The 57,346-nt window shown below is 71.1% G+C and carries 52 protein-coding genes, 5 tRNA genes and 1 pseudogene (1 of these 58 cut by a window edge); 40 read left to right on the top strand and 18 right to left on the bottom strand.

What is annotated here, in order from left to right; genetic code table 11:
- The coding region (locus tag ACFY0D_RS27635) for an acyl-CoA carboxylase subunit epsilon (protein WP_390800765.1) at positions 1–192 on the top strand (192 nt) is incomplete at its 5' end.
- A gap of 166 nt (positions 193–358) precedes the next feature.
- Here ACFY0D_RS27635 and ACFY0D_RS27640 read toward each other — a convergent pair.
- The 8 genes from ACFY0D_RS27640 to ACFY0D_RS27675 form a co-directional block, all read right to left on the bottom strand.
- The gene (locus ACFY0D_RS27640; RefSeq protein WP_215149809.1) at positions 359–946 is read right to left on the bottom strand and encodes an ATP/GTP-binding protein; all 588 of its coding nucleotides are present in this window, start codon (positions 944–946) and stop codon (positions 359–361) included.
- A complete protein-coding gene (locus ACFY0D_RS27645) occupies positions 927–1,481 on the bottom strand; it encodes a DUF742 domain-containing protein (RefSeq protein WP_030016788.1) in 555 nt (184 codons plus the stop codon). Before ACFY0D_RS27645 ends, ACFY0D_RS27640 begins: the two co-directional genes overlap by 20 nt.
- A gap of 93 nt (positions 1,482–1,574) precedes the next feature.
- Positions 1,575–1,988, bottom strand: coding sequence for a roadblock/LC7 domain-containing protein (locus ACFY0D_RS27650; protein ID WP_030037347.1), 414 nt, complete (start codon positions 1,986–1,988; stop codon positions 1,575–1,577).
- A 10-nt stretch (positions 1,989–1,998) separates the two neighbouring features.
- Entirely contained in the window at positions 1,999–5,181 is a 3,183-nt protein-coding gene (locus ACFY0D_RS27655; protein WP_390800766.1) for a nitrate- and nitrite sensing domain-containing protein, read from the bottom strand.
- 293 nt (positions 5,182–5,474) lie between these two features.
- On the bottom strand, positions 5,475–6,059 hold the full coding sequence (locus tag ACFY0D_RS27660; protein ID WP_266605322.1) for an ATP/GTP-binding protein: 585 nt from the start codon (positions 6,057–6,059) through the stop codon (positions 5,475–5,477).
- Positions 6,040–6,432: a DUF742 domain-containing protein gene (locus ACFY0D_RS27665; protein WP_030014827.1), complete on the bottom strand. Its 393-nt coding sequence runs from the start codon at positions 6,430–6,432 to the stop codon at positions 6,040–6,042. Before ACFY0D_RS27665 ends, ACFY0D_RS27660 begins: the two co-directional genes overlap by 20 nt.
- 152 nt (positions 6,433–6,584) lie before the next feature.
- Positions 6,585–6,998: a roadblock/LC7 domain-containing protein gene (locus tag ACFY0D_RS27670; protein ID WP_030708442.1), complete on the bottom strand. Its 414-nt coding sequence runs from the start codon at positions 6,996–6,998 to the stop codon at positions 6,585–6,587.
- A 9-nt stretch (positions 6,999–7,007) separates the two neighbouring features.
- Positions 7,008–10,646 carry a nitrate- and nitrite sensing domain-containing protein gene (locus ACFY0D_RS27675; protein ID WP_390800767.1) on the bottom strand — a complete coding sequence of 1,213 codons (3,639 nt, stop codon included), beginning with the start codon at positions 10,644–10,646 and terminating at the stop codon, positions 7,008–7,010.
- Positions 10,647–11,225: 579 nt separating this feature from the next.
- Here ACFY0D_RS27675 and ACFY0D_RS27680 point away from each other — a divergent pair.
- From ACFY0D_RS27680 to ACFY0D_RS27725, 10 genes are all read left to right on the top strand, one after another.
- Positions 11,226–11,414: a hypothetical protein gene (locus tag ACFY0D_RS27680; protein ID WP_150259656.1), complete on the top strand. Its 189-nt coding sequence runs from the start codon at positions 11,226–11,228 to the stop codon at positions 11,412–11,414.
- 96 nt (positions 11,415–11,510) lie between these two features.
- Positions 11,511–12,299 carry a fumarylacetoacetate hydrolase family protein gene (locus ACFY0D_RS27685; protein ID WP_030009261.1) on the top strand — a complete coding sequence of 263 codons (789 nt, stop codon included), beginning with the start codon at positions 11,511–11,513 and terminating at the stop codon, positions 12,297–12,299.
- On the top strand, positions 12,292–13,767 hold the full coding sequence (gltX, locus tag ACFY0D_RS27690) for a glutamate--tRNA ligase (protein WP_390800768.1): 1,476 nt from the start codon (positions 12,292–12,294) through the stop codon (positions 13,765–13,767). The genes ACFY0D_RS27685 and gltX overlap by 8 nt, the downstream gene beginning before the upstream one ends.
- 129 nt (positions 13,768–13,896) lie before the next feature.
- Positions 13,897–14,568 carry a DUF4241 domain-containing protein gene (locus ACFY0D_RS27695; RefSeq protein WP_390800769.1) on the top strand — a complete coding sequence of 224 codons (672 nt, stop codon included), beginning with the start codon at positions 13,897–13,899 and terminating at the stop codon, positions 14,566–14,568.
- A gap of 10 nt (positions 14,569–14,578) precedes the next feature.
- Positions 14,579–15,307 carry an HAD family hydrolase gene (locus tag ACFY0D_RS27700; protein ID WP_390800770.1) on the top strand — a complete coding sequence of 243 codons (729 nt, stop codon included), beginning with the start codon at positions 14,579–14,581 and terminating at the stop codon, positions 15,305–15,307.
- Between the two features lie 86 nt (positions 15,308–15,393).
- Positions 15,394–15,465, top strand: a tRNA-Gln gene (locus ACFY0D_RS27705).
- A gap of 27 nt (positions 15,466–15,492) precedes the next feature.
- Positions 15,493–15,565: transfer RNA gene (locus ACFY0D_RS27710), tRNA-Glu, on the top strand.
- A 61-nt stretch (positions 15,566–15,626) separates the two neighbouring features.
- A tRNA-Glu gene (locus tag ACFY0D_RS27715) sits at positions 15,627–15,699 on the top strand.
- A 21-nt stretch (positions 15,700–15,720) separates the two neighbouring features.
- Positions 15,721–15,792: transfer RNA gene (locus ACFY0D_RS27720), tRNA-Gln, on the top strand.
- A 23-nt stretch (positions 15,793–15,815) separates the two neighbouring features.
- Positions 15,816–15,888: transfer RNA gene (locus tag ACFY0D_RS27725), tRNA-Glu, on the top strand.
- Positions 15,889–16,055: 167 nt separating this feature from the next.
- Here the strand turns inward: ACFY0D_RS27725 and ndgR are convergent.
- Positions 16,056–16,772, bottom strand: a complete 717-nt coding sequence (gene ndgR, locus ACFY0D_RS27730) for an IclR family transcriptional regulator NdgR (RefSeq protein WP_007266782.1) — start codon at positions 16,770–16,772, stop codon at positions 16,056–16,058.
- Positions 16,773–16,956: 184 nt separating this feature from the next.
- On the opposite strand from ndgR, the gene leuC reads away from it, so the two are divergent.
- From leuC to ACFY0D_RS27750, 4 genes are all read left to right on the top strand, one after another.
- Entirely contained in the window at positions 16,957–18,381 is a 1,425-nt protein-coding gene (gene leuC, locus ACFY0D_RS27735) for a 3-isopropylmalate dehydratase large subunit (protein WP_390800771.1), read from the top strand.
- Between the two features lie 3 nt (positions 18,382–18,384).
- Entirely contained in the window at positions 18,385–18,978 is a 594-nt protein-coding gene (gene leuD / locus ACFY0D_RS27740) for a 3-isopropylmalate dehydratase small subunit (protein WP_030386442.1), read from the top strand.
- Positions 18,979–19,115: 137 nt separating this feature from the next.
- On the top strand, positions 19,116–19,343 hold the full coding sequence (locus tag ACFY0D_RS27745) for a hypothetical protein (protein WP_030009267.1): 228 nt from the start codon (positions 19,116–19,118) through the stop codon (positions 19,341–19,343).
- Between the two features lie 144 nt (positions 19,344–19,487).
- Entirely contained in the window at positions 19,488–20,168 is a 681-nt protein-coding gene (locus ACFY0D_RS27750; protein ID WP_390800772.1) for an HU family DNA-binding protein, read from the top strand.
- Between the two features lie 313 nt (positions 20,169–20,481).
- Here the strand turns inward: ACFY0D_RS27750 and cofC are convergent.
- A pseudogene (gene cofC, locus ACFY0D_RS27755) lies at positions 20,482–21,132 on the bottom strand (2-phospho-L-lactate guanylyltransferase); the annotation flags it as partial.
- A gap of 190 nt (positions 21,133–21,322) precedes the next feature.
- On the opposite strand from cofC, the gene ACFY0D_RS27760 reads away from it, so the two are divergent.
- From ACFY0D_RS27760 to ACFY0D_RS27770, 3 genes are read left to right on the top strand one after another with little or no spacing between them, the layout of a single operon-like run.
- Complete coding sequence (locus ACFY0D_RS27760) at positions 21,323–22,075, top strand: lysophospholipid acyltransferase family protein (protein WP_390800773.1); 753 nt, start codon at positions 21,323–21,325, stop codon at positions 22,073–22,075.
- Positions 22,072–23,082: an NAD(P)H-dependent glycerol-3-phosphate dehydrogenase gene (locus tag ACFY0D_RS27765; RefSeq protein ID WP_390800774.1), complete on the top strand. Its 1,011-nt coding sequence runs from the start codon at positions 22,072–22,074 to the stop codon at positions 23,080–23,082. Before ACFY0D_RS27760 ends, ACFY0D_RS27765 begins: the two co-directional genes overlap by 4 nt.
- 39 nt (positions 23,083–23,121) lie before the next feature.
- Positions 23,122–24,279: a D-alanine--D-alanine ligase family protein gene (locus ACFY0D_RS27770; protein WP_390800775.1), complete on the top strand. Its 1,158-nt coding sequence runs from the start codon at positions 23,122–23,124 to the stop codon at positions 24,277–24,279.
- Between the two features lie 100 nt (positions 24,280–24,379).
- On the opposite strand, the gene ACFY0D_RS27775 is transcribed toward ACFY0D_RS27770, so the two are convergent.
- On the bottom strand, positions 24,380–24,889 hold the full coding sequence (locus ACFY0D_RS27775) for a DUF3515 family protein (RefSeq protein WP_390800875.1): 510 nt from the start codon (positions 24,887–24,889) through the stop codon (positions 24,380–24,382).
- Between the two features lie 23 nt (positions 24,890–24,912).
- The gene (locus ACFY0D_RS27780) at positions 24,913–25,146 is read right to left on the bottom strand and encodes an Lrp/AsnC family transcriptional regulator (RefSeq protein WP_030011290.1); all 234 of its coding nucleotides are present in this window, start codon (positions 25,144–25,146) and stop codon (positions 24,913–24,915) included.
- A 245-nt stretch (positions 25,147–25,391) separates the two neighbouring features.
- On the opposite strand from ACFY0D_RS27780, the gene ACFY0D_RS27785 reads away from it, so the two are divergent.
- Both ACFY0D_RS27785 and thiD read left to right on the top strand, forming a co-directional pair.
- On the top strand, positions 25,392–26,375 hold the full coding sequence (locus ACFY0D_RS27785; RefSeq protein ID WP_390800776.1) for a thiamine-phosphate kinase: 984 nt from the start codon (positions 25,392–25,394) through the stop codon (positions 26,373–26,375).
- Positions 26,372–27,172: a bifunctional hydroxymethylpyrimidine kinase/phosphomethylpyrimidine kinase gene (gene thiD / locus ACFY0D_RS27790; RefSeq protein ID WP_390800777.1), complete on the top strand. Its 801-nt coding sequence runs from the start codon at positions 26,372–26,374 to the stop codon at positions 27,170–27,172. Before ACFY0D_RS27785 ends, thiD begins: the two co-directional genes overlap by 4 nt.
- A gap of 121 nt (positions 27,173–27,293) precedes the next feature.
- On the opposite strand, the gene rpmB is transcribed toward thiD, so the two are convergent.
- A complete protein-coding gene (gene rpmB / locus ACFY0D_RS27795; RefSeq protein WP_007266795.1) occupies positions 27,294–27,479 on the bottom strand; it encodes a 50S ribosomal protein L28 in 186 nt (61 codons plus the stop codon).
- Positions 27,480–27,686: 207 nt separating this feature from the next.
- On the opposite strand from rpmB, the gene ACFY0D_RS27800 reads away from it, so the two are divergent.
- From ACFY0D_RS27800 to mutM, 9 genes are all read left to right on the top strand, one after another.
- Positions 27,687–29,399 (top strand): DAK2 domain-containing protein, encoded by a 1,713-nt coding sequence (locus tag ACFY0D_RS27800; RefSeq protein ID WP_390800778.1) that lies wholly within the window; start codon positions 27,687–27,689, stop codon positions 29,397–29,399.
- Between the two features lie 26 nt (positions 29,400–29,425).
- The gene (gene recG / locus ACFY0D_RS27805; protein ID WP_390800779.1) at positions 29,426–31,618 is read left to right on the top strand and encodes an ATP-dependent DNA helicase RecG; all 2,193 of its coding nucleotides are present in this window, start codon (positions 29,426–29,428) and stop codon (positions 31,616–31,618) included.
- A gap of 73 nt (positions 31,619–31,691) precedes the next feature.
- Complete coding sequence (gene rsmD, locus ACFY0D_RS27810; RefSeq protein WP_390800780.1) at positions 31,692–32,270, top strand: 16S rRNA (guanine(966)-N(2))-methyltransferase RsmD; 579 nt, start codon at positions 31,692–31,694, stop codon at positions 32,268–32,270.
- Between the two features lie 14 nt (positions 32,271–32,284).
- Entirely contained in the window at positions 32,285–32,764 is a 480-nt protein-coding gene (coaD, locus tag ACFY0D_RS27815; RefSeq protein WP_301374460.1) for a pantetheine-phosphate adenylyltransferase, read from the top strand.
- Between the two features lie 103 nt (positions 32,765–32,867).
- A complete protein-coding gene (locus ACFY0D_RS27820) occupies positions 32,868–33,929 on the top strand; it encodes a cell division initiation protein (RefSeq protein ID WP_390800781.1) in 1,062 nt (353 codons plus the stop codon).
- 110 nt (positions 33,930–34,039) lie between these two features.
- Entirely contained in the window at positions 34,040–34,708 is a 669-nt protein-coding gene (locus ACFY0D_RS27825) for a DUF177 domain-containing protein (protein WP_037884221.1), read from the top strand.
- A gap of 2 nt (positions 34,709–34,710) precedes the next feature.
- Positions 34,711–34,884 (top strand): 50S ribosomal protein L32, encoded by a 174-nt coding sequence (gene rpmF, locus ACFY0D_RS27830; RefSeq protein ID WP_003965982.1) that lies wholly within the window; start codon positions 34,711–34,713, stop codon positions 34,882–34,884.
- 19 nt (positions 34,885–34,903) lie between these two features.
- The gene (gene rnc, locus ACFY0D_RS27835) at positions 34,904–35,752 is read left to right on the top strand and encodes a ribonuclease III (RefSeq protein WP_390800782.1); all 849 of its coding nucleotides are present in this window, start codon (positions 34,904–34,906) and stop codon (positions 35,750–35,752) included.
- A gap of 115 nt (positions 35,753–35,867) precedes the next feature.
- Positions 35,868–36,737 carry a bifunctional DNA-formamidopyrimidine glycosylase/DNA-(apurinic or apyrimidinic site) lyase gene (mutM, locus tag ACFY0D_RS27840; RefSeq protein ID WP_390800783.1) on the top strand — a complete coding sequence of 290 codons (870 nt, stop codon included), beginning with the start codon at positions 35,868–35,870 and terminating at the stop codon, positions 36,735–36,737.
- Here the strand turns inward: mutM and ACFY0D_RS27845 are convergent.
- Entirely contained in the window at positions 36,710–37,114 is a 405-nt protein-coding gene (locus ACFY0D_RS27845) for a winged helix-turn-helix transcriptional regulator (protein ID WP_390800784.1), read from the bottom strand. The two genes, mutM and ACFY0D_RS27845, sit on opposite strands and share 28 nt — an antisense overlap.
- 126 nt (positions 37,115–37,240) lie before the next feature.
- On the opposite strand from ACFY0D_RS27845, the gene ACFY0D_RS27850 reads away from it, so the two are divergent.
- Positions 37,241–37,852 (top strand): flavodoxin family protein, encoded by a 612-nt coding sequence (locus ACFY0D_RS27850; RefSeq protein WP_351153667.1) that lies wholly within the window; start codon positions 37,241–37,243, stop codon positions 37,850–37,852.
- A 3-nt stretch (positions 37,853–37,855) separates the two neighbouring features.
- Here the strand turns inward: ACFY0D_RS27850 and ACFY0D_RS27855 are convergent, their stop codons facing one another.
- A complete protein-coding gene (locus ACFY0D_RS27855) occupies positions 37,856–38,821 on the bottom strand; it encodes a CAP domain-containing protein (protein ID WP_390800785.1) in 966 nt (321 codons plus the stop codon).
- Positions 38,822–38,957: 136 nt separating this feature from the next.
- On the opposite strand from ACFY0D_RS27855, the gene ACFY0D_RS27860 reads away from it, so the two are divergent.
- From ACFY0D_RS27860 to ACFY0D_RS27875, 4 genes are all read left to right on the top strand, one after another.
- Positions 38,958–39,239 (top strand): acylphosphatase, encoded by a 282-nt coding sequence (locus tag ACFY0D_RS27860; protein WP_390800786.1) that lies wholly within the window; start codon positions 38,958–38,960, stop codon positions 39,237–39,239.
- A 348-nt stretch (positions 39,240–39,587) separates the two neighbouring features.
- Positions 39,588–39,806 carry a hypothetical protein gene (locus tag ACFY0D_RS27865; protein ID WP_030012524.1) on the top strand — a complete coding sequence of 73 codons (219 nt, stop codon included), beginning with the start codon at positions 39,588–39,590 and terminating at the stop codon, positions 39,804–39,806.
- A gap of 227 nt (positions 39,807–40,033) precedes the next feature.
- Positions 40,034–43,768, top strand: a complete 3,735-nt coding sequence (locus ACFY0D_RS27870; RefSeq protein WP_390800787.1) for an AAA family ATPase — start codon at positions 40,034–40,036, stop codon at positions 43,766–43,768.
- Between the two features lie 183 nt (positions 43,769–43,951).
- Positions 43,952–45,385: a sugar porter family MFS transporter gene (locus ACFY0D_RS27875; protein ID WP_390800788.1), complete on the top strand. Its 1,434-nt coding sequence runs from the start codon at positions 43,952–43,954 to the stop codon at positions 45,383–45,385.
- A gap of 41 nt (positions 45,386–45,426) precedes the next feature.
- On the opposite strand, the gene ACFY0D_RS27880 is transcribed toward ACFY0D_RS27875, so the two are convergent.
- Positions 45,427–46,413, bottom strand: a complete 987-nt coding sequence (locus ACFY0D_RS27880) for an LLM class flavin-dependent oxidoreductase (protein WP_390800789.1) — start codon at positions 46,411–46,413, stop codon at positions 45,427–45,429.
- A gap of 63 nt (positions 46,414–46,476) precedes the next feature.
- On the bottom strand, positions 46,477–47,931 hold the full coding sequence (locus tag ACFY0D_RS27885; protein ID WP_390800790.1) for a cytosine permease: 1,455 nt from the start codon (positions 47,929–47,931) through the stop codon (positions 46,477–46,479).
- Between the two features lie 144 nt (positions 47,932–48,075).
- Between ACFY0D_RS27885 and ftsY the strand changes: the two genes are divergently transcribed.
- Positions 48,076–49,293, top strand: coding sequence for a signal recognition particle-docking protein FtsY (gene ftsY, locus ACFY0D_RS27890; RefSeq protein ID WP_390800791.1), 1,218 nt, complete (start codon positions 48,076–48,078; stop codon positions 49,291–49,293).
- A 79-nt stretch (positions 49,294–49,372) separates the two neighbouring features.
- On the opposite strand, the gene ACFY0D_RS27895 is transcribed toward ftsY, so the two are convergent.
- A complete protein-coding gene (locus tag ACFY0D_RS27895; protein ID WP_390800792.1) occupies positions 49,373–50,044 on the bottom strand; it encodes a bifunctional DNA primase/polymerase in 672 nt (223 codons plus the stop codon).
- 422 nt (positions 50,045–50,466) lie between these two features.
- Here ACFY0D_RS27895 and ACFY0D_RS27900 point away from each other — a divergent pair, with 422 nt between their 5' ends.
- The 5 genes from ACFY0D_RS27900 to ffh all read left to right on the top strand — a co-directional run.
- Entirely contained in the window at positions 50,467–51,957 is a 1,491-nt protein-coding gene (locus ACFY0D_RS27900; protein WP_390800793.1) for a hypothetical protein, read from the top strand.
- A 313-nt stretch (positions 51,958–52,270) separates the two neighbouring features.
- Positions 52,271–53,614: an ammonium transporter gene (locus ACFY0D_RS27905; RefSeq protein ID WP_390800794.1), complete on the top strand. Its 1,344-nt coding sequence runs from the start codon at positions 52,271–52,273 to the stop codon at positions 53,612–53,614.
- Positions 53,611–53,949: a P-II family nitrogen regulator gene (locus ACFY0D_RS27910; RefSeq protein WP_030009357.1), complete on the top strand. Its 339-nt coding sequence runs from the start codon at positions 53,611–53,613 to the stop codon at positions 53,947–53,949. Before ACFY0D_RS27905 ends, ACFY0D_RS27910 begins: the two co-directional genes overlap by 4 nt.
- Positions 53,950–53,966: 17 nt before the next feature.
- On the top strand, positions 53,967–56,396 hold the full coding sequence (locus ACFY0D_RS27915; RefSeq protein WP_390800795.1) for a [protein-PII] uridylyltransferase: 2,430 nt from the start codon (positions 53,967–53,969) through the stop codon (positions 56,394–56,396).
- Between the two features lie 244 nt (positions 56,397–56,640).
- Positions 56,641–57,346, top strand: partial view of a signal recognition particle protein gene (gene ffh, locus ACFY0D_RS27920; RefSeq protein WP_390800796.1) — the start only. Its footprint extends 866 nt past the window's final position; 706 of the gene's 1,572 nt are visible here — the first part of the coding sequence; it begins with the start codon at positions 56,641–56,643; the stop codon falls past the right edge of the window.

Consider the following 57,346-nt stretch of genomic DNA (forward strand, 5'->3'; position numbering starts at 1 on the left):
ACCGCCGACACCCTCCTGAAGGTCGAAAAGGGCAACGCCCGGCCCGAGGAACTCGCCGCCATCACCGCCATCCTCCTCGCCCGCGCCGCCTCCACGCCCGAGGAGAGCCCGGTGCGCGTGCCCGGCCAGGCCGGCTGGCGCCGCCTGGAGCGCACGCCCGGCTTCCGCGCCCCGCACAGCTGGCAGGGCTGAGTTCCCGAGCCCGGAAGGCCCCGCACCCGTCCAGGGTGCGGGGCCTTCCGCGTACCCGTCCAGGGGCGCCGTACGCGTGCGGGGCCCTGGGGAGACGCAGGAACCGCCCCATGGCGAAGGCCCCCGCGTCGTGTGACACGGGGGCCTGTCGGGTACGGCAGGGCTGCTACCGCAGGCGCGCCATGAGAGCGTGCTCGACGAGCGTGATGAGCGCGCTCTTGGCGTCCGCGCGGTGGCGGGCGTCGGTGGTGATGATCGGGGCGTCCGGGCCGATCTGCAGGGCCTCGCGGACTTCCTCCGGCGTGTAGGCCTGGTTCCCGTCGAAGCCGTTGAGGGCCACGACGAACGGCAGGCCGCTGTTCTCGAAGTAGTCGACGGCGGGGAAGCAGTCGGCGAGGCGGCGCGTGTCGACGAGCACGACGGCGCCGATGGCGCCGCGGACCAGGTCGTCCCACATGAACCAGAAGCGGTCCTGGCCCGGGGTACCGAAGAGGTACAGGATCAGGTCCTGGTCGAGCGTGATGCGGCCGAAGTCCATGGCGACGGTGGTGGTCGTCTTGTCACCGGTGTGGGTGAGGTCGTCGATCCCGGCCGAGGCGCTGGTCATCACGGCTTCGGTGCGCAGCGGGTTGATCTCGGAGACCGCGCCGACGAACGTGGTCTTGCCCACGCCGAAGCCGCCCGCCACCACGATCTTCGCGGAGGTGGTGGAGCGAGCAGGAGCCGCTCCGCCGTTAGAGCTTGCGAAGTCCACTGAGCACCCTTTCGAGCAGTGTCACATCTGGCTGGCCACCGGCAGACTCGTCGCCGCCGGGCTGGTGAATGGCGACAAGGCCCGCCTCCGCCAGGTCGGCGACGAGGATGCGGGCGACACCAAGAGGAATGGAGAGAAGTGCCGAGATCTCCGCGACGGATTTGATCTCCTGGCACAGGCGGCAGATGCGCTGGTGCTCGGGCAACTGCCCTTGCAGACGCGCGGGATCCGCCGTGGTACTGACCAGCGCCTCGATGGCGAGCTGGTAGCGCGGCCGAGTACGGCCGCCGGTCATCGCGTACGGGCGCACCAGCGGGTTGTGGGCCTTCGGCGCCGGCTGCCGCGCGGCGCGCGGAGGCTGCTGCTGAGGCATCTGGTACTGGGGCTGCTGGGGCTGTCCGTACGGCTGCTGCTGGTAGGGGTTCTGCTCCGGCACGGGCCGGCTCGGTGCGGAGGGAAAGTTGAAGCGGTTCTGGTCGTGCCCACCCTGCGGCTGCTGCGCGCCGCCATAAGGATGTCCTCCGGGTGTTGTCACGTTTCCTCCTCCGACTCCAAGTACGCAGTACTCCCTGTGGAACCGCGCCACCGCACCCTATGGTGCGATGGCGCGAAACGCACTGCCTGTCTGCTAGTTGAGAAGACTTCCTTGCAGCTCGGCGCGCAGATCCGGGGTGAGGACACTGCCCGCGCGATCCACCAGAAGGGCCATCTCGTAGCCCACGAGGCCGATGTCGCACTCCGGGTGCGCGAGCACCGCGAGGGACGAACCGTCCGAGACGGACATGAGGAAAAGGAATCCCCGGTCCATCTCGACCACGGTCTGGTTGACGGCGCCGCCCTCGAAGATGCGAGAGGCACCGGCGGTCAGCGAGGTCAGTCCGGAGGCCACGGCCGCCAGCTGATCGGCGCGGTCGCGCGGAAACCCGTCGGACATCGCCAGAAGAAGGCCGTCGGCGGAGACCACCACCGTGTGGGACACCCCGGGGGTGTTGTCCACGAAATTGGTGATCAACCAGTTCAGGTTCTGTGCCGCCTGGCTCATCGGGCTCACACTAACGCTCCTGGTCATAGCTGTTACTTGACTGCTCAGAACCCGCGCTGCGTCCCTGCTGGACACCGCGCCGCAGGTTGCTCAACCTGCCGCGGACGTCCTCCGGAGCGCGGGAGACCTGGGGGCCGCCCTGCGGGGTCGTCTCCGCTGCGCCCTCGACCAGGTTGGCCTTGGGCACGCGCCGAGGGAGACCGGACGGGGTGACCCCGCCCGCCTTCGGCTCACGGAGCTTTCCGGCCTGCTGCCAGCGTTCGTCGTTGCGCGAACGCCAGGCGGCGGTGCCTTCAGTTCCCTCCGGCGCCCGCTCCGTTTCGGCGGGCTGCTGCTGACGCGGCGACCGCTGTTCGAAGAGGGATCCGGTGGACTCCGCTTCCTGCTTCCCGGGCGGCCACTGCTGCTGGCTGCCGCGTCGCGGCAGGCCCGCTCCGGTCATCGCGTGACCGGTGTCGGCAGCGGCACCCGGACGGTCGAAGCCTACGCGTTCCGGAGCCGGTTCGGGGACGGCCTGGGATTCCGATTCAGTCCCGTAATCCTGCTGGTAGGCAGCCGGATACGTGTTCTGTTCGGGCCATTCGGCCTGCCCCGACCCGGCTTCGAAACCATTGTCGTAGCCCTGGGTGGCCGGCTGCTGGTCCGCGTAACCGTCTTCCGTATAGCCGTAGTCCTGCTGCGGGTACGCCTCGTAGCCCTGCTGTGCCTGCTGGGCCTCGTAGGAGGTGTCGTAGGCCTGCTCGGACTGCTGCTCGTAGCCCTGGTACTCCTGGTACCCGTGCTCCGGCTGAGGTTCCGGATACTCCTGGGCGGAGTACTGCTGCTGTTCCTGCGGGTAACCCACCTGGGCCGCCAGCGCGGCCCGGCGCTCCTGCTGTCCCAGGGACCGGCCGACCGGGTCGGCGGTGAGGCCGTCGGGGCCCTGCTGGTCGTACCGCGAGTCGTCGAAGCCGAGCTCGGCGGCGGTGCGCAGCGGGGCGGCCTGCTGGGCCTGCTGCTCCGGGATGATCTGCGAGACCGTGAAGTCGTCGTCAGGGATGCCCTCGCCACCGCCACCGTGGGTGATGGCGTCGGGGAGCATGACCAGCGAGGTGGTACCGGCAGCCTCGCCCGAGGGGCGCAGCTGGACGCGGATGCTGTGGCGGTCCGCCAGCCGGCCGACCACGAACAGACCCATGCGCTGCGAGATCGCGGCGTCCACGGTCGGCGGGTTGGCCAGCTTGTGGTTGATGTCCGCGAAGTCCTCGGCGGTGAGGCCGATGCCCTTGTCGTGGATCTCGACCATCACGCGGCCGTCGGGCAGACGCGTGGCGTTCACGCGGACCTTGGTCTGCGGGGAGGAGAACGTGGTGGCGTTCTCCAGGAGCTCGGCGAGCAGGTGCACGAGGTCGGTCACGGCCTGGCCGTGGATCTCGGCCTCCGAGACGCCGGAGAGCTCGATGCGCTCGTACTGCTCCACCTCGGAGGAGGCGGCGCGCAGCACGTCGACGAGCGGGACCGGCTGGTCCCAGCGGCGGCCCGGCTCCTCGCCCGCGAGGATGAGGAGGTTCTCGCCGTTGCGGCGCATACGGGTGGCCAGGTGGTCCAGGCGGAAGAGGTTCTCCAGCTGGTCCGGGTCGGCCTCGTTGTTCTCCAGGTCGGTGATGAGGGTCAGCTGGCCCTCGATCAGCGACTGGTTGCGCATGGAGAGGTTCGTGAAGATCGCGTTGACGTTCCCTCGCAGGAGCGCCTGCTCGGCCGCGAGCCGTACCGCTTCCCGGTGGACCTGGTCGAAGGCGCGGGCGACCTCGCCGATCTCGTCCTGGGAGTCGATGGGGATCGGGTGGACACGGGTGTCCACCTTGCCGGGATCGGTGCGCGAGAGCTGGTCGACGAGCATCGGCAGGCGCTGCTCGGCGATGTCGAAGGCGGCGCTGCGCAGGCGGGCCATCGCGCGGCCCATCTGGCGGGCCATCATGCCGGCGAGGATGAAGGCGGCGAGCAGGGCCACGACCACGATGGCGCCGTTGACGATGGCGTCGGTGCGGGCGTCGTCGGAGACCGCGACGGCGTCCTTGACGGCCTTGTCGAGGAGTTCCTTCTCGACCTCGTCGTAACCGTCGAACTTCGCGGTGGCGGCGGCCTGCCAGAACGCGGGGGTCGCCCCGGTCTCGGAGAGCTTCTTCTTGCTCTCGCTGTTGGCGATCGCGTCGGTCATGCCGGCGAGCGCGGAGTCGTTGATCGTCGGCGGGGGTGTGAAGCGGACACCGGCCTGCTCGGCCTGGTGCTTCGCGTCGGCGATCTTGGCCTTGCCGTCCTCGGACTTCTTGGCCATGACCGCCTTGAGGCGGTTCACGTCGTCCTCGGTACCCGCCGCGACGTACTCGCCGATGGCGATTTCTTCGAGGTAGGCGTAGGAGGAGAAGGCGACGAGCTGAGCCTTGCGGGTGTTCTCGTCGGTGCTCGGGCGCACCAGCAGGTGCGTACCGACGGCGCGCTGCAGCGAGTTCGCCGCCTTGGCCAGCTGGATCGCGTAGACCATGCGGCCGTACGAGGTCACGTTGCCGGTGCCGAGACCGAGCTCGTTCGCGAACTGCATGAGGTAGTGCTGGACCAGCACATAGCCCTCTTCGGTCGGGATGGGGCCGGCCGTGGTGGGCAGATTCTTCTTGGGGCTTTCCAAGGCCGCCACGTACGCCTTCTCGCGTACGGCCTCGAGCTTGGGCTCCTCCGCGCGGAAGAGGTCCAGGCGCCGCTCCAGGCCGAGGTTCTTCGGCATGTCCTTGACGGCCTTGTCGAACTTCTCCTTGGCCGCTGCGGTGTCCGCGTAGGCCTTGAGGACCTTCGGGTCCTTCGTCTGGCCGTTCAGGAGGGGCTCGGCGGTCAGGTCACGCTCGTTGAGCAGTGCCTGGCTGTAGCCCGAGGCCGCCTGGACGACCATGGCTATGTTCTCGGCGTCCTTGGCCTCGTTCCAGGTGTCGATGGAGCCCTTCACCTGGAAGCCGCCCATGACCAGACCCACGAGGGCCGGCACGAGCAGGATGGCGTTCAGACGGGTCGGCACACGCCAGTTGCGGGGCGAGAACCTGCTGCTGCTCCCGCTGCTCGCGGGCGGGTCCACGGGCACGTCGACGGGCGACGCGGCCGCTCGCGGCGGCGGGGTGAAGTTGCCGCGCGCGGGTTCATCCGCGGGGCTTGCGATGCTTCGCCTCACTCGACCAACAACCTCTCGGCGGTGCTACTAGCTAGTTCGTTGAATTCCAGCACGGTTAACGGCCGTGTTCCAAACAGTTGAATCCGGCCGTACCCAGAAGCTTATGCCCTACATAAATCGGATATAAAGAGCGTCCTGCGGCAAAAATGGGGGCAGTTGTGCGCGCAGTGGCACCAGACGACCGCACCCCGTTGCCAAATGGCTGCAATTCACTGTCGAAACGTTATGAACGACAGGGGCGGGCCGTGTCGTAAGACACAGCCCGCCCCTCCCGCACCACAACTGAAACCGTGTTACTTGAGCCGCGCCATGAGGGCGTGCTCGACGAGCGTGATGAGCGCGCTCTTGGCGTCCGCGCGGTGGCGGGCGTCGGTGGTGATGATCGGAGCACCGGGGCCGATCTGCAGGGCCTCGCGGACTTCCTCCGGCGTGTAGGGCTGGTGCCCCTCGAAGCCGTTGAGGGCCACGACGAACGGCAGGCCGCTGTTCTCGAAGTAGTCGACGGCGGGGAAGCAGTCGGCGAGCCGGCGCGTGTCGACGAGCACGATCGCGCCGATGGCGCCGCGGACCAGGTCGTCCCACATGAACCAGAAGCGGTCCTGGCCCGGGGTACCGAAGAGGTACAGGATCAGGTCCTGGTCGAGCGTGATGCGGCCGAAGTCCATGGCGACGGTGGTGGTCGTCTTGTCACCGGTGTGGGTGAGGTCGTCGATCCCGGCCGAGGCGCTGGTCATCACGGCTTCGGTGCGCAGCGGGTTGATCTCGGAGACGGCTCCGACGAACGTGGTCTTGCCCACGCCGAAGCCGCCCGCCACCACGATCTTCGCGGAGGTGGTGGAGCGAGCTGGAGCCGCTCCGCTAGATGTTCCGAAGGCCACTGAGCACCCTTTCGAGCAGCGTTACATCCGGCGTGCCGCCGGCCTCTCCATTGCCCGGCTGGTGGATGGCCACCATTCCGGCCTCCGCCAGGTCGGCGACGAGGATCCGGGCGACACCGAGCGGCATCGACAGCAGTGCGGAGACCTCGGCGACCGACTTGACCTCGCGGCACAGCGTGCAGATGCGCTGGTGCTCCGGGAGCAGGCCGGACAGGTGCATCGGATCGGCGGTGGTGCTGACCAGCGCCTCGATGGCGAGCTGGTAGCGGGGCCGGGTCCGGCCGCCGGTCATCGCGTACGGACGCACCAGCGGCTGATCGCCTTCCGAGTACGAGTCTCCGTACGAATCGGAGTAGGCGGGGGGCGGGGTCATTGATCCTCCGGGCTGGACAGCAGTGGTCAGCGTGCCGTCTTACGGGGCGGCCGGTGGGGGGAACGGGATGACGGCCTGGCGGGCGTACTGGATTCCGGGGCGGGGCCCCGATCTCCCGGCCGGTAGTACCGTCCGGCCGGGAGAGTGGGAAGTCAGCCGAGCAGACTTCCCTGGAGTTCGGCGCGCAGGTCCGGGGTCAGGACACTGCCCGCGCGATCCACCAGAAGAGCCATCTCGTAGCCCACGAGGCCGATGTCGCACTCGGGGTGCGCCAGTACGGCCAGCGAGGATCCGTCCGAGACGGACATGAGGAAGAGGAAACCCCGGTCCATCTCGACCACGGTCTGGTTGACGGCGCCGCCCTCGAAGATACGGGAGGCACCGGCGGTCAGCGAGGTCAGTCCGGAGGCCACGGCCGCCAGCTGATCGGCGCGGTCGCGGGGGAATCCTTCGGACATCGCCAGAAGGAGTCCGTCGGCGGAGACCACCACCGTGTGGGACACCCCGGGGGTGTTGTCCACGAAGTTGGTGATCAACCAGTTCAGGTTCTGTGCCGCCTGGCTCATCGAACTCAACTAACGCTCCTGCTGGTAAGTGGGGTCGATGTGGTAACTGCCGGTCGCCGGTCCGTTGTTGCCGGCCTGACGGCCCTGCTGGATACCGCGTCGGAGGTTGGTCAGACGGCCGCGGACGTCGTCCGGCGCCCGCGAGACCTGGGGACCCGCCTGCGCCTCGGTCTGCTGCTGCGCGGTGCCGGCCACGAGGTTCGCCCGCGGGACCCGGCGGGGCAGCCCCGAGGTCGTGATGCCGCCTGCGGCGGGCTGACGCACGCGTTCGGCCTGCCGCATCAGCTCGTCGTTCGGCGAGGACCGCCAGCTGACGGTCGGCGTGGCGCCGGTCGCCGTGACGGCGGACTCGGCCGCCTGCTCCTGGCCGCGCTGCGGCAGCGGCTGCTGCTGCGGAGCCGCCGGAGCGGACTGCTGGCCCTGCTGGGGGATCGCCGTGCCCGGTCCCTGCGCGGGGGGCTGCTGCCCCTCCTCGCGGAACCAGTTCGACTCCAGGGTGTCGAAGATCGGGCTGCGGGCGTCGCCGGAGCTCTGGGCCGGGGGCAGTGCCTCAGGCCGGTGGGCCTGCGGCAGCCGCGGGGTCTCGGGGCGCGCGGGCGGTGCGGGTGCGTACCCGTTGCCGGCCTGCGGAGCCTGAGCCTGGGGCTGCTGCGGGGCGTAGCCGCCGACACCGGGGCCGCCGGGACGCTGGGGCTGGTAGCCCGGGCGCTCGAACTGTCCGGTGGTGGACGGGTTCATGGGGCCCCGCACGTCCGGACGCTCGAACTGTCCGGTCGTGCTGTTGCCGCCGTCCGCCTGGGGCATCGGGGCGTTGAAGTCCGGGCGGGCGAACTCGGCCGTCGAGCCGGGGCCCGACAGCTCGTCGTGGCCGCGCGCCTGGTCGCTGCCCCAGCTGGTGGTCTGCGGGCCGGGGAGCTCCGCACGAGGAGCGCCACCGCGCGGCGGCAGCTGCGGCCGGGGTCCGTTCGGAGCCGGCGGCGCGGGCGGGGCCGGCTGCTGGGACTGCTGCTGCTGTTGCTGAGGCTGCTGAGGCTGCTGAGGTTGCTGGGGTCGCTCGAAGCCGTTGCCCTGCGGGTATCCGGTCGGACCGGACGCCGGACGGGCCTGCGGGCCACCGCCGAATCCGGCACTGGCGACCGGACCGCGGGCCGGCAGCGGCGCACCGGAACCGAAGGCACCCTGGCCCTGACCCGCGGTGGTCGGACCCTGCTGCGGACGGCCACCGGGACCACCCTGCTGCGGGCGACCACCCTGCGGGCCCTGGGGACGCTGGCCGGCGCCGTCGCGGCCCGGCAGAGCGGCGCGCTGGCCGCCACCGGCGACCTGACCGCGCTGCGGGCCCGAGCCCACGGACGGACGTGCGGCCGGACCGCCCACGGCACCCTGCGCACCGGGAGCACCCGGAGCGCCGCCGGGGCCGCCCTGACCACCCTGGCCCGGCATCGGAGCCGGCTTCTTGCCGCCCTGGGCGACGTCCACCGGCAGCATGACGAGGGCCGTCGTACCACCCGAGTCGGAGGGGCGCAGCTGGATCCGGATGCCGTGTCGCAGGGACAGGCGGCCGACCACGAACAGGCCCATGCGGCGGGAGACGGAGACGTCCACGGTCGGCGGCGACGCGAGTCGCTCGTTGATCGCGGCGAGGTCCTCGGGGGAGAGGCCGATACCGGTGTCGTGGATCTCGACGAGCACGCGGCCGTCGGGCAGTGCGTGACCGGTGACCTTGACCTTGGTCTGCGGGGAGGAGAACGAGGTGGCGTTCTCCAGCAGCTCGGCGAGGACGTGCACGAGGTCGTTGACCACGCGGCCGGCGACATCGGTGCCGGGCACCGAGGCCAGCTCGACACGCTCGTACTGCTCCACCTCGGAGGCGGCGGCACGGAGCACGTCGACCAGCGGGACGGGGCGGGTCCACCGGCGGCCCGGCTCCTCGCCCGCGAGGACGAGGAGGTTTTCGCCGTTACGGCGCATGCGGGTCGCGAGGTGGTCGAGCTTGAAGAGCGAGGACAGCTGGTCCGGGTCGGCCTCGCGCGACTCCAGTTCGGAGATGAGCGAGAGCTGACGCTGGATGAGGCCCTGCGAGCGGCGCGAGAGGTTGGTGAACATCGCGTTGACGTTGCCTCGCAGGAGGGCCTGCTCGGCGGCGAGCCGGACGGCCTCGCGGTGCACGTCGTCGAATGCCGCGGCCACCTGGCCGATCTCGTCGCGGGTGTGCACACCGACCGACTCCACGGACGTGTCCACGTCCTGCGGGTCGGACTCGGAGAGCTGCTTGACGAGCTCGGGCAGCCGGTCCTGCGCGACGCGCGTCGCGGTGTCCTGCAGGCGGCGCAGCGAGCGGATCATCGAGCGGGCCATGACGAAGGCGCCGACGAGGGAGACACCGAGGACGAGGAGGATCAGGGCACCGTTGATGATGGCGTCCTGCTGGGCCTCGTTCTTCAGCTCACGGGCCTTCTGCTCCATCTCCTCAAGCAGGGTCAGCTCGATGACCTTCATGGCCTGGAGCTTGGTGCCGTCGGCGTCGTACCAGTCGAGCCAGGAGCGGTTCTTCTCCCGGAGGAACGCGTCCTGGCTGGCCAGGACGCGGCGGGAGTAGCCGTCGGCGGTGGAGATCTCGGAGTTGCTGTCACCCAGACCCGCGAGGAGCTCCTCGGTCCGGCCCTGGTAGACGAGTCCGAAGGTCGTCTTCGCCTGCTGCTCGCCCTTCTGGGCGGAGAGGGCGTAGAGCCGGTCGTTCTCCTTCAGCTCACCCTGGCGCTCGTTGGTGTCGGGGAGCGAGGCGGCGATGATCGCGCGCTGGATGGAGGCGTACTCCTTGGCGGCGGAGAACGCGGCCAGGGCACGGGTACGCTTGATCATCTCCGGGTTGGAGGTGGCCTGCGCCATGTCCTGGGAGAGCGAGAGCAGCGAGACGATGACCGCGTTGTACTCACTGACGGTCTGCTGGGCGCCGTTGACGTACGCCCGGGTGCGGATCGTCTCGATGTTGGTGAGCTGACGGCCGATCTGCAGGACGTTGTTACGGATCGACCTGAGCGTGTCGTCCTTCGCGCCCGTGCTGTCGACCTTGTCGGTCGCGGCGGCGAAGGCCTTGGCAGCGGTGTCCGTCTGCTGACGGACGACGTCGACACTGCTGGTCGTCTTGCCCCTGGAGAGGGAGAGCGGACCTGCGGAGAGGTCGCGCTCCTCCTGGAGCATGGCGGCCAGGTTGGTGGCCTGTCGCGTCATCGTCGTCAGCAGCTGCATGTGCTCCAGCTGCGCGATGTCGTTGAGCGAGTCGTTGATGCGGAAACCACCGAGCGTGGTGGCGGCGACGACCGGCAGGGTCAGCAGCGACACCAGTCGCGTGCTGATGCGCCAGTTCTGCATGGCGAGACGAGAACCGGGCCCGTTCGGGGCCTTCGGTATCGCCTCGTCCTGCTCAGCCGGTCCGGCAGGCACGGGGGATCCGGCTTTCGCCTTGACCCTGGCCTTCACGGACTTCCCACGGCCCTTCGCCTTCACCGCGGCGGAGGTGTCGGGGCCTGCGCCTTCGACAGCCGGCCCGCGGTTCTGGGCGTGCTGGGGCGAGGAGCCACGGTCGGTCCCGCCGCGCGGCTCCTGCTCCGCCGCAGCGCTGCCATCCCTCTTGAATCGTCCCTGCACTAGCGTCGCAACCTCTGGACCAGGCGTCCCGCCGGGTGACCGGTGGGACGGTGTCGAGTCGTGGGGCACTTGCCGCCCCATGGTGGTCGTCGGTGACCGGCGCGTCTTCCTCTCTTTGCCACCGCGCTCGGCGCGGTGTCGCGCCACCTGCGCGCCGGCTGATTCCCGCGGCGGTCCCGCGAATTCCAGCACAGTGGAGGATCTCCAACAAGGTGCGAGTGTCGGCCCGGAGAGTCGGTTACGGCTTGTGACAGACGGGCTACACGATGTGCGACCGCATTCGGTAGAAACCGGACTTACTCCATCCAAACAACGGGGCTGTCAAGGTGTCCCAGTCGAGATGATCAGGAGCGGAATGGCGCATTCAGTGGCGCAATGTCCGTTTCGGGGGGTGAAGTTGCCTGTCCATGATGTCGGTAATGTCGGGTCAAGGGTGAGCAAACTCACATAGCCGTGGCCATTACTTCCTGGTTCGCCGGGGGATTCAGATGTTTAGCCTTGCCCCTTAAAGGGTTGGCGCCAGGGTTGGTGCATGCGACAACCGACACCCATAGATCGAACCGAGGACCCCGAACTCCGATGAAGACGACGACGATGTTCCGCAACATAGCCAACCCCCGCCGCACGACCCTCGCGCACCTCAAGGACGCCGAGGAACTGCAGGCGGCACCGGCCACCCCGGAGCACGCCGTCGAGCTGCCGACGCAGACCGCGAACCCGCGCCGCACCGTCCTGATGAACGTGCCGGTCGCCGCCGCCGCGGAGTAGCCACCCCTCAAGGAACGTGAAGCGCCGCTGCCCGCCGCGTTAGCCTGGGGTCCGCAGACTCCAGCCAGCGGAAATACAGAGGGGCAGACGCAACAGGTGCGCATCGCCAGGTTCTCGATCGACGGCAACGTCGCGTTCGGCGCGGTCGAGGGCGACGGCGCCCCCGGCGACGACTCCACGCTCGTTCTCGACATCATCAAGGGCATCCCCTTCGCGGACTTCGAGCTCTCGGGCACGAAGGTCCCGATGAGCAAGGTCCGACTGCTGCCGCCCGTGCTCCCGAACAAGGTCGTGGCCATCGGCCGCAACTACGCGGAGCACGCGGCGGAGCTCGGCAACGAGGTCCCCGACGCCCCGATCACCTTCTTCAAGCCCTCCACTTCGGTGGTCGGCCCGGGCGACCCGATCACGTACCCCTCCTTCTCCCAGGACCTCCACCACGAGGCGGAGCTCGCCGTGGTCATCGGCCGCATGTGCCGTGAGGTCCCGAAGGAGCGCGTCAAGGACGTCATCCTCGGCTACACCTGCGCCAACGACGTCACCGCGCGCGACGTCCAGCAGCGGGAGAAGCAGTGGGCCCGGGCCAAGGGCTTCGACAGTGCCTGCCCCCTCGGCCCCTGGATCGAGACCGACCTGGACCCGAGCGACCTGACCATCCAGTGCACGGTCAACGGCGAACAGCGCCAGCTCGGCCGTACCAGCGACATGGTCCGCTCCATCGAGGACCTGATCGTCCACATCTCCGAGGCCATGACGCTGCTGCCCGGCGACGTCATCCTCACGGGGACCCCGGCCGGAGTCGGCCCCCTCAACGTCGGCGACGAGGTCGCCGTCACCATCGAAGGCATCGGCACTCTCACCAACAAGGTGATCAAGCGTGGTTAACGGACCTGTCCGCGTACGTTTCTGTCCCTCCCCGACCGGCAACCCCCACGTGGGCCTGGTCCGGACCGCACTCTTCAACTGGGCGTTCGCCCGCCACCACGGCGGTACGTTCGTCTTCCGCATCGAGGACACCGACGCGGCCCGTGACTCCGAGGAGTCCTACGACCAGCTGCTCGCCTCGCTGCGCTGGCTCGGCTTCACCTGGGACGAGGGCCCCGAGGTCGGCGGCCCCCACGCCCCGTACCGCCAGTCCGAGCGCATGGACATCTACGCGGACGTCGCGAAGAAGCTGCTCGACGGCGGCTACGCGTACCACTGCTACTGCTCCACCGAAGAGCTCGACGCCCGCCGCGCGGCCGCCCGCGCCGCCGGCAAGCCCTCCGGGTACGACGGTCACTGCCGCGAGCTCACCCCCGTGCAGGTCGAGGCGTACCAGGGCGAGCACCGCCCGGCGATCGTCCGCTTCCGGATGCCCGACGAGCCGATCACCTTCACCGACCTCGTCCGCGGCGAGCTGACCTTCACCCCGGACAACGTGCCCGACTTCGGCATCGTCCGGGCCAACGGCGCCCCGCTCTACACGCTGGTCAACCCGGTCGACGACGCGCTGATGGAGATCACGCACGTCCTGCGCGGCGAGGACCTGCTGTCCTCGACCCCCCGCCAGATCGCCCTCTACGCGGCGCTGATCGAGCTGGGCGTCGCCAAGAGCACCCCCGCCTTCGGCCACCTGCCGTACGTGATGGGCGAGGGCAACAAGAAGCTCTCCAAGCGCGACCCCGAGGCCTCGCTCAACCTGTACCGCGAGCGCGGCTTCCTCCCCGAGGGCCTGCTGAACTACCTCTCGCTCCTCGGCTGGTCCTTCTCCAAGGACCAGGACGTCTTCTCGATCGAGGAGATGGTCTCGAAGTTCGACATCGACGGCGTGAACGCGAACCCGGCCCGCTTCGACCTGAAGAAGGCCGAGTCGATCAACGGCGACCACATCCGCCTGCTGGACCCGAAGGCCTTCGCGGACGCCTGCGCCCCGTGGCTGCAGGCCCCGCACGCCAACTGGGCCCCCGAGGACTTCGACGCCGAGGCCTGGGCGCGGATCGCCCCGCACGCCCAGACCCGTGTGACCGTCCTGTCGGACATCACCGCCAACGTCGACTTCCTGTTCCTGAAGGAGCCGGTGGAGGACCAGGCCTCGTGGGACAAGGCGATGAAGGGCGAGCCGGCCGCGCTGCTCACCACGGTGCGCGCGGGCCTGGAGTCGGCGGACTGGGCCGACCCCGAGTCGCTCAAGCAGGCCGTCCTGACCGCGGGTGAGGCCCACGGCCTCAAGCTCGGCAAGGCCCAGGCCCCGGTCCGCGTGGCCGTGACCGGCCGCACGGTCGGCCTGCCGCTCTTCGAGTCCCTGGAGATCCTGGGCAAGGAGCGCTCGCTGGCCCGTATCGACGCGGCGCTGGCGAAGCTCGCCGCGTAGCCCTCGATGTACGTCCCGCAGGGGGCGGCGCCCGGAATACCCGGTCACCGCCCCCTGCGGCGTTGTCGGAGCCACCCCCTAGTCTCCGGGAGAACGATCACCGCTCGCTGCCGCACTCCGGAGGACCCCGTGCCGATGACCCCGCCCGACTACGCCTGGCACTTCACCCCGGGCTCCGCCTTCGCCCGCGAGGACGGCACGACGGGGACGCTCGCCCCGGTCGTCATCGGCGACGTGAGCCTGCCCACGGGCCGGGTCGTCGCCTGCGACCCCTTCGTCTGCCTCGGGCAGGACGAAGCCGAGCCGTTCAGTGTCGTGGTGGAACCGGGCCGGTACCGGGCGGAAGCCGCGATCGCCACGCTGGTGCGCCCCGGCGTCCCGCAGGGCCCCCGCCCGCACACCCGGGTCGCCGCCGCGCGTCTGGTGATCCGTGACACCCCGACCGCGAGCTGGGAGATGGCCGTCGACGAGGGCCAGGACCCCGCCGTCCTCGGCGAGGACGAGTTCTACGGCTATGGCGTGGACGCCGGCACCGGCTGCTTCTACGACGCCGCCGCCGACGGCTCCTTCCCCGGCACCGAGGACGAGGAGGGGGCGGTGTGGGCCGCCATGGAGACGGTCGGCGACGGCCCGGCCGTCTTCCTGGCCGAGGGAGAGGACGGTCACACCCTCGCCGGCTTCACCTCCGGATGGGGCGACGGCTGCTACCCGACCTGGATCGGGCGGGACGCCGAGGGCAGGGTCACCTGTTTCGTGACGGACTTCCTGGTCGTACCCACGGCGCTGGTGCCCGCGGCGTAGGCTCGGCCCCATGCCGATCCGCGCCGTGCTGTGGGACATCGACGACACCCTCTTCGACTACACGGGAGCCGACGCCGCCGGGCTCGCCGCGCAACTGGAGGCCGTCCGGCTCGCGGAGCGGTACGGGACCCCCGCGCAGGCGCTCGCGCTGTGGCGGGAGATCACCGACCGGCACTGGGCGCGCTTCGCGGCCGGCGAGGGCACCTTCCAGGGGCAGCGGCAGGAGCGGGTGCGGGAGTTCCTGGAGGAGCCCGGGATGACCGCGAACCAGGCCGACGCCTGGTTCGACCAGTACGTGGAGCACTACAAGGCCGGCTGGACCGTCTTCCCCGACGTGGTGCCCGCCCTCGACGCCCTCGCGGCCGACTACCGGCACGGGGTGCTCTCCAACTCCTCCCTCGCCAACCAGGACCCGAAGCTGCGCGACCTCGGGCTGCGCGACCGCTTCGAGGTGCTGGTCTGCGCCGTCGAACTCGGGATCAGCAAGCCCGAGGCGGGGGCCTTCCTGGCCGCGTGCGAGGCGCTCGGGCTGCCGCCCGGCGATGTGGCGTACGTGGGGGACCAGCCGGAGATCGACGCACGGGGAGCGCGTGACGCCGGATTGACGGCCGTCTGGATCGACCGCGACGGCGGTCGCGGCCCCGGGCCCGACGGCGCGCACCGCATCGAGGGCCTTGACCAGCTCCCGCAGCTGCTGGCACGGGATACCCGTTTTGGAGCACGGTCAGGCATCCGGTAATGTTCTTTCTGCGCCGCCGGAGCGGGCCGAGAGGCCGGACGGAGGCGCCACCCAAAGAAAAGCCCCCGCAGGGGGTTGACTTTTGGTGGGGTATAGTGTAATTGGCAACACGAGGGTTTCTGGTTCCCTTATTCTAGGTTCGAGTCCTGGTACCCCAGCGCAGTGCAGCAGTAACGCAGTGCTTTGCCCCCGTTGTGTAGCGGCCTAGCACGCCGCCCTCTCAAGGCGGTAGCGCCGGTTCGAATCCGGTCGGGGGTACAGATCCTTCCCGCGAGATCTCTTGGGTCGCACCCGGACGTCTCGAAGCAGGATCGCTAGGGCCCCCGTTGTGTAGCGGCCTAGCACGCCGCCCTCTCAAGGCGGTAGCGCCGGTTCGAATCCGGTCGGGGGTACTGGTCTGGTCTAGACCATTTTGGGCTATAGTGTAATTGGCAACACGAGGGTTTCTGGTTCCCTTATTCTAGGTTCGAGTCCTGGTAGCCCAGCGCAGTAACAGCAGCACCAGCTAGCCCCCGTTGTGTAGCGGCCTAGCACGCCGCCCTCTCAAGGCGGTAGCGCCGGTTCGAATCCGGTCGGGGGTACGCATCGAAGAGGCCCTCCGCGTTCATCGCGGAGGGCCTCTTTCGTATGTGCCGGCGCGCAGGTAAGTGCGGGCCCGAAGGCGCGTGTCAGGACGTGTGCGGCGTCGTACGCGCCCCCGGACCCGGGGGATGGGCGGGGGGAAGAGGCCCTGCGGGCCGAAAGGGGCTCAGCCGGAGCGGCGCAGGGCCTCCGTGAGCCGTGCGGCCGCGTCGATGACGGCCTGCGCGTGCATCCGGCCCGGGTGGCGGGTCAGCCGCTCGATCGGTCCGGAGACCGATACGGAGGCCACCACGCGGTTCGACGGCCCGCGCACCGGCGCCGACACGGAGGCCACACCGGGCTCCCGCTCGCCGATCGACTGCGCCCAGCCGCGACGCCGGACGCCCGAGAGCGCCGTCGCCGTGAAGCGTGCGCCCTGAAGACCGCGGTGGAGCCGCTCGGGCTCCTCCCAGGCCATCAGGATCTGCGCGGCCGAACCGGCCTTCATCGGAAGCGTCGAGCCCACCGGGACGGTGTCCCGAAGACCCGACAGCCGCTCCGCGGCCGCCACGCAGATGCGCATGTCTCCCTGACGGCGGTAGAGCTGCGCGCTCTCTCCCGTCACGTCACGGAGGTGGGTGAGTACCGGTCCCGCCGTGGCCAGCAGGCGGTCCTCGCCGGCCGCGGCGGCGAGCTCCGCCAGCCGCGGTCCGAGGATGAACCGGCCCTGCATGTCCCTCGCCACCATCCGGTGGTGTTCCAGTGCCACGGCAAGGCGATGTGCCGTGGGTCGTGCGAGCCCTGTCGCCGCGACCAGCCCGGCGAGGGTGGCCGGACCGGACTCCAGTGCGCTCAATACCAGAGCTGCCTTGTCGAGAACGCCGACGCCGCTAGAGTTGTCCATGAAACGATATTCGCGTCTCACACTGTGAAACGCAAGTTCAATTTTTCCAAGAACCAGCGAGTCTGTATGTGCGGGTCCACGAACCACTGGGTCCGAGCCGTCGTCCGGGACGTGGGGTACGGGCGGCACGGCGCACAAGATCTCTATGAAGCGCCGGCACAACCGGCCGGCCGGAGGGAAAGCGATGGGTAGGACACTCGCGGAGAAGGTCTGGGACGACCATGTCGTCCGGCGCGCCGAAGGCGAGCCCGACCTCCTCTTCATCGATCTGCACCTGCTGCACGAGGTGACCAGCCCGCAGGCCTTCGAAGGACTGCGTCAGGCCGGCCGCAAGGTCCGACGCCTCGACCTCACCATCGCGACCGAGGACCACAACACCCCCACCATCGACATCGACAAGCCGATCGCGGACCCGGTCTCCCGCGCCCAGCTGGAGACGCTGCGGGCGAACTGCGCCGAGTTCGGCGTGCGCCTGCACTCGCTGGGTGACGTCGAGCAGGGCGTCGTCCACGTCGTGGGGCCGCAGCTGGGTCTGACTCAGCCCGGCACCACCGTGGTCTGCGGCGACTCGCACACCTCCACGCACGGCGCCTTCGGCGCGCTGGCCTTCGGCATCGGTACGAGCCAGGTCGAGCACGTGCTGGCCACCCAGACGCTGCCGCTGGCCCGCCCGAAGACGATGGCGATCACCGTCACCGGCGCGCTGGCCGAGGGCGTCACCGCGAAGGACCTGATCCTGGCGATCATCGCCAGGATCGGCACCGGCGGCGGCCAGGGCTACATCCTGGAGTACCGGGGCGAGGCCATCGAGAAGCTGTCGATGGAAGCCCGCATGACCATCTGCAACATGTCGATCGAGGCCGGTGCCCGCGCGGGCATGATCGCCCCTGATCAGACCACCTTCGACTACCTGCAGGGCCGTGACCACGCCCCCACGGACAAGGACTGGGACGCGGCGGTCGAGTACTGGAAGACCCTGCGCACGGACGACGACGCGGTCTTCGACGCGGAGGTCGTCATCGACGCTGCCGCGCTGTCCCCCTTCGTCACCTGGGGCACCAACCCGGGCCAGGGCGCGCCGCTGTCGGCCCACGTCCCCGACCCGGCTTCGTACGAGGACGCTTCGGAGCGCCTGGCCGCCGAAAAGGCCCTGGAGTACATGGGGTTGACCGCCGGACAGCCGCTGCGGGACATCAAGGTCGACACCGTCTTCGTAGGTTCCTGCACCAACGGCCGCATCGAGGACCTGCGCGCCGTCGCCGGCATCATCGAGGGCCGCAAAGTCGCCGACGGCGTACGGATGCTGGTCGTCCCGGGCTCGGTCCGGGTCGCCCTGCAGGCCGTGGAAGAGGGTCTGGACAAGGTCTTCAAGGAGGCCGGCGCCGAGTGGCGGCACGCGGGCTGTTCGATGTGTCTGGGCATGAACCCCGACCAACTGGCTCCCGGTGAACGCTCCGCGTCCACCTCCAACCGCAACTTCGAGGGCCGGCAGGGCAAGGGCGGGCGCACCCACCTGGTCTCCCCGCAGGTGGCCGCCGCCACCGCGGTGCTGGGCCATCTGGCCTCGCCCGCCGACCTGTCCGCCGCCGACGCGACCGCCGGAGTCTGAACCATGGAAGCCTTCACCACCCACACCGGCCGGGCCGTCCCGCTGCGCCGCAGCAACGTCGACACCGACCAGATCATCCCGGCCCACTGGCTGAAGAAGATCACCCGCGACGGGTTCGAGGACGGGCTCTTCGAGGCCTGGCGCAAGGACCCGGAGTTCGTCACGAACCGCCCGGAGCGCGCCGGTGCGACCGTCCTGGTCGCCGGCCCCGACTTCGGTACGGGGTCCTCGCGCGAACACGCCGTCTGGGCCCTGCAGAACTTCGGCTTCAAGACGGTCATCTCCTCCCGCTTCGCCGACATCTTCCGCGGGAACTCGCTGAAGAACGGTCTGCTGACCGTCGTCCTCCCGCAGGAGACCGTCGAGCAGCTCTGGAAGCTGACGGAGGCCGACCCGACCGCCGAGATCACGGTCGACCTGGTCGACCGCCAGGTGCGAGCGGAAGGCGTCGTCGCGGAGTTCGAACTCGACGACAACGCCCGCTGGCGTCTGCTGGAGGGCCTGGACGACATCTCGCTCACCCTTCAGAACGAAGCGGACATCGCCACGTACGAAAGCGCCCGACCCACCTTCAAGCCGCGCACGATTCAGGCCTGATTCCTGCCTGATCAGCGCTTATTCACCTTCGGGTGATCACATGGACAACACTGTGCCCCCCGCCCTCCGGCGGGGGGCACAGCCGTTTGTTGAGGCCCCGTGAGGCGACAACTCGCCCCAGATGGCACAATCTGTGCATGGAACGCGACAGTCAACTCGAGCTCTACGAACTCGTCGCGGACCGGTTGAAAGAAGCACACACACGGGTGCGCTCACTGCAAGTCCCGGAGGGCGTAAGGATGGCGCTGTCCCGGAAGCTGTTGGTCGTCACGGCCGCGGCGAAGCATGATCTCGCCGATGCGGCAAGGCGCCTGGACAGGTTGATGAAGGACCTCGACGAGGGTCGATTCCCTGAAGGCGACTGATGCGAAGGAACTCCGTAACGGCCTACAGCGTTGCGGCACTAGGGTGATTAGCCCGTTTCGTGTTTGATTTGCGGTATATATCCGCCTAACGTGCGAAATAAGCTTGAACACATTCGTTCTGGCGAAGTCTCCGAAGGGGAAGACGTGAACAAGGCGCAGCTCGTAGAAGCGATTGCCGACAAGCTGGGCGGCCGCCAGCAGGCCGCGGACGCTGTCGACGCGGTACTGGACGCGATCGTCCGCGCTACCGTCGCGGGCGACCGGGTCTCGGTCACGGGCTTCGGCTCGTTCGAGAAGGTCGACCGTCCGGCCCGTTACGCCCGCAACCCGCAGACGGGGGAGCGCGTCCGGGTCAAGAAGACCTCTGTGCCCCGCTTCCGTGCCGGCCAGGGCTTCAAAGACCTGGTCAGCGGCACCAAGAAGCTCCCCAAGGGCGGCGAGGTCTCCGTGAAGAAGGCGCCCAAGGGCAGCCTTACGGGTGGTGCCTCCGCGACGGTCAAGAAGGCCGCGGCGAAGAAGGCCACCACCGCCAAGAAGGCCGCGGCAAAGACCACGGTCGCAAAGAAGGTCGTGGCCAAGAAGGCCACGGCGACCGTCAAGAAGGCGGCGGTGAAGAGCACCGCCACGGCCAAGAAGGCCACCGCGGCCGCGAAGAAGACCACCGCCGCGGCCAAGAAGACCACGGCCGCCGCGAAGAAGACCACCGCCGCGGCGAAGAAGACCGCGCCGGCGGCCAAGAAGGTCACCGCAGCGACGAAGGCGCCCGCCAAGAAGACGGCGACGCGCAAGGCCACCGCGAAGAAGACCACCGCCCGCAAGAAGTAGGGGCACGCGTCACACAGGCCGGGCCGGCTTTCCCCATGTGGGGGAGCCGGCCCGCGGTGCGTTCGGCGCGCCGGCGAGCCCCGCACGGGGCCGCGGCGGCCGTGTGTCAGAACGTCTGCAGCGTCACCAGGGTGATCCGCAGGCTCGCGCCCGCGCCGTCCGTCTCGATCCGGACCCGCTGCCCGGGCCGCAGCAGCCGCAGGCCGCCCGCGTCGAAGGCCGGGGCCTCGAAGGGCACCGGAGTGCCGTCGTCCAGCAGCACACTGCCGCTGCGGGTCTGGGAGTCGTACGTGTACGCGGTCGCCTGCATACGGGCACTGTATCGGGCGGTGTGGCGCCCCACGCCGAGGGTGAGCGCGGTGCGCAGATCGGCCGCCGTGTCCACGTCCCGGCGCACGCTGTCGACGTCCGACAGGGCGATTTCCACCGCTCCCGAGGCCGAATGTCTGGCCCGTGACGGCCCGCCGAAGGAGGGGGCCAATTCCACGTCCGGAGCGGCGGAAAGCAGGGTCGTCCCGATTCCGGCCGCATCCGCCAGAAATGCCCGCGGAAATACCGAAGCGTTTTCGAGCACGCGTTGCAATTCCGGGGGCCGGAGCGCCGGCAGGTCGGCGTTCAGCGCGGCCACCGCGGCGCGCGGCCGACCCGACCGCGCCGCCCGCGCCCCGTGGTCCAGGGCCGCGTTGAGCCCGGCCGCCGGGACGTCCGGGACGATCCGCGCCCCGAGCCGTGCCAGTTCCGCACCGGCCGCGGCGTCGTCCGTGACGACCACCACATCCGCGACCGCCGCGCAGGCCAGGGCCCCCGCGACGGTGTCCTGGGCGAAGGCCAGGGCAAGGCCCGGACGCGAGGCGCCCACGGCCCGCGCGAGACGGCTCTTCGCCACCGCCAGAGGCTTCAGCGGGACCACCAGACTCCAGACGGCGTTCGTGACGGACCCCTTCCCTCCGGTGCGCTCCGGCACATCCTTCGGCCATGGTCAGGTCACGGCCGGGTCATGTGTCGGCCCATTGTCGCCTCCGCCCGGGCAACCCGGGAGTCCGGCGGGGTGAGCGGGGCGTACGGTGTTCTCGACAGAGACCGGGCGTGGGGTGACACTTGTCCGGCCGACGAGGTGCCCAAGCCGCGCACCGGTCCTAGAGGAAGGTGTCCGAGTGTCCCGCCGCAGAATCGGCTTCTGGTACCGCCTGGCGGCGGTCATCGCAAAACCGCCGCTGGTAGTGCTCTTCAAGCGGGACTGGCGGGGAATGGAGCACATTCCGGCCGAGGGCGGCTTTATCACCGCCGTCAATCACAACTCGTATCTGGACCCGCTCTCGTACGCGCACTTCCAGTACAACACCGGCCGGGTGCCCCGATTGCTGGCCAAGGCCGCCCTCTTCAAGGTCCCTATTGTCGGGTCGATCCTGCACGGCAGCGGGCAGATCCCCGTCTACCGGGAGTCCACCAACGCCCTGGACGCATTCAGGGCCGCCGTGGACGCCATCGAGCGCGGCGAATGCGTGGCCTTTTACCCGGAGGGCACCCTCACCCGTGACCCCGGCATGTGGCCGATGGCCGGCAAGACCGGCGCCGCCCGCGTGGCGCTGATCACGAGGGCCCCCGTCATTCCCGTGGCCCAGTGGGGCGCGAACCTCGCGATGCCGCCCTACGCCAAGGAGAACAAGGTCCGGCTCTTCCCGCGCAAGACCCTCCAGGTGCTCGCCGGACCGCCGGTGGACCTCTCCGCCTTCTACGACCGGGAACCCACCCCGGAGGTCCTCCGGGAGGTCACCGAGGTCATCATGGCGGCCATCACCGCGCTGCTGGAGGAGGTGCGCGGCGAGACCGCGCCCGGGCAGCCGTACGACCATCGCAACGCCAGGGCGGAACAGCGGCGCAAGGCCGCAGGGGAGGGCAACAAGTGACACGTCCCGTGAAGGCGACCGTCTTCGGAACAGGCTCCTGGGGCACGGCCTTCGCCATCGTCCTCGCCGACGCCGGCTGCGAGGTGACGCTGTGGGGCCGCCGCCAGGAGGTGGTCGACGCCATCAACACCGGCCGGACCAACCCGGACTACTTCCCCGGCGTCGAACTCCCCGCGAACCTCCGGGCCACCACCGACCCGGCCGCGGCCGCGGCCGGCGCCGACTTCACCGTCCTCGCCGTCCCGTCCCAGACCCTGCGCGAGAACCTCGCCGCGTGGGCGCCCCTGCTGGCCCCCGACACCGTGCTCGTCTCCCTGATGAAGGGCATCGAACTCGGCACCGCCAAGCGGATGAGCGAGGTCATCGAGGAGGTGGCCAAGGTCCCCGCCCAGCGCATCGCCGTGGTCACCGGCCCCAACCTGGCCGCCGAGATCGCCGCCCGCCAGCCCGCCGCCTCCGTCGTCGCCTGCGTGGACGAGAGCGTGGCCCAGCGCCTCCAGGCCGCCTGCCACACCCCGTACTTCCGTCCGTACACGAGCACCGACGTCACCGGCTGCGAGCTCGGCGGCGCCGTCAAGAACGTCATCGGCCTCGCCGTCGGCATCGCGGACGGCATGGGCCTGGGCGACAACACCAAGGGCTCGCTCATCACCCGCGGACTCGCCGAAGCGACCCGCCTCGGCGTGGCGATGGGCGCCGACCCGCTCACCTTCTCCGGCCTCGCGGGCCTCGGCGACCTGGTCGCCACCTGCTCCTCGCCGCTCTCCCGGAACCACACCTTCGGCACCAACCTCGGCCGCGGGATGACCCTGGAAGAGACCATCGCGGTCACCAAGCAGACCGCCGAGGGAGTCAAGTCCTGCCAGTCCGTGGCGGATCTGGCCCGCCGGCACGGGGTGGACATGCCCATCACCGACACGGTGGTGGACATCGTCCACCACGGCAAGCCGACCCTGGTCGCGCTCAAGGACCTCATGGGACGCAGTGCCAAACCGGAACGTCGCTAACTCCGTTTCGGACGCTTGAGCGGGTACTCTCGTGGCGATATGAGCAGCGAGAACCTCCCCCAGACCCCTGAGCAGCAGGGCCGCAAGCCCCGCGTGGCCGTCGTGTTCGGCGGCCGCAGCTCGGAACACGCCATCTCGGTCGTCACGGCGGGCGCCGTGCTGCGCTCCATCGACCGCTCCAAGTACGAGGTGCTGCCCATCGGCATCACCACGGACGGCCGATGGGCGCTGACCGCCGACGAGCCCGAGCGGATGGCCATCGCCGACCGCAAGCTCCCGAGTGTCGAGGAGCTCGCCGACTCCGAGGACGGCGCCGTCGTGCTCTCGGTCGACCCCGCCAGCCGCCAGGTCGTCTACACCGAACCGGGCGCCGTCCCCAAGGCCCTGGGCGAGGTCGACGTCGTCTTCCCCGTCCTGCACGGCCCGTACGGCGAGGACGGCACCCTCCAGGGCCTCCTGGAGCTCTCCGGCATCCCGTACGTCGGCTCCGGCGTCCTCGCCTCGGCCGTCGGCCAGGACAAGGACTACATGAAGCGGGTGTTCACGTCCTTCGGGCTGCGCGTCGGCCCGTACGTGACCATCCGCCCCCGCGAGTGGGAGGCCGACCGGGAGGCGGCCACGGGCAAGATCCTGGACTTCGCCGCCGAGCACGGCTGGCCGCTGTTCATCAAGCCCGCCCGGGCCGGCTCCTCCATCGGCATCACCAAGGTCGACGACGCCTCCGGCCTGGACGCCGCGGTCAAGGAGGCCCGTCGCCACGACCCGAAGATCATCGTGGAGGCGCTGCTGCGCGGCCGCGAGATCGAGTGCGGGGTCCTGGAGTTCGAGGACGGGCCGCGCGCGAGCGTCCCCGCCGAGATCCCGCCGGTGTCCAGCCACGACTTCTACGACTTCGAGGCGAAGTACATCGACTCCGCCTCCGGGATCGTGCCCGCCCCGCTCACCCCGGAGCAGACCGCCGAGGTGCAGCGGCTCGCGATCGAGGCCTTCGAGGCGGCCTCCTGCGAGGGCCTGGTGCGCGCCGACTTCTTCCTCACCGAGGACGGCGAGTTCGTCATCAACGAGATCAACACGATGCCGGGCTTCACCCCGATCTCCATGTACCCGCTGATGTGGCAGAAGACGGGCATCGAGTACCCGGAGCTGGTGGACAGCCTCATCCAGGCGGCCCTGCGCCGCTCCACCGGCCTGCGCTGACAGTCGTCCGAAAAGCCGACCGCCCGCCGACCGCCTTCGAAGGCGGTCGGCGGGCGGCGGTGTGCTCGGTACCCCGTACGCGGTACGCGCAGCGCGGTACTCAGTAGGAGGCGATGCCCTCGGGCACGGTCGCGGTGATGGCCGTGGACAGGCCGACCAGCATCCCCGCGTCCGTGGCATGCTCCTTGTCGACCTGGACCTCGGTGTAGGCCAGCCGCAGCCCGGTGGTGAACCGGAACCCCCCGCCGGAACCCTCGTCGAGCTTCTCCAGCAGCCAGGCCACTCCGTTCACGTGGACGCCCTCCTGCTTCGGATCGAGCATCTTGGGGGGCTTGGGGATACCGCACCGCAGTACGATCGCCGAGCCGCCCCACGCGGCCGTCAGATCGGACTCCGGTTCGGTTCTGGTCCGCGCCAGGCCGGCCACCGTCTCCGGGAGCTCCTTGTGCAGTGCCGCACAGAGTCCCGCGACGGCGGCGGGCGGCGTGGGCGGTGGGTCCACCCGGGCTTCGGATCCGCCCGGGGAGCACGCCGCGGTGGCCAGGACGGCCATCGAGGCGGGCAGGGCGGACAGGGCGCGGACACGCAGGGGCCGGTGGTGGAGGGACATCACCGGCCAAGAGTAGACGGGGGCTACAGATGGACCACCGGGCAGGTCAAGGTGCGGGTGATCCCCTCCACCTGCTGGACCTTGGCGACGACCATACGGCCGAGGTCGTCCACGGTGTCGGCCTGGGCGCGCACGATCACGTCGTACGGGCCCGTCACGTCTTCGGCCTGGATCACCCCCGGGATCTGGCCGATGGACTCGGCGACGAACGACGCCTTGCCCACTTCGGTCTGGATAAGGATGTACGCCTGTACCACGGAACCTCCAGGGCGGCCACGAGGATCATTTCCCCTAACCTTCGGGTGGGCCCCACACGATTGAACGGGCCGGGGGAAGAAGGGACGCCACGGTACCGCGTCGCCGTGCGCCGCGGGGAGACCCGCGGGCCCGGCGCCACGCACAGCGGGGCGTACGGAGAGCAGAAGTTGACGTATCTGTTGACGGTACCCAGAGCTGAGACGGCTCGCGACCGCAAGCGGACTGGGCAAGAAGGGGCACAGCGATGAAGGGCACTGTCGGCGAGCTGGGGGAGTTCGGGCTGATCAGGGAGCTCACCTCACGGCTCACCACCACCCCGGCGGTCCGGCTCGGGCCGGGCGACGACGCCGCGGTGGTGTCCGCCCCCGACCGGCGGGTCGTGGCGAGCACCGACATCCTGCTGGAGGGCCGGCACTTCCGGCGCGACTGGTCCACGGCCTACGACGTCGGCCGCAAGGCCGCCGCGCAGAACCTCGCCGACATCGCCGCCATGGGCGCGGTGCCGACCGCGCTGCTGCTCGGCCTCGTCGTCCCCGCCGAACTCCCGGTCACCTGGCCCACCGAGCTGATGGACGGGATCCGCGACGAGTGCCAGGTCGCCGGCGCGGCCGTGGTCGGCGGGGACGTCGTCCGCGGGGACGTCATCACCGTCGCCATCACCGCCCTCGGCGACCTGCGCAACCACGAGCCCGTCCTGCGCTCCGGCGCCCAGCCCGGCGACGTCGTCGCCGTCACCGGCTGGCTCGGCTGGTCCGCGGCCGGCTTCGCCGTGCTCTCGCGCGGCTTCCGCTCCCCGCGGGCCTTCGTCGAGGCGCACCGGCGCCCCGAGCCGCCGTACCACGCGGGCCCCGCCGCCGCCGGACTCGGCGCCACCGCCATGACCGACGTCAGCGACGGCCTGATCGCCGACCTCGGGCACATCGCCGACGCCAGCAAGGTACGGATCGACCTGCGCTCGGCGGCCGTCGACATCCCGACCCAGATGCACGACATCGGGCAGGCCGTCGGCGTGGACCCGCTGCAGTGGGTGCTCACCGGGGGAGAGGACCACGCGATCGTGGCGACCTTCCCGCCCGACGTGAAGCTTCCCGCCCGCTGGAAGGTCATCGGCGAGGTGCTCAACCGCTCCGCGCTGCCCCAGGTGACCGTCGACGGCGCGCCCTGGACCAGCACCGGCGGCTGGGACCACTTCGGGGCCGACCCGGCCGCCCAGGACGGCACGCCGTGAGCTCCGCCCCGCCGCTGTGCCTGACCGTCGCCGGATCCGACTCCGGCGGCGGCGCGGGCATCCAGGCCGACCTCAAGACCATGCTGGCGCTCGGGGTCCACGGCATGAGCGTGGTGACCGCCGTGACGGCGCAGAACTCGCTCGGGGTACGGGGAGTCTGGGAACTGCCCGCCGAGGCCGTCACGGCCCAGTACCGGGCCGTCGTGGACGACATCGGGGTCCAGGCCGTGAAGACCGGGATGCTCTCCTCCGCCGCCCTGGTGGAGACGGTGGCCGCGCTGCTGGCGGACACCCGGGCCCCGGCCGTCGTGGACCCCGTCGGGGTCTCCAAGCACGGGGACGCGCTGCTCGCCGCCTCGGCGCTGGACGCCGTACGCAAGGAGCTGCTGCCGCGGGCCACGGTGGCCACCCCCAACCTGGACGAGGTGGCCCAGCTCACGGGTGTGGTGGTGGAGACCGAGGACGACATGCGGCGGGCCGCCGACGCGATCCTCGGCCACGGGCCGCGGTGGGCGCTGATCAAGGGCGGACATCTCGCGGCGCACGGCCACGAGGCGGTGGACCTGCTCACCGACGGCACCGAGGAGCGCTGGCTGCGCGCCCCGCGTCACGACAACCGGCACACCCACGGCACCGGCTGCACCCTCGCCAGCGCGATCGCGGCGGGCCTGGCCAGGGGACTGACCGTCCCGGAGGCCGTCACGGCCGCCAAGGAGTACGTCACGGGCGCCATCGCCGCCGGCTTCGCGCTCGGCGGGGGCATCGGCCCGGTGGATCACGCCTGGCAGTGGCGCTGAACCCGCTGCGACAGCCCGGCCGGCCCTCCGGCCGGGCCCCCGGACAAGGCAAAAGGCCGGTTCACCAGAGGTGAACCGGCCTTTTTGGCAACCGGAAAGGGCTGCGCTACGACGGGAGGCGTCAGCGCGAGACCTTGCCGGCCTTGATGCACGAGGTGCAGGCGTTGAGGCGCTTCGGCGTCCCATTGACCACGGCACGGACGCGCTGGATGTTCGGGTTCCAGCGACGCGAGGTGCGGCGGTGCGAGTGGGAGATGTTGTTGCCGAAGCTCGGCCCCTTGGCGCAAACGTCGCAGTTGGCAGCCACAGGTCACTCCAAGACTTCAGATGCAATTACAGTGAAACCGGCGCACCGGATTCAGAGATCTGAAGTGGTTTGCCGGGGGAATGGCCCGACTCTCGCCGGGCAACCGGAGCAGCATACAACGACTGCGTCCGTCCAAGAAAACTACCATGGCCGCCGCTGCCCCCGCCCCGCGGTCCCGACGCCCGGGCGGTCCTTCGTTACCCTGCGGTGAACCCTGGCCCGCACAAGGAGGAACGCCCGGTGCCGCACGAGTCGCAGCCGCAGCACCCTGACGAGCTCGACGCCGAAGCGGTGCGCACCTGGAGCTCCCTGGCCCTGGCCGCACTGGGCCGGGCCCGCGAGGACATCGACGCGATCAACGTCTACCCGGTCGCCGACGCGGACACCGGCACCAACCTCTACCTCACCGCCGAATCGGCCGACCGCGGCCTCGCCGAGGCCTTCCCCGAGGTGACCGACGGCACAGGGCGGACCTCCCTGGCCGAGGCCGTACGGGCCTGGGCGCACGGAGCCCTGGTGGGAGCCCGCGGGAACTCCGGGACGATCCTGGCGCAGCTGCTGCGTGGAGTGGCCGACGTACTCGGCGACGAGCCGGCCGGGCCGGCCGAGCGGGGGCAGCAGGCCGGAGCGGGCCCCGGCGGGCTGCTGGCCCGCGCGCTCACCCGGGCCGCGGAGGAGGCGTACGCGGCCGTCGCGCACCCGGTGGAGGGCACCATGCTCACCGTCGCCGGCGCCGCCGCCCGGGCCGGCGAGGCGGCCGGAGCCGCCGCCGGGACCGCGGCCGAGGTGGCCCGGGCCGCCTACGACGGGGCCCGCGCCGCCCTGGCCGAGACCCCCGGGCAGCTCGCCGCGCTGGGCCGGGCCGGAGTGGTCGACGCCGGGGGCTGCGGGCTGGTCGTCGTCTTCGGCGCCCTGTGGCAGGCACTGTCCGGCCAGGAGGCGGCCGCCGAACCCGTACGCGGCCGCGCGGTGCCCGTACCGCAGTCGCCGGACCCCTGCGCGCAGGAGGAGGAGGGGCCCGCGTACGAGGTGATCTACCTGCTGGAGGCCTCCGAGGCGGCCGTCGGCGAACTGCGCGAACGTCTCGACGGACTCGGCGACTCACTGGTCGTGGTCGGCGGCGACGGACTGTGGAACGTCCACGTCCACGTCGACGACCCCGGCGCGGCCGTGGAGGCCGGAGTCGTGGCCGGACGGCCCTACCGGATACGGATCACCCACTTCGGGGACGAGCGCCGCCGGGCGCGGGGCGAGCGCGCCCAGCGAGCCGTGGTCGCCGTCGTCCCCGGCGAGGGACTGGCCGGGCTGTGCGGGGAGGCGGGAGCGACCACCGTGCTCGTACGCCCCGGGGAGCCGCCGGCCGTGGCCGAACTGATCGACGCACTCCGCCGCGCGCACGCCCGTGAGGTGGTGCTGCTGCCGGGCGGCGCCGAACTGCGCGCCGTCGCGGCCGCGGCGGCCGAACAGGCCCGCGCCGAGGGCGTACGGGTGGCCGTGATCCCCACCCGCTCCGCGGTCCAGGGCCTGGCCGCCCTCGCCGTGCACGACCCCGAGGGCAGCTTCGACGAGGACGTGGTCGCCATGACGGCGGCGGCCGGCGCCACCCGGTACGGGGAACTGGCCGTCGCCGAACGGCAGTCCTTCACCTCGGCCGGCATCTGCCAGGCCGGCGACGTGCTCGGCCTCATCGACGGGGACGTCGCGGTGATCGGCTCGGGCCTGGCCGAGACCGCCGAGGCCGTCCTGGACCGGATGCTGGGCTCCGGCGGCGAACTCGTCACCCTGGTCCTGGGACCCGACGTACCGGACGCCGTCGCCGAGCGCCTGGAGGCCTACGTCCAGCAGGGTCACCTCGCCGTGGACACCGTCACCTACCGGGGCGGCCGGTACTCGGCGCCGCTCCTGGTCGGGGTGGAATAGCGGGCTTGTCAGCGCCATGGTGTGCAATGGAACACGTGCCCGCGCTCGACGAAGACCTCAAGAAGACGCTCGGTCCCGCCACCGCCAAGGTGCTGGCCGAGCAGCTCGGCCTGCACACGGCCCTGGACCTGCTCCACCACTACCCGCGGCGGTACGCCGAGCGCGGTGAGCTGACCTCGCTGGCCGAGCTCGCCGACCAGATCGACGAGCACGTGACCGTCGTCGCGCAGGTCGCCGACGCCCGGATCCTGACCTTCAACGGGGGCCGCGGCAAGCGTCTGGAGGTGACCATCACCGACGGCAGCGGCCGCCTCCAGCTGGTCTTCTTCGGCTCCGGCGTCCACAAGCCGCACAAGGACCTGCTGCCCGGCAGCCGCGCGATGTTCGCCGGCAAGGTCTCCAAGTTCAACCACAAGCTCCAGCTCGCGCACCCGGCCTACGAGCCGCTCGGCGGCGACGCCTCCGACCGGGACGCCGCGGCCGCCTTCGCCGGTCAGCTCATCCCGATCTACCCGGCCTGCGCCAAACTGGAGTCCTGGAAGATCGCCAAGTGCGTGGACGCGGTGCTGCCCAGCGCCCAGGACGCCGTGGACCCGCTGCCGCCCGCCCTGCGCGAGGGCCGCGGACTGGTCCCTCTCACCGAGGCACTGCTGAAGATCCACCGACCGGGCACCAAGGCCGACATCGAGGACGCCCGCCAGCGCCTCAAGTGGGACGAGGCCTTCGTCCTCCAGGTCGCCCTGGCCCGCCGCCGGCACGCCGACTCCCAGCTCCCGGCCGTCCCGCGCCGCCCGGTCCCCGGCGGCCTGCTCGACTCCTTCGACGCGAAACTGCCCTTCACCCTCACCCAGGGCCAGCAGACCGTCTCCAAGGAGATCTTCGACGACCTGGCCACCGAACACCCCATGCACCGCCTCCTCCAGGGAGAGGTCGGCTCGGGCAAGACGCTGGTGGCGCTGCGGGCGATGCTCGCCGTCGTGGACAGCGGCGGGCAGGCGGCCATGCTCGCGCCCACCGAGGTGCTCGCACAGCAGCACCACCGCTCCATCACCGAGATGATGGGCGAACTGGCCGAGGGGGGCATGCTCGGCGGCTCCGACCGGGGCACCAAGGTGGTGCTGCTCACCGGCTCCATGGGGATGCCCGCGCGCCGCCAGGCCCTCCTCGACCTGGTCACCGGCGAGGCCGGGATCGTGATCGGCACGCACGCGCTGATCGAGGACAAGGTGCAGTTCCACGACCTCGGCCTGGTCGTCGTGGACGAGCAGCACCGCTTCGGGGTGGAGCAGCGCGACGCGCTGCGGTCCAAGGGGAAGCAGCCCCCGCACCTGCTGGTGATGACGGCGACCCCGATCCCGCGCACGGTCGCCATGACCGTCTTCGGCGACCTGGAGACCTCCGTCCTCGACCAGCTGCCGGCCGGGCGCTCCCCGATCGCGACGCACGTGGTGCCCTCGAAGGACAAGCCGCACTTCCTCGCGCGGGCCTGGGAGCGGGTGCGCGAGGAGGTCGAGAAGGGGCACCAGGCGTATGTGGTCTGCCCCCGCATCGGCGACGGGGAGGACGAACCCAGGAAGAAGTCCGCCGAGGACGACGGCGACAAGCGGCCGCCGCTCGCGGTCGTGGAGATCGCCGAGCAGCTCACGCGCGGACCGCTGGCCGGGATGGCCGTCGAGGTGCTGCACGGCCGGATGGACCCGGCCGACAAGGACGACGTCATGCGCCGGTTCGCCGCCGGCGAGGTCAAGGTGCTGGTCGCCACCACCGTCATCGAGGTCGGGGTGAACGTCCCCAACTCCACCGTCATGGTGATCATGGACGCGGACCGGTTCGGCGTCTCCCAGCTCCACCAGCTCCGCGGCCGCGTCGGCCGGGGCTCCGCGCCCGGTCTGTGCCTGCTGGTCAGCGAGATGCACGAGGCCAGCCCCGCCCGGGCCCGGCTGGCCGCCGTCGCCGCCACCCTCGACGGCTTCGAACTCTCCCGGATCGACCTGGAACAGCGCCGCGAGGGCGATGTGCTCGGCCAGGCCCAGTCCGGAGTGCGCTCCTCGCTGCGCATGCTCGCCGTCATCGAGGACGAGGAGGTCATCGCGCAGGCGCGGGAGGAGGCCACCCGCGTCGTCGCCGAGGACCCCGCGCTGGAGCGCCTGCCGGGCCTGCGGACCGCGCTGGACGCCCTGCTCGACACCGAGCGCGAGCAGTACCTGGAGAAGGGCTGAGCGGCACGACCTATCGTTGGAGTGCCGCGGCGACGCCGGGGCACGCCCCTACCGCCGTACCGAAGGACCCCAGATGACCCGCGTGATCGCCGGCAGCGCCGGCGGGCGACGGCTGGCCGTGCCCCCGGGCACCGGCACCCGTCCGACCTCGGACCGGATGCGCGAAGGCCTCTTCTCGACCTGGGAGTCGCTGCACGGCGTCGGAGGGGCCCGGGTGCTCGACCTGTACGGCGGCTCCGGCGCCGTCGGCCTGGAATCGCTCTCCCGAGGCGCCGCCCACACCCTGCTCGTCGAGGCCGAGGCCAAGGCCGCCAAGGCGATCCGGGACAACATCCGGACGCTGGGCCTGCCCGGCGCGGAGTTCCGCGCGGGCAAGGCCGAGCAGATCGTGGCGGCCAGGGCCGCGGGGGACCCGTACGACATCGTCTTCCTGGATCCGCCGTACGCCGTGGACAGCGCGGAACTGCGGGAGATCCTCCTCACACTCCGGTCCAATGGCTGGATCACGGACGATGCGCTCGTCACCGTGGAGCGCAGCACCAGGAGCGGTGCCTTCCCGTGGCCCGAGGGCTTCGAGCCGCTCCGGTCGCGCAAGTACGGCGAGGGCACCCTTTGGTACGGCCGCGCCGCTTTCACCAGCGAAGACTCATGAACGAGGGAGTTCAGTTGCGCCGCGCCGTCTGTCCGGGGTCCTTCGATCCCATCACCAACGGACACCTCGACATCATCGGACGCGCCTCCAGGCTCTACGACGTCGTGCACGTCGCCGTGATGATCAACCAGTCGAAGCAGGGCCTGTTCACCGTCGAGGAGCGGATCGAGCTGATCCGCGAGGCCACGGCCGACTACGGCAACATCCAGGTCGAGGCCTTCCACGGCCTGCTCGTCGACTTCTGCAAGCAGCGGGACATCCCGGCCATCGTCAAGGGCCTGCGCGCGGTCAGCGACTTCGACTACGAGCTCCAGATGGCCCAGATGAACATGGGCCTGTCGGGCGTCGAGACGCTGTTCGTCCCGACCAACCCCACCTACAGCTTCCTGTCCTCCTCGCTGGTCAAGGAGGTCGCGGCCTGGGGCGGCGACGTCGCCCACCTGCTGCCGGCGCACGTCCACGCGGCGCTCCTGGAGCGGCTGCGCAACCGCTGACCGACTGACAGGACGTCAGGCGGTGTCGGGGGCCAGCCCGCTGGCCTTACAGTCGTCCCGTCCGTCTCAGGAACCGCCTGAGGCCGAGAGAGTGCGAGCCCCCATGGACGTGCAGAAGAAGCTCGACGAGATCGTCGCGGCCGTCGGCGGCGCCCGGTCCATGCCCATGTCGGCCTCCTGCGTGATCAACCGCGCCGAGCTGCTGGAGCAGCTCGAAGAGGTGCGCCAGGCGCTGCCCGGCTCGCTCGCGCAGGCTCAGGAGCTCATCGGCGGCCGGGAGCAGATGGTCGAGGAGGCCCGCCGGGAGGCGGAGCGGATCATCGACGCGGCCCACAACCAGCGCGGTTCGCTGATCTCCGACACCGAGATCGCGCGGCGCTCCCAGGCCGAGGCGGACCGGATCGTGGAGGAGGCCCGCCGGGAGGCCGAGGAGATCCGGGCCGAGGCCGACGACTACGTGGACAGCAAGCTCGCGAACTTCGAGGTCGTGCTGACCAAGACCATCGGCTCGGTGGACCGCGGCCGGGAGAAGCTCCTGGGCCGCGGCCCGGGTCTGGACGAGCACGGCTACCCGGACATGGACGCACCCGAGCGCAGCCACGACCCAGAGACGCAGCGGCAGCAGGCGGACGCCTACGTGGACACCAAGCTGGCGACCTTCGAGGCGGTGCTCTCCAAGACCCTGGAGGCAGTCGGCCGCGGCCGCCAGAAGCTCCTGGGCCGGGTCCCCACGGACGACCTCGGCGTGCACATGGCCGCCCAGGACGCGGTGGGCGGACAGCAGTCCCGCTCGGCGAGCGACTCGGACTTCCTGGCGGGCCTGGCGGAGCCGGAGCCGCTGCACGCGCAGACGCCGATCCCGGCGCAGGCGGAGCCCGTGTACGACACGTACGGCTACCAGCAGCCGGCCCAGCCCGCCGCCCAGCAGCAGGACGCGTACTCCTACCAGGACCCGTACGGCGGCTACCAGCAGCAGCCGGACCCGTACTCCACCGCGGGCGGCTCCACCGGAGCGGCCTACGCGGCGCACTACGACGCGCAGCAGCCCGACCCCTATGCCGCGTACCAGCCGCAGGCCCAGCAGCCCTCGCTCGACGAGACCAGCCTCTTCGACACGAGCATGATCAACCTGGACCAGCTGCGTCAGTACGAACAGGGGCGTTAGACCGGATTGGGCGCTGGGCGCCGCTGCGGGTATCCTGGCTGTTCGGTCGCGCGTATGCACCGCGATCCATGCTGCCCTAGTGCGGCGGAATCTTTGATCTTCAGCGATCTGTGAAAGCAGGAACGGCCCTGAATACCCGCCTCGACCACCGCAACCCCCTCGTGTTCGACACGCACGAGCTGGGCCGGCGTCCTGGTGCCATGCAGCGGCTGTCCCGTGAGATCGCGGCACCGGCGGACTTCGGTCTCGTCGGCGTCATCGGAGTGCCGGAAGGCGCCCCGGTGAAGCTCAGCCTCCGCCTGGAGTCGGTCATGGAAGGGGTGCTTGTCACAGGCACCGCCCGTGCGTCGGCCGTAGGGGAGTGCGTAAGGTGTCTGGAGTCCGTCGAGCGCGAGCTCAAGGCGGACTTCCAGGAGATGTTCTCGTACCCTGACGCCGACGACCGGAGCCGCTCCAAGGCGGAACCGGCCGACGACGCCGAGGACGACGAGGACACGCTCTTCCTCGAGGACGGTTTGTTCGACCTCGAACCCGTGCTGCGGGATGTGGTGGTGCTCGCACTGCCCATGCAGCCGGTGTGCCGGGAGGACTGTCTCGGACTGTGCCCCGATTGCGGGCTCAGCCTGAACGACGACCCGGACCACCACCATGACGCCGTCGACATCCGTTGGGCGGCATTGCAAGGACTCGTCGTGACCGATCAGGACGACGAGAAGGACAACATGAGCGGCACTGCCTCTGACGGAGTTCAGGGCGCCGCCGAGAAGCAGGAGAAGTAGCCGTGGCTGTTCCGAAGCGGAAGATGTCGCGCAGCAACACGCGCCACCGCCGGTCGCAGTGGAAGGCTGCGGTCCCCACCCTGGTTTCGTGCGAGCGTTGCCAGGAGCCGAAGCTCCAGCACATTGCGTGCCCGAGCTGCGGCACCTACAACAAGCGCCAGGTCCTCGAGGTCTGAGCGGCTGGTGAGAGGCGCAATGTCTGAGCTGTCCAACGCTGAGAAGCAGGCAGACAGTAACAACGCGGCCTCGTCCCACACGCTTCTGGAAGGGCGGCTCGGGTACCACCTCGAGTCCGCCCTTCTGGTGCGTGCGCTGACCCACCGCTCGTACGCGTACGAGAACGGCGGTCTGCCCACCAACGAACGCCTGGAGTTCCTCGGGGACTCCGTGCTGGGCCTGGTGGTCACGGACACGCTGTACACGACCCACCCGGATCTCCCCGAAGGCCAGCTGGCCAAGCTTCGGGCCGCGGTGGTCAACTCGCGCGCACTGGCGGAGGTCGGACGCGGCCTCGAACTCGGCTCCTTCATCCGGCTCGGCCGGGGCGAAGAGGGCACGGGAGGCCGGGACAAGGCCTCCATCCTCGCCGACACCCTTGAAGCGGTGATCGGCGCGGTTTACCTCGATCAGGGCCTCGACGCGGCCTCGGAGCTGGTTCACCGGCTCTTCGACCCGCTCATCGAGAAGTCCTCGAACCTCGGGGCCGGCCTGGACTGGAAGACCAGTCTCCAGGAACTCACGGCGGCCGAAGGCCTTGGCGTGCCCGAGTACCTGGTCTCCGAGACCGGTCCGGACCACGAGAAGACCTTCACTGCTGCCGCTCGCGTCGGTGGTGTCTCGTACGGCACCGGCACCGGCCGCAGCAAGAAGGAAGCGGAACAGCAGGCCGCGGAGTCCGCATGGCGCGGAATCCGTGCCGCCGCGGACGAGCGGACGGCGGCCGCGGCAGCTGCCGCAACCGCCGGTCCGGCCGAGGTCCCGGCTTCGGCCGGGACCGAGAACGGCGGGGTGCCGACGCCCGCCGACTCGGCGCCGGACGCCTGACCCTTCCTTCGGGACGTACCCGCCCGCCCCTGCCTCGCAGGGGCGGGCGGCTGCCGTTTCCGGCGGCCGGTACGCTCGCCGGGAGCGTCAGATCCACTCCCACCGGAGGTGCCCCGTGCCCGAGTTGCCCGAAGTAGAAGTCGTGCGGCGGGGGCTGGAGCGCTGGGTGGCGGGGCGGACCGTCGAGGCCGTCGAGATCCTGCATCCGCGGGCCGTCCGGCGCCATCCGGGCGGCGGGGCCGACTTCGCGGCGCGGCTGCGCGGGGAGACCGTCGGGGCGGCGCAGCGGCGCGGGAAGTACCTGTGGCTGCCGCTGGAAGGCCGGGACCTGTCCGTGCTCGGACACCTCGGGATGAGCGGGCAGCTGCTGGTGCAGCCGCAGGACGCCCCCGACGAGAAGCACCTGCGGATCCGGGTGCGCTTCGACGACGACGCCGGGACGGAGCTGCGCTTCGTGGACCAGCGGACCTTCGGCGGCCTCTCGCTGCACGAGGTCGCCGCCGACAGCACCGACGGGCTGCCCGACGTGATCGCGCACATCGCGCGCGACCCCCTGGACCCGCTGTTCGACGAGGGTGCCTACCATCTCGCGCTGCGCGCCAAGCGGACCACCGTCAAGCGGGCGCTGCTGGACCAGTCCCTGATCAGCGGGGTCGGCAACATCTACGCGGACGAGGCGCTGTGGCGCGCCAAGCTGCACTACGAGCGCCCCACCGCGGGCCTCACGCGCCCCCGGAGCGCGGAACTCCTCGGCCATGCCCGGGACGTCATGAACGCCGCCCTCGCGGTCGGCGGCACCAGTTTCGACAGCCTGTACGTCAACGTGAACGGGGAGTCGGGCTACTTCGACCGTTCGCTCGACGCCTACGGGCGTGAGGACGAACCCTGCCGGCGCTGCGGTACGCCGATACGGCGCCGGCCGTGGATGAACCGGTCGAGCTACTTCTGCCCGCGCTGTCAGAGGCCGCCGCGCGTGGCGTCGTAGGACTGCCGGGCGCCCAGCACCGCCGGCATGTTCCCCTCCAGGCAGTGGATGAGTGCGAGCAGCCGGTCCGCGACCTCGACGCCGAGCGGGGTCAGTTCGTAGTCGACGCGCGGCGGGTTCGTGGGCTGCGCCTCGCGGTTGACTATGCCGTCGCGTTCCAGCGCGTGCAGGGTCTGGGAGAGCATCTTCTCGCTGACGCCCTCCACCCGGCGGCGCAGCTCGTTGAAACGGCACGGGCCTTCGCGCAGGGCGCCGACGGTGAGGCTGCCCCAGCGGCCGGTGACGTGTTCGAGGGTTTCCCGGGACGGGCAGGCGCGCGCGAAGACATCGAACGGTTGCGCTGTCTCGGCGGCTTCGGTACAGGCAGGGGTCTCCATGAGGCCAGCGTACTCGCCCGCAGCGCTTACTCGGGGGTTGCGCTTTCTAAAAGTTAGTGATTCTCTTTCTCTCGTCGCACCACGTCCTGTGCCGCGACGAGAGTTTTCCCGAGGGAGAGATCAGCCTTGTCCGCAATCACGCACACCCCCGTCGTCTCGATCGCCTACCACTCCGGCTACGGCCACACCGCCGTCGTCGCCGAGGCGGTCCGCAGTGGCGCCGTGGACGCCGGGGCGACCGTCCATCTGATCAAGGTCGACGAGATCGACGACGCCCAGTGGGAGCTCCTCGACGCCTCCGACGCGATCGTCTTCGGCTCCCCGACGTACATGGGCACCGCCTCCGGCGCCTTCCACGTCTTCGCCGAGGCCTCCTCGAAGCGCTGGTTCGGTGACGCCTGGCAGGACAAGGTGGCGGCCGGCTTCACGAACTCCGCGTCCAAGAGCGGCGACAAGCTGCACACCCTGCAGTTCTTCCAGATCCTGGCCGCGCAGCACGGCATGAGCTGGATCAACCTGGGCCTGAAGCCGGGCTGGAACTCCAGCACGGCGTCCGAGAACGACCTGAACCGTCTCGGCTTCTTCTCCGGAGCCGCCGCCCAGACCAACTCCGACGAGGGTGCGGACGCGGTCCACAAGGCCGACATCGCGACCGCCGAGCACCTGGGCCGCCGAGTCACCGAGCAGACCCGCATCGTCATCGCGGGCCGCGCGGCGCTGGCCGCCGCCGCGGTCTGAGCCTCAGAAGCCGAAGTCCTGGGTCCACCAGGGGCCGCCGGCGGCGACCTGGACGCCGACGCCCAGGGTGCGGAACTCGCAGTTGAGGATGTTCGCCTTGTGGTCCGGGCTGTTCATCCAGGCCTTCATCACGGCCTCGGCGTCACCCTGGCCGCGGGCTATGTTCTCGCCGCCGAGGCCTGAGATGCCGGCCTTGGTGGCGCGGTCCCAGGGGCCGTTGCCCTCGGGGTCCTCGTGGCTGAAGAAGCCACGGGTGGCCATGTCCAGGCTGAAGGCCCCGGCCAGCGCCGCGAGCGGCGGATTGGCCCGGACCGGGCCGCATCCGGCCAGCGCGCGCTCCTGGTTCACCAGTTCGACGACGGCGGACTCCTCCGCGGAGTGGCCGTCCAGGGACGGGCGGGGCTCGGTGGTGGCCGGCTTCGAGGGTGCCGGGGCCGGAGTCCGGCTCGTCGTGGCGGGTGCCGGGGCGGTCGGCGCGGCCGGGGCGGCCGGCGCGGCCGGGCTCGTGCGCGGGGCCTTGGGGGACGGGGCCTTGGTGGACGGGGCCGGCGTGGCGGACGGGGAGGGGGATGCGCTCGGCGAGGCGGACGGCGAGGGCGAGGCGCTCGGGGAGCCGCTCGGCGAGGGGGCCGGGGAGGCGGATGCCGACGGGGAGGCCGGGGCCGACGGCTTCGGGGACGCACTGCCCGACCCGGTGCCGGCGGAGGCGCGGCCGGAGAGGTTCACGAGGCCGTTCTGCTGCTGCAGCGCCGCATCGGGGCCGGTCGAGGCCTTGGCCTTGGCTTCCGTGGGGGCGTCCGTACCGCTGACACCCACATAGGGGAAGGAACCGCCGACCGGCACCATGCCGGTGGTGACGGCCGCGGTGCCGAGGGCGACGGCCACGGAGACGCCCAGCAGGCCGGTGCGCAGGGCGGTGCCGCGCTTGCCGCCGCTGTGCGGCGGGGCGGGGAGTCGGTGACGGCCCATCGGAGCGTGCCTTCCTTGCCGGGTCAAGATCATCCCTTACCCACCCAAATGGGTGAGTTCATTGGTGCGCGACTGTACGCCATGGGGCCAGGGGGGCGATGTGTCCCGAAAGTGCACGCCCGGTTAGCGTTCACGCATGAATGAAGATGTCCGTCTGACCGCCTGGGTGCGCGGACGCGTACAGGGAGTGGGCTTCCGCTGGTTCACCAGGGAGAACGCCCTGGAGATCGGCGGGGTCGCCGGCTTTGCGCTCAACCTCGACGACGGGCGAGTGCAGGTGGTCGCCGAAGGTCAACGTGAGAATTGCCACCGGCTGCTCGACTGGTTGCGCTCCTCCGACACGCCCGGCCGGGTGGACGGGGTGACAGAGATCTGGGGCACACCGCGCGGTGGCTACGACGGATTCGGGATGCGGTGACCGATCGACTGATCATGCACTCATCACATCTCTGACCGTCCGCACATGGTCGGAACTGCGCATTCGTCGTCGACGCGTTGCCGACGAGGGCGATCCGTGGAACGCTCGAAGATGAGGATGATCTCCACACCCCTTGCGGGGACCGGGACGCGCGCCGATACGGGGCGTGATCGTGTTGACCGTCAAACTTTTTGGTGAGACGCTGGAAGCCCCGCGCACCTGAGCTGTTTGGCAGTGTTGGCAGTAGCAAGCGCAGTGACTGTCAGTCGCTGTCGGACATCCGCGGGTGCGATTCCCTCACGACCCACACCGCTTCGGTCGGTCACTCAGTGTGGAGGACCATCCATCATGGCAAAGGCGCTTCTCGGTTACGTCGGCGGTTCCGACCCGCGACTCCTCGCCGAGATGCGACGGCTTCAGCAGCGCGTCCAGGACCTTGAGTCCGAGCTCGTACGGATTCAGTCCGAAAATGACGCGCTGAACGCGGCCGCCGCTCAGCACGACGGAGACTCGCTGCTCGGCAGCATCGACATCGACGTACCCCAGGCGGAGCCTGCGCTCACCTGACCCGTGATTCACCCGTCGCTCGACTCCAGCCCCGCATGATCTGCAAGGGACGCTCCGGCGTCCCTTCTTTCTTTCCTCGCCCTCTTGCCTTGGCCTTCCCCCGCCCTCTTTCCCCGACCGCCGTGCCGCGTACCACAGGGCCAGGTGGGGGGCCTGATCCCATTGGCGTCAGTTGTGCCCAGCACCTTCATGGGTGAAACCGAACGCGAAAGGTAGAGTCCGGCGGCGTGCACCTCAAGTCCCTGACCCTGCGTGGCTTCAAATCCTTCGCGTCCGCCACCACCTTGCGTTTCGAGCCGGGAATCACCTGTGTCGTGGGCCCGAACGGCTCCGGCAAGTCCAATGTGGTGGACGCGCTGTCCTGGGTCATGGGCGAGCAGGGGGCCAAGTCCCTGCGCGGCGGCAAGATGGAAGACGTCATCTTCGCCGGGACCACCGGGCGCCCGCCGCTCGGACGGGCCGAGGTGTCCCTGACGATCGACAACTCCGACGGCGCGCTCCCCATCGACTACGCCGAAGTCACCATCACCCGGATCATGTTCCGCGGCGGCAGCAGCGAGTACCAGATCAACGGTGACACCTGCCGCCTGCTCGACATCCAGGAACTGCTCTCCGACTCCGGCATCGGCCGCGAGATGCACGTCATCGTCGGACAGGGCCAGCTGGACTCCGTACTGCACGCCGATCCCATGGGCCGCCGCGCCTTCATCGAGGAGGCGGCCGGCGTACTCAAACACCGCAAGCGCAAGGAGAAGGCGCTGCGGAAGCTGGACGCGATGCAGGCCAACCTCGCGCGCGTCCAGGACCTGGGCGACGAGCTGCGGCGCCAGCTCAAGCCCCTGGGACGGCAGGCGGCGGTCGCCCGGCGGGCGGCCGTGATCCAGGCGGACCTGCGCGACGCGCGGCTGCGGCTGCTCGCCGACGACCTGGTCGTCCTGCGGCGCGCCCTCGACGCGGAGATCGCGGACGAGGCGGCGCTCAAGGAGCGCAAGGAGGCCGCCGAGGCCCAGCTCGCGGGCGCCGTGCGGCGCGAGGCGGAGCTGGAGGAGGCGGTACGGGAGCTCGCACCGCGGCTGCAGCGGGCGCAGCAGACCTGGTACGAACTGTCGCAGCTCGCCGAACGCGTCCGGGGGACCGCCTCCTTGGCGGACGCGCGGGTCAAGAGTGCCTCGGCTCCGGCCGAGGAGGAGCGGCGCGGCCGCGATCCCGAGGAGATGGAACGGGAGGCCGCGCGGATCCGTGAGCAGGAGGCGGAGCTGACGGCTGCTCTGGAGGCGGCCTCGCGGGCGCTGGAGGACACGGCCGAGCACCGGGCAGAGCTGGAACGGGCGCTGGCCGAGGAGGAACGCCGGCTGCGGGACGCCGCGCGGGCCATCGCCGACCGGCGTGAGGGACTGGCCCGGCTGACCGGGCGGCTCGGCGCGGCCCGCTCCCGCGCGGGGGCGGCGCAGGCCGAGATCGACCGGCTCGTCGCGGCGCGGGACGAGGCGCAGTCCCGGGCGGTCGCCGCGCAGGAGGAATACGAGGCACTGGCGGAGGAGGTCGGCGGCCTCGACGACCCGTCGGCCGACACCGACCACGAGAGCGCGCGGGAACGGCTGGCACGGGCGGAGGCGGAACTGTCCGCCGCCCGGGAGGACCTGTCCGGGGCGGAGCGCTCACGGGCAGCCGTCTCGGCGCGCCGGGACGCGCTGGCGCTGGGGCTGCGCCGCAAGGACGGTACGGGCGCACTGCTCGCGGCGCGGGAGCGGCTGGCCGGACTGCTGGGACCGGCGGCGCAGCGGCTTTCGGTGGCCCCCGGGTACGAGGTCGCCGTGGCCGCCGCACTGGGCTCGGCCGCGGACGCGCTGGCGGTGGCCTCCCCCGCGGCGGCGGCCGAGGCGATCCGCCACCTCCGTGAGGCGGACGCGGGCCGCGCCACCCTGCTGATCGCCCCGGCCGCACCCGCCCTCCCGGGCCAGTCCGCGACCGGACCCGCGGACGGGGACGGGGGCGCGGCTGCCGAGGGCACCGGATCCCAGGGAGCGGTCCCCCGTCCGGCCCCCTCCCGGGACGGAGATCTGCCCGCGCACGCACCGGCACCGCACCTGCCGGCGAGCGTCGGTACGTCCGCCTCGGCGCCGGCCCCGGAGCCGCTCGCGGGCGGCGCACCGGCGGGCGCGCCCCTACCGGCCGCCGGGCTGGTCGGCGGGGACGTGGAGGTGCGGCGGGCCGTGGAGTGGGTGCTGCGGGACCACATCGTGGTCGGGACCCTCGACGAGGCCGAGGCGCTGGTCGCGGAGCGGCCCGGCGCGGTGGCCGTGACCCTCGACGGTGATGTGCTCGGGGCCCACCTCGCGCACGGTGGCTCCGCCGGAGCCCCCAGCCTGATCGAGGTGCAGGCGGCCGTCGACGAGGCCGCGGGCGAGCTGGCCCGGCTGGGCGTCCGGTGCGAGGAGCTCGCCGACGCCCGGGTGGCCGCCCAGGCGCGCCGGCAGGACGCGGCCGCCCTGGTCGAGGAGCTCGCCGAGCGGCGGCGCGCCGCAGAACAGGCCCGGGCCGGGGTCGCCCAGCAGCTCGGGCGGCTCGCCGGGCAGGCGAAGGGCGCGGCCGGCGAGGCCGAACGCAGCGCCGCCGCCGCGGCCAGGGCCCAGGACGCCCTGGAACAGGCGCTGGCCGAGGTGGAGGAGTGCGCGGAGCGCCTCGCGACCGCCGAGGAGATGCCGGTGGACGAGGAGCCGGACGGCTCCCGGCGGGACCGGCTCGCCGCCGACGGGGCCAACGCCCGGCAGACCGAGATGGAGGCCCGGCTGCAGCTGAGGACCCTCGAAGAGCGGGTCAAGGGGCTGGCCGGACGGGCGGATTCACTCGACCGCGGGGCCCGTGCGGAACGCGAGGCCCGGACCCGCGCCGAGCGCCGCCGGGCCCGGCTGCGCCACGAGGCGGAGGTGGCCCGGGCGGTGGCCGACGGGTCCCGGCAGCTCCTCGCGCACGTGGAGGTGTCGCTCGGCAGGGCCGACGAGGAGCGGGTGGCCGCCGAACGGGCGAAGGGCCTGCGCGAGCGTGAGCTCGGTGAGGCGCGCAACCGCGGCCGGGAGCTGAAGGGGGAGCTGGACAAGCTCACCGACTCGGTCCACCGCGGCGAGGTGCTCGGGGCCGAGCAGCGGCTGCGCATCGAGGCGCTGGAGGCCAAGTCGCTGGAGGAGTTCGGCATGGCGGCCGCCGGGCTGGTCGCCGAGTACGGCCCCGACCAGCCGGTACCCCCGTCCCCGGCCGCCGAGGGCGAGGTGCTGCCGGAGGACCCGCAGGACCCGCGGAACCGGCCCGGCCCCTTCGTCCGGGCCCAGCAGGAGAAGCGGCTCAAGGTCGCCGAACGCGCCTACCTGCAGCTCGGCAAGGTCAACCCGCTCGCGCTGGAGGAGTTCGCGGCGCTGGAGGAGCGCCACCAGTTCCTCAGCGAGCAGCTGGAGGATCTCCGTAAGACGAGGGCCGATCTCCTTCAAGTCGTGAAGGAGGTCGACCAGCGCGTCGAGCAGGTCTTCACCGAGGCGTACCGGGATACGGCCCGGGAGTTCGAGGGGGTGTTCTCGCGCTTGTTCCCCGGCGGCGAGGGTCGGCTGATCCTCACCGACCCCGACAACATGCTGACCACCGGCGTCGACGTGGAGGCCCGTCCGCCGGGCAAGAAGGTCAAGCGGCTGTCGCTGCTCTCCGGCGGCGAGCGCTCGCTGACCGCCGTGGCGCTGCTGGTGTCCATCTTCAAGGCGCGCCCCAGCCCGTTCTACGTGATGGACGAGGTCGAGGCCGCGCTCGACGACACCAATCTGCAGCGGCTGATCCGGATCATGGAGGAGCTCCAGGAGAGCTCGCAGCTGATCGTCATCACGCACCAGAAGCGGACGATGGAGGTCGCGGACGCGCTCTACGGCGTCTCGATGCAGGGGGACGGAGTCTCCAAGGTCATCAGCCAACGGCTCCGCTGAGGCTCGTAGATTCAAGAAGTGAATTCAATGTGGGTAATCTTCCGGACACATCAACTTCAAGCCAAGTATTGACTTCAGAAACTGAACGCATAGGCTCGCTCCGCTGTCTCCCGCCTTCGAGTGGTGCCCGATCTTGAACTGTGCGCCACTGTGAGGACGGACGAAACCCCCACGGAGCACACCTTGACCAGCAGCACATCGCGGGCCTCGGCACCGGGCGGCGGATCCTCGCCGCACCCCGAGCACCTCGGCCACGTCATCTTCATCGCCGCGGCCGCGGCGATGGGCGGCTTCCTCTTCGGGTACGACAGTTCCGTCATCAACGGCGCCGTCGTCGCCATCCGCGAACGGTTCGACGTCGGGTCCGCGGCGCTCGCCCAGGTGATCGCCGCCGCACTGATCGGCTGCGCGTTCGGCGCCGCCACCGCGGGCCGCATCGCTGACCGGATCGGCCGAATCCGCTGCATGCAGATCGCCGCCGTCCTGTTCACCGCGAGCGCCCTCGGTTCGGCCCTTCCGTTCGCGCTGTGGGACCTCGCCATGTGGCGCGTCATCGGCGGCATCGGTATCGGCATGGCCTCCGTCATCGGCCCCGCCTACATCGCCGAGGTGTCCCCGGCCGCCTACCGCGGCCGCCTCGCCTCCTTCCAGCAGGCCGCCATCGTCATCGGCATCGCCGTCTCCCAGCTCGTGAACTGGGCCATCCTGAACCTCGCCGACGGGGACCAGCGCGGCGACATCGCGGGCCTGGAGGCCTGGCAGTGGATGCTGGGCGTCATGGTCGTCCCGGCCGCCCTCTACGGGCTGATGTCCTTCGTCATCCCGGAGTCCCCCCGCTTCCTGATCTCCGTCGGCCGCAACGACGAGGCCAGGAAGGTGCTGACCGAGGTCGAGGGTTCGAAGATCGACCTGGACGAACGGGTCGCCGAGATCGAGCACGCGATGCGCTCCGAGCACAAGTCCACCTTCAAGGACCTGCTCGGCGGCCGCTTCGGCTTCCTGCCCATCGTCTGGGTGGGCATCGGCCTCTCGCTCTTCCAGCAGCTGGTCGGCATCAACGTGATCTTCTACTACAGCTCCTCGCTGTGGCAGTCGGTCGGCATCGACGCGAGCGCCTCGTTCCTGTACTCCTTCGAGACCTCGGTCGTGAACATCATCGGCACGGTGATCGCGATGATCTTCGTCGACCGGATCGGCCGCAAGCCGCTCGCGCTCATCGGCTCCGTCGGCATGTCGATCTCGCTGGGCCTGGCCGCCTGGGCCTTCTCGTACAAGTCCGGGGTCGGCGACGACATCTCCCTGCCGCACGCCCAGGGCATCGTGGCCCTGGTCGCCGCCAACTGCTTCGTCCTCTTCTTCGCCCTCTCCTGGGGCGTGGTCGTCTGGGTGCTGCTCGGCGAGATGTTCCCGGGCCGCATCCGGGCCGCCGCCCTCGGTGTGGCCGCCGCCGCCCAGTGGATCGCCAACTGGGTCATCACCGTCAGCTTCCCGACGCTCTCGGACTGGAACCTGTCCGGCGCGTACATGATCTACACCGGCTTCGCCCTGCTCTCGATCCCGTTCATCCTCAAGTGGGTGCCGGAGACCAAGGGCAAGGCGCTGGAGGAGATGGGGTAACCACCCCCGCCAACGCCCCTTCTCCTCGATACTGCCCCGGCTCAGTCCTTGAGCCGGGGCAGTACCTGTTCGCAGAGCAGGTGCAGGCTCCGCCAGCCCTCGTCCAGCGGCATCCCGCCGCACAGCGGGTGCAGGACCAGGTTCCCCGCCTCGCCCGCGGCCCGGCCGTACGCGACCGCCTCGTCCGGGGTGAGGATCCGGTACACGCCCTCCGCGCGCAGCTCCGCCACCGAGCGCGCGGCCGACCGTACGGCGCTGCGGATGTCCTTGGACTGCCAGGACGCGTACATGCCCGCCTCGTGCAGGAAGCGCTCGCCGTGCTCGGCCCAGACCCGGTCCGGGTCCTCCGCGATGTGCAGCAGCGGGGTCTCGGCCGCCGGCATCATGCAGAAGCCCTCCGTGCCGTACTCCGCCAGCCGTGCCGTGTAGTACGCCTCCAGCTCCGGCAGGTGCGCGCTCGGGAAGAAGGGCAGTCCCAGCCGGGCGGCGCGGCGGGCCGCGGCCTCGGAGCTGCCGCCGACCAGCAGCAGGGGGTGCGGCCGGGTGAACGGCGTCGGGGTGACCCGTACCGTGCGGCCGCGGAACTCGAAGGGTTCGCCGGTCCACGCCTTCAGCAGGGTCTCCAGCAGCTCGTCCTGGAGCCTGCCGCGCCGGCCCCACTCCACGCCGTGCTGCTCGTACTCCTCGGGCCGGTAGCCGATGCCCGCGACCGTCACCAGGCGGCCGCCGCTCAGCAGGTCGAGGACGGCGATGTCCTCGGCGACCCTCAAGGGGTCGTACAGCGGGCCGATGATCGCCGAGACGGTGACGGCGATCCGGCGGGTCGCGCCGAAGACCGCGCCCGCGAAGGCGAAGGGGGAGGGCAGCCAGTTGTTGCCGGTGCCGTGGTGCTCCTCGGTCTGGATGGTGTCGATCCCGCGGTCGTCCGCGTACCGGGCCATCTCCAGCGCCGCCTTGTAGCGGGCGGAGAGGGACTCGGGGGTGCCGTCGGGGTCGACGAGATTGAACCGGGCCACGGTGATGGGCATGAAGAAGTCCCCCTTCGCCGGATGTGGGTGGGCGGGCGAAGGGGGACGTTAGCTGACGCGGCGTCAGTTGGACAGGGATCCGGCGAGCTCGCGCTCCCCGGCCGCGGCCGGCTCCGCCGGCGCCGTGCGCGGCAGTACGGCGTACAGCACGGCCGAGGTGAGGATGCCCGCGGCCCAGCCCAGGCCGTTCTCCCCGATCCAGGTGGAGGCGAGCGGTCCGGCGAACCAGTCCACCTTGGTGAACAGCAGGCCCACGACGAGGGCGAGGGCCCACGCGGTCATCGCCTGCCAGGCGAAGCCGCCCCTGTACCAGTAGGCGCTGGTCCGCGTGGTGTCCAGCAGTGCGGGGCCGTCGTAGGCCGTGCGGCGCAGCATGTCCACGCCGAAGACGCCGATCCAGGCGGAGAACGCCACGGCCAGCAGCGTCAGGAAGGAGATGAACGAGCCGAAGAAGCTGGTGGCGACCACCATCAGCAGGAAACCGAAGACCAGGCTGATGACCGCGTTGACGCTGACGGCCGCGGCGCGCGGGACCCTGATGCCCAGGGTCTGTGCGGTGAACCCGGCCGAGTACATGGACATCGAGTTGATCAGCAGCATGCCGACGAGCGCGATGAGCAGGTACGGGACCGCTATCCAGGTCGGGAGCAGCTCACCGATGAAGGACACCGGATCCTGGGCCGTGGCCAGGTCCGGGGTGCCGACGGCCATGACCGCGCCCATCAGGACCATCGGGAGCACGACCACGCCGGCGCCGCCGATCGTCGCGCCGACCATGGCCTTGGAGGAGGCGGTGCGCGGCAGGTAGCGGGTGAAGTCGGGGCCCGAGGGCACCCAGCTGATCCCGCCGGCCGCGATCGTGCCGATGCCCGCGATCATCATCGCGCTGGAGCCGGCGGGCTTGCCGAAGACGGCGGACCAGTCGGTGGTGAAGACCAGGTACCCGAGGACGAGCACGCTGAAGGCGCCGAAGAGGTACGTCGACCACGTGGAGCAGACGCGCAGCGCGTTGATGCCGAGACCCGAGACCACGAAGGTGCAGCCCACGAAGAACAGCAGGGTGACGGCGATGAGCGGGGTGCTGCTGCGGACCCCGAACAGCAGGTCGAGCACCGTCAGTACGGCGTAGGCGCCGCTGACCGCGTTGATGGTCTCCCAGCCCCAGCGGGCCACCCAGATCAGGGCGCCCGGGAAGAGGTTGCCGCGCTGCCCGAACACCGCCCGCGAGAGGGCCATGCCCGGGGCGCCGCCGCGCTTGCCCGCGATGGATATCAGGCCGACGATCCCGTACGAGACGACCGGCGCGGCGACCGCGACGACGAGCACCTGCCAGATGTTGAGCTTGTTGAAGATCACCAGCCCCGCACCCATGGTCAGCAGCAGCACGCTGATGTTGGCGGCGACCCAGGTGGGTACGAGCTCGCGGACCCGGCCGCCGCGCTCGCTGTCCGGGACCGGTTCCAGACCGCGGGTCTCGATCGCGGTTTCGGCTGCGCCGTCGGCAGGCTCGGCAGGCATGCGATTGCTCCGTTGGGGAGGTTATGAGGGGAAGTCGTCCATCATCATTGATTTGCTGCTAAAACCACAAACGGTGGCTTACGTCCTGGTCCGCATGCCCAGGTTCCCGGCTCCGGGGCGGCCGTGTCCGATACTGGTGGGGTTATGGACATCCTCATCCTTGCTGTAGTCATCGCCCTGGTCGCGGTCGGTGTGATCAGCGGGCTCGTGGTCAGCAGCCGCAAGAAGAAGCAGCTGCCGCCGCCGGCACCGCCGAGCACGCCGACCATCACTGCCCCGCCTGCCGAGCCGCAGGTGGGGGAGGACGCCGTAGAGACGGCGGAAGAGCCGCGCCGCACGATCGAGGAGGTCGGGCTCCCGGAGGCCGAGGCCCCCGTCGAGGCGCCGGTGGCCGAACCCGTGCCCGCGGCCCCCGCCGCGCCCGAGATCGAGGTTCCCGAGCCCACCGCCGGGCGCCTGGTCCGGCTGCGCGCCCGCCTGGCCCGGTCGCAGAACTCCCTCGGCAAGGGGCTGCTCACGCTGCTCTCCAGGGAGCACCTCGACGAGGACACCTGGGAGGAGATCGAGGAGACCCTCCTCGTCGCCGACGTCGGCGTCGTGCCGACCCAGGAGCTCGTGGACCGGCTCCGCGAGCGGGTCAAGGTGCTCGGCACCCGGACCCCGGCGGACCTGCGCGCCCTGCTCAAGGAGGAGCTGCTGACCCTGCTCGGCACCGACTTCGACCGCGCCGTGAAGACGGAGAGCGGCGAGGACACTCCCGGCGTGATCATGGTCGTCGGTGTCAACGGCACCGGTAAGACCACCACCACCGGCAAGCTGGCCCGGGTGCTCGTCGCCGACGGCCGCTCCGTGGTGCTCGGCGCGGCCGACACCTTCCGCGCCGCCGCCGCCGACCAGCTCCAGACCTGGGGCGAGCGCGTCGGCGCCCGTACCGTACGCGGCCCCGAGGGCGGCGACCCGGCCTCGATCGCCTACGACGCGGTCAAGGAGGGCATCGCCGAGGGCGCCGACGTGGTGCTCATCGACACCGCCGGCCGCCTGCACACCAAGACCGGCCTGATGGACGAGCTCGGCAAGGTCAAGCGCGTCGTGGAGAAGCACGGTCCGCTGGACGAGATCCTGCTGGTCCTGGACGCCACCACCGGGCAGAACGGCCTGACCCAGGCCCGTGTCTTCGCCGAGGTCGTGGACATCACCGGCATCGTGCTGACCAAGCTCGACGGCACCGCCAAGGGCGGCATCGTCGTGGCCGTCCAGCGCGAGCTGGGCGTACCGGTCAAGCTCATCGGCCTCGGTGAGGGTCCGGACGACCTGGCGCCCTTCGAGCCGGAGGCGTTCGTGGACGCCCTGATCGGCGACTGACCACGGTCCCGCACGGACACCTGTGCCCCCGCGTTCCGCCGGAACGCGGGGGCACCGTCATGTGTGCGTCCGGAACGGGCTACCGGCGGAAGCGGTGGCAGATGTACGCGAGGGTCCCCAGCAGCAGCCTGGCCTGCGGCGGGCCGCCGGCGGAGTCGAGCGCGGGCGGCCGCAGCCAGCCGACCTGGCCGAGCCCGGCGCGGTCGGAGGGCGGGGCCGTCACGAAGGCCCCGTGACCCAGGGCCCGCAGGTCGAGGTCGGCGTCGTCCCAGCCCATCCGGTACAGCAGCTGCGGCAGTTCGGCCGCCGCCCCCGGGGCCACGAAGAACTGCGCCCGGCCGCAGGCGGTGACGATGACCGGGCCGAGCGGCAGGCCCATCCGCTCCAGCCGCACCAGCGCGCGCCGCCCGGCCTCCTCGGAGACCTCGATGACGTCGAAGGCGCGGCCCACCGGGAGCAGTACGGCAGCGCCCGGGTACTCGCCCCAGGCCTCGGCGACCTCGTCGAGGGTGGCCCCGGCCGGGACCGTGGGGGCGAAGGCCAGGGGATGCGCCCCGGGTGCGCGGCACTTCGCGTCCCCGCAGGAGCAGTCGCGGGCGGGCGCCGCGGCGCGGGCGCCGGGGACCACGTCCCAGCCCCACAGCCCGGTGTACTCCGCCACCGCCGTGCACTCCGAGGTCCGGCCGCCGCGGCGCCGGGTGCCGGAGCGGAACTCCTTGGTGCTGCGGCTGCCGCCGATCGTGAAGCCCATGCCCATGCCCCCTCCAACGGGTCGGACGTGCCGGTGGTTACGAAGCCGGTGCGACGACCTCGGCGGGACCTCTGCCGGCAGTCCCGCCGCGGGGTGTTCTCCGACTGCCGCCCGGCGCACTCCTCGCCGCGCGCGCCCCGAGCGCACTCCAGTCCAACCGATCCGCTTTCACCTCGGTGTCAAGTGAATCGCGCCTGGCGGGTGGCTAGTTCATTCGAAGGGGTGGCGAATGGTGGCGTTTCTGGAATCGACCTCGCCGCAGGGGTGATCGTAGGATTACTTTCGGTACACGAAACCGAAGGCGGACCCATTCGTGGGTATGCCGGAGGCAATACGTGAAGGACCTGTGAAGGTCCGTGGTGGCGCCCGGCGCCCCGGCCAGGGTTTCGTGTGGAAGATGCTGAGCGGATGGGGGCGTTCCAGTGAGCGGCAACGGCGCAAGCGGAACGATCGAGGATGCTGCTGCGCGCAATGACCAGCTGACCTCGTGGTTCGTCCGCAGCGGCTGGTCCAAGGGTGAACTCGCCCGGCAGGTCAACCGCCGGGCGCGCCAGATGGGCGCCCACCACATCAGCACGGACACCTCCCGGGTGCGCCGCTGGCTCGACGGCGAACAGCCCCGCGAACCCGTCCCGCGCATCCTGTCCGAGCTGTTCTCCGAGCGCTTCGGCTCCGTCGTCGCCATCGAGCAGCTCGGCCTGCGCACCGCCCACCAGACCCCCTCCGTCTCCGGGGTCGACCTGCCCTGGGCCGGCCCGCAGACCGTCGAGCTGCTCGGCGAGTTCTCCCGCAGCGACCTGATGCTGGCCCGCCGCGGCTTCCTCGGGACCTCGCTCGCCCTCTCCGCCGGCCCCGCCCTCATCGAGCCCATGCAGCGCTGGCTCGTCCCGGTACCGGCCGCCGACCCGGGACCGCGCGGGGCGGGGCCGACGGGGGCCCTCGGCGGCCACCGCCCGCCCCGGCTCTCCGGACCGGAACTCGACCTCCTCGACGCCACCACCGTCATGTTCCGCCAGTGGGACGCCCAGTGCGGCGGCGGACTGCGCCGCAAGGCCGTCGTGGGCCAGCTCCACGAGGTCACCGACCTGCTCCAGGAGAACCACCCGGCGCCGGTCATGAAGCGGCTCTTCAAGGTCGCCGCCGAACTGGCCGAACTGGCCGGCTGGATGAGCTACGACATCGGCCTGCACCCCACCGCGCAGAAGTACTTCGTGCTCGCGCTGCACGCCGCCAAGGAAGGCGGGGACAAGCCGCTCGGTTCGTACATCCTCTCCAGCATGAGCCGCCAGATGATCCACCTGGGCCGCCCCGAGGACGCCCTGGAACTCATCCACCTCGCGCAGTACGGCAGCCGCGACTGCGCCGGCCCGCGCACCCAGGCCATGCTGTATGCGATGGAGGCCCGCGCGTACGCCAACATGGGCCAGCCCAGCCGCTGCAAGCGGGCCGTGCGGATGGCCGAGGACACCTTCTCCGACGTCGGCTTCGCGGGCGAGCCCGAACCCGACTGGATCCGCTTCTTCTCCGAGGCCGAGCTGAACGGCGAGAACTCCCACTCGTACCGGGACCTGGCCTACGTGGCCGGGCGCAGCCCCATGTACGCCTCCCTCGCCGAGCCCGTCATGGAACGGGCCGTCGAGCTCTTCGAGAAGGACGAGGAGCACCAGCGCTCCTACGCCCTCAACCTCATCGGCATGGCCACCGTGCACCTGCTCCAACGTGAGCCCGAGCAGGCCGCGGCCCTCGTCGACCGGGCCCTCGACGTGGCGGGAAAGGTGCGGTCCGAACGGGTGAACACCCGCCTGCGCAAGACCGTCGACACCGCCGCCCGTGAGTACGGCGACGTCGCCGAGGTGGTCCGGCTCACCGACCACCTCGCCTCCCGGCTCCCCGAAGCCGCGGAGGCCGTCTGACGGCCCACGCGGCCGCCCCCAAGGCCCCGGCCGCGGCAGTCACCCCGTGAAGCCCGATCAGGCTCCCCCAGCCAGGACATCCGGGTCACTGCCGCGGCCGGCTTTCGTGATCCACCTGTTCATTGACGCGTAACACGCCCGCCCTCTTCGTCACGGGCGCGAAACACCGAGCGGCGCCGCCGGAAACCGGCCTGCGCGAATCTCGGGGTCATTAACCGGCCAGCCTCCCCAGCCCGGCCGGACACCCCCTTTTACGCCGCTCAGGTTTTCACGATCGCCCGCACGCGAACGTACCGACGACGAGGAGACGCCGATGGCATCAGCCATCACGACCCTCGCGGCAGACGCCCCGACGCTGTCTGCCGCGAACACCGGGTTCATGCTCATCTGCTCCGCCCTGGTCATGCTGATGACCCCGGGACTCGCCTTCTTCTACGGAGGCATGGTCCGCGTCAAGAGCAGCCTCAACATGCTGATGATGAGCTTCATCAGCCTCGGGATCGTCACGATCCTGTGGGTCCTCTACGGCTTCAGCCTCGCCTTCGGCACCGACTCCGGTTCCCTCATCGGCTGGAACTCCGACTACGTCGGCCTCAGCGGCATCGGGATCACCGAGCTGTGGGACGGCTACACCATCCCGGTCTACGTCTTCGCCGTCTTCCAGCTGATGTTCGCCGTCATCACCCCCGCCCTGATCAGCGGTGCGCTGGCCGACCGCGTGAAGTTCGGCGCCTGGGTCCTGTTCACCGGCCTGTGGGTCACCGTCGTCTACTTCCCCGTCGCCCACTGGGTCTGGGGCGCCGGCGGCTGGCTCTTCGAGCTCGGCGTCATCGACTTCGCGGGCGGCACCGCCGTCCACATCAACGCCGGCGCCGCCGCCCTCGGCGTGATCCTGGTCATCGGCAAGCGCGTCGGCTTCAAGAAGGACCCGATGCGCCCGCACAGCCTCCCCCTCGTGATGCTCGGCGCCGGCCTCCTGTGGTTCGGCTGGTTCGGCTTCAACGCGGGCTCCTGGCTCGGCAACGACGACGGCGTCGGCGCGGTCATGTTCGTCAACACCCAGGTCGCCACCGCCGCCGCCATGCTTGCCTGGCTCGGCTACGAGAAGCTGCGCCACGGCTCCTTCACCACCCTGGGCGCCGCCTCCGGCGCGGTCGCGGGCCTCGTCGCCATCACCCCCTCGGGCGGAGCGGTCAGCCCGCTCGGCGCGATCGCCATCGGTGTCATCGCCGGTCTGCTCTGCGCCATGGCCGTCGGCCTCAAGTACAAGTTCGGCTACGACGACTCCCTCGACGTGATCGGCGTCCACCTCGTCGGCGGTGTGGTCGGCTCCCTGCTCGTCGGCCTCTTCGCCACCGGCGGCGTCCAGTCCGACGTGGCCGGCCTCTTCTACGGCGGCGGTCTGGAACAGCTCGGCAAGCAGGCCATCGGAGTCTTCGCCGTCCTCGCCTACTCTCTGGTGACATCGGCGCTCCTCGCCTTCCTCCTCGACAAGACGATCGGGATGCGGGTGTCCGAGGACGACGAGGTAACCGGTATCGACCAGGTCGAGCACGCCGAGACGGCCTACGACTTCAGCGGAGCCGGCGGCGGAGCCGCCTCGCGGAGCACCGCCGCACCCACCCCCTCCGCCGCGAGCAAGAAGGTTGACGCATGAAGCTGATCACCGCGATCGTCAAGCCGCACAAGCTGGACGAGATCAAGGAAGCCCTCCAGGCCTTCGGAGTGCAGGGACTCACGGTCACCGAGGCCAGCGGCTACGGCCGCCAGCGCGGCCACACCGAGGTCTACCGCGGTGCCGAGTACCAGGTCGACCTCGTCCCCAAGATCCGCATCGAGGTCCTGGTCGACGACTCCGACGCCGAGGAACTGATCCGGGTGATCGTGAGCGCGGCGGCCACCGGCAAGATCGGTGACGGCAAGGTGTGGAGCGTCCCCGTGGACTCGGTCGTACGGGTCCGCACCGGCGAGCGCGGCGCTGACGCGCTCTAGCTGACAGGAGCTCCCGGGTGACGAGCGTCGAAGAGAACACCGACCACACGGCCGACTCGGGACCCAGCGGATACGCCGCGGCCCGGCTGCGACTCCTCCAGGAGGAGTCGCAGTCCGGGCCTTCGCGCCGTTCCGCCCTGGCCGGGCTGACCGACGAATGGCTGAACGCCCTGTTCACGACCGCCGTACGGGAGACGGGCGTCCGCGGCGCCACGCTGGTGGCCGTCGGCGGCTACGGGCGCGCCGAACTCTCCCCGCGCAGCGACCTCGACCTGGTGCTGCTGCACGACGGCAAGGCCGAGCCGCGGGCGCTGGGCGCACTGGCCGACCGCCTCTGGTACCCGGTGTGGGACCTCGGCCTCGCCCTCGACCACTCGGTGCGGACCCCGGGCGAGGCCCGCCGCACCGCCGCCGAGGACCTCAAGGTGCATCTCGGACTGCTGGACGCCCGCACCGTCGCCGGTGACGCGGGACTCCTCGCCGGCCTGCGGACCTCCGTACTGGCCGACTGGCGCAACCAGGCGGCCAAAAGACTCCCGGAGCTGCACTCCCTGTGCCGCGAGCGGGCCGAACGGGCCGGGGAACTGCGCTTCCTGCTCGAACCCGACCTCAAGGAGGCCCGCGGCGGCCTCCGCGACGCCACCGCGCTGCGGGCGGTCGCCGCGTCCTGGCTGGCCGACGCCCCGCGCGAGGGCCTCGCCGAGGCCCGGCGGCGGCTCCTGGACGCCCGGGACGCGCTGCACCTGGTCACCGGCCGGGCCACCGACCGGCTCTCCCTCCAGGAACAGGACCAGGTCGCGGCCCAGCTCGGCCTCCTCGACGCGGACGCGCTGCTGCGCGAGGTGTACGAGGCCGCGCGCGTCGTCGCCTACGCCGGCGACGTGACCTGGCGGGAGGTCGGGCGCGTCCTGCGGGCCCGCGCCGCCCGGCCCCGGCTGCGCGGACTGCTGGGCACCCGCGGCGACCGGGCCGCTGCTGCGCGGGCACCCCTGGCCGAAGGCGTGGTGGAGTCCGACGGCGAGGCCGTACTGGCCCTGGCCGCGCGCCCCGACCGCGATCCCGTACTCGCCCTGCGGTTCGCCGCGGCCGCCGCCCAGGCGGGTCTGCCCGTCTCCCTGCACGCCGTACGCAGACTCGCGGCGCAGGGGAAACCGCTCCCGGTGCCCTGGCCGTCCGAGGCCCGAGAGCAACTGCTGACCCTGCTGGGGGCGGGGGAGCCGACGGTGGCGGTGTGGGAGGCCCTGGAGGCCGAGGGCCTGATCACCCGGCTGCTCCCGGACTGGGAGCGGGTGCGCTGCCGCCCCCAGCGCAATCCCGTCCACACCTGGACGGTCGACCGGCACCTGATCGAGACGGCGGTGCGGGCCTCCGCCCTCACCCGCCGGGTCGGCCGCCCCGACCTGCTGCTGATGGCCGCGCTCCTGCACGACATCGGCAAGGGCTGGCCGGGGGACCACTCGGTGGCCGGCGAGACCATCGCCCGCGACGTCGCCGCCCGCGTCGGCTTCGACCCGCACGACGTCGCCGTGCTCGGCGCGCTCGTACGGCACCACCTGCTGCTGATCGACACCGCCACCCGGCGCGACCTGGACGACCCGGCCACGGTCCGCGCGGTCGCCGAAGCCGTGGGCTCGGTGGGCACGCTGGAGATACTGCACGCCCTGACCGAGGCGGACGCCCTGGCCACCGGTCCGGCGGCGTGGAGCGCATGGCGGGGATCGCTCGTGGCGGACCTCGTCGCGCGGGTCGCCGCCGTACTGCGCGGCACGGCCCCGGCGGCCGGCGAACCGGAGATCCCGACCACCGAACAGGAACGCCTGGCGGTGGAGGCCCTGCGCACCGGGGAGCCGGTCCTGGCGCTCCAGGCCCGCCAGGAGGACGACGCGGTCGGCGTGGACCTCGTCGTCGCCGTCCCCGACCAGCCGGGGGTCCTCCCGGCGGTGGCCGGGGTCCTGGCCCTGCACCGGCTCACCGTACGGGCGGCCGACCTGCGCTCCATGGAGCTCCCGGACCGCCTCGGCGAGGTCCTGGTGCTGCGCTGGCGGGTGGCGGCGGAGTACGGCGCGCTGCCGCAGGCCGCCCGGCTCCGTACCGACCTGGTCCGCGCCCTGGACGGCTCCCTGGACGTCCCGGCCAAGCTGGCCGACCGCGAGGCGGCCTATCCGCGCCGGCGCGGGGTGGTCCCGCCGCCGCCCCGGGTCACGGTGGTCCCGGACGTGTCCTCCCTGGCCACGGTCCTGGAGGTGCGCGCGCCGGATGCCGTCGGCCTGCTGCACCGGATCGGGCGGGCCCTGGAATCGGCGGGCGTCAGGGTGCGCAGCGCCCACGTCTCCACCCTGGGCGCGAACGCGGTGGACACGCTGTACGTGACCACCCCCGAGGGCAAGCCCCTGGACCCCGCGAACGCGACCGCTCTGGCCGGCCTGGTGGCGGCTGCCCTGTCGTAGCGCGGGCGGCCGCTGCCGGGGCTCCGCCCCTCGAACGCCGGGGAGGCTGCATCTTCCAGCCTCGCCGGCGGTTGAGGGGCGGGGTCCGGGGCGGAGCCCCGGGACACGGCGAAAGGGCGGGACGGGGAGAGGCTCCGAGCAGCGGCGGACCCGCACCAGGAGCAGGCAGGTCCCCGGATGGGGGAAGGGCCCGATACCCTGGGGGACGACCACAACGCCCCCGACCCGAGGAATCGCGACCACCGTGTTCGATACGCTCTCCGACCGCTTGGCGAATACCTTCAAGGGCCTGCGCGGCAAAGGCCGGCTGTCCGAGGCTGACATCGACGCAGCGGCCCGGGAAATCCGTATCGCGCTCCTTGAGGCCGACGTCGCCCTCCCGGTCGTCCGCTCCTTCATCGCGAACGTCAAGGAACGCGCGCGCGGTGAAGAGGTCAGCAAGGCCCTGAACCCGGGCCAGCAGGTCCTGAAGATCGTCAACGACGAGCTCGTCACCATCCTCGGCGGCGAGACCCGGCGGCTGCGCTTCGCCAAGACCGCCCCCACCGTGATCATGCTGGCCGGTCTCCAGGGTGCGGGCAAGACCACCCTCGCCGGAAAGCTCGGCCTCTGGCTGAAGGGGCAGGGCCACGCCCCGCTGCTGGTCGCGTGCGACCTCCAGCGCCCCAACGCCGTCAACCAGCTGAGCGTCGTCGCCGAGCGCGCCGGTGTTGCCGTGTACGCGCCCCAGCCCGGCAACGGCGTCGGCGACCCGGTCCAGGTCGCGAAGGACTCCGTCGAGTACGCGCGGAACAAGCAGTACGACATCGTCATCGTCGACACCGCCGGCCGCCTCGGCATCGACGCCGAGCTGATGCAGCAGGCCGCGGACATCCGCGACGCCGTCAGCCCCGACGAGATCCTCTTCGTCGTCGACGCCATGATCGGCCAGGACGCGGTCAACACCGCCG

This window comes from Streptomyces sp. NPDC001502, assembly GCF_042894785.1.
Taxonomy (GTDB): domain Bacteria; phylum Actinomycetota; class Actinomycetes; order Streptomycetales; family Streptomycetaceae; genus Streptomyces; species Streptomyces kutzneri.

Coding starts and splice junctions, on each gene's coding strand:
- ACFY0D_RS27650 (WP_030037347.1), bottom strand. CDS start 1,988: ATGAGCCAGGCGGCACAGAACCTGAACTGGTTGATCACCAATTTCGTG.
- ACFY0D_RS27665 (WP_030014827.1), bottom strand. CDS start 6,432: ATGACCCCGCCCCCCGCCTACTCCGATTCGTACGGAGACTCGTACTCG.
- ACFY0D_RS27670 (WP_030708442.1), bottom strand. CDS start 6,998: ATGAGCCAGGCGGCACAGAACCTGAACTGGTTGATCACCAACTTCGTG.
- ACFY0D_RS27680 (WP_150259656.1), top strand. CDS start 11,226: ATGAAGACGACGACGATGTTCCGCAACATAGCCAACCCCCGCCGCACG.
- ACFY0D_RS27700 (WP_390800770.1), top strand. CDS start 14,579: ATGCCGATCCGCGCCGTGCTGTGGGACATCGACGACACCCTCTTCGAC.
- ndgR (WP_007266782.1), bottom strand. CDS start 16,772: ATGGACAACTCTAGCGGCGTCGGCGTTCTCGACAAGGCAGCTCTGGTA.
- leuC (WP_390800771.1), top strand. CDS start 16,957: ATGGGTAGGACACTCGCGGAGAAGGTCTGGGACGACCATGTCGTCCGG.
- leuD (WP_030386442.1), top strand. CDS start 18,385: ATGGAAGCCTTCACCACCCACACCGGCCGGGCCGTCCCGCTGCGCCGC.
- ACFY0D_RS27745 (WP_030009267.1), top strand. CDS start 19,116: ATGGAACGCGACAGTCAACTCGAGCTCTACGAACTCGTCGCGGACCGG.
- ACFY0D_RS27770 (WP_390800775.1), top strand. CDS start 23,122: ATGAGCAGCGAGAACCTCCCCCAGACCCCTGAGCAGCAGGGCCGCAAG.
- ACFY0D_RS27775 (WP_390800875.1), bottom strand. CDS start 24,889: ATGTCCCTCCACCACCGGCCCCTGCGTGTCCGCGCCCTGTCCGCCCTG.
- ACFY0D_RS27785 (WP_390800776.1), top strand. CDS start 25,392: ATGAAGGGCACTGTCGGCGAGCTGGGGGAGTTCGGGCTGATCAGGGAG.
- recG (WP_390800779.1), top strand. CDS start 29,426: ATGGAACACGTGCCCGCGCTCGACGAAGACCTCAAGAAGACGCTCGGT.
- rsmD (WP_390800780.1), top strand. CDS start 31,692: ATGACCCGCGTGATCGCCGGCAGCGCCGGCGGGCGACGGCTGGCCGTG.
- ACFY0D_RS27820 (WP_390800781.1), top strand. CDS start 32,868: ATGGACGTGCAGAAGAAGCTCGACGAGATCGTCGCGGCCGTCGGCGGC.
- rnc (WP_390800782.1), top strand. CDS start 34,904: ATGTCTGAGCTGTCCAACGCTGAGAAGCAGGCAGACAGTAACAACGCG.
- ACFY0D_RS27845 (WP_390800784.1), bottom strand. CDS start 37,114: ATGGAGACCCCTGCCTGTACCGAAGCCGCCGAGACAGCGCAACCGTTC.
- ACFY0D_RS27855 (WP_390800785.1), bottom strand. CDS start 38,821: ATGGGCCGTCACCGACTCCCCGCCCCGCCGCACAGCGGCGGCAAGCGC.
- ACFY0D_RS27860 (WP_390800786.1), top strand. CDS start 38,958: ATGAATGAAGATGTCCGTCTGACCGCCTGGGTGCGCGGACGCGTACAG.
- ACFY0D_RS27865 (WP_030012524.1), top strand. CDS start 39,588: ATGGCAAAGGCGCTTCTCGGTTACGTCGGCGGTTCCGACCCGCGACTC.
- ACFY0D_RS27880 (WP_390800789.1), bottom strand. CDS start 46,413: ATGCCCATCACCGTGGCCCGGTTCAATCTCGTCGACCCCGACGGCACC.
- ACFY0D_RS27885 (WP_390800790.1), bottom strand. CDS start 47,931: ATGCCTGCCGAGCCTGCCGACGGCGCAGCCGAAACCGCGATCGAGACC.
- ftsY (WP_390800791.1), top strand. CDS start 48,076: ATGGACATCCTCATCCTTGCTGTAGTCATCGCCCTGGTCGCGGTCGGT.
- ACFY0D_RS27895 (WP_390800792.1), bottom strand. CDS start 50,044: ATGGGCTTCACGATCGGCGGCAGCCGCAGCACCAAGGAGTTCCGCTCC.
- ACFY0D_RS27905 (WP_390800794.1), top strand. CDS start 52,271: ATGGCATCAGCCATCACGACCCTCGCGGCAGACGCCCCGACGCTGTCT.
- ACFY0D_RS27910 (WP_030009357.1), top strand. CDS start 53,611: ATGAAGCTGATCACCGCGATCGTCAAGCCGCACAAGCTGGACGAGATC.